General features: G+C 37.5%; 53 protein-coding genes, 2 pseudogenes and 1 other annotated feature (2 of these 56 only partly in view). Of the genes and pseudogenes, 36 read left to right on the forward strand and 19 right to left on the reverse strand.

Translation table 11 applies throughout. From position 1 onward, the window contains the following. On the forward strand, nucleotides 1-738 hold the 3' portion of the coding sequence (locus ACWNMY_RS14580) for a cation diffusion facilitator family transporter (protein WP_449538992.1). It extends 231 nt beyond the left edge of the window; only the last 738 of its 969 coding nucleotides appear in the window; the start codon falls outside the window, past its left edge; its stop codon occupies nucleotides 736-738. Nucleotides 739-925: 187 nt separating this feature from the next. On the opposite strand, the gene ACWNMY_RS14585 is transcribed toward ACWNMY_RS14580, so the two are convergent. Beyond that, nucleotides 926-2458, reverse strand: a complete 1533-nt coding sequence (locus ACWNMY_RS14585) for a glycine betaine uptake BCCT transporter (protein ID WP_449538993.1) — start codon at nucleotides 2456-2458, stop codon at nucleotides 926-928. Between the two features lie 298 nt (nucleotides 2459-2756). Between ACWNMY_RS14585 and ACWNMY_RS14590 the strand changes: the two genes are divergently transcribed. After that, nucleotides 2757-5366 carry an EAL domain-containing protein gene (locus tag ACWNMY_RS14590; protein WP_449538994.1) on the forward strand — a complete coding sequence of 870 codons (2610 nt, stop codon included), beginning with the start codon at nucleotides 2757-2759 and terminating at the stop codon, nucleotides 5364-5366. Nucleotides 5367-5448: 82 nt separating this feature from the next. Here the strand turns inward: ACWNMY_RS14590 and ACWNMY_RS14595 are convergent, their stop codons facing one another. Together ACWNMY_RS14595 and ACWNMY_RS14600 are read right to left on the reverse strand one after the other, a co-directional pair. After that, nucleotides 5449-5742 carry a hypothetical protein gene (locus tag ACWNMY_RS14595; RefSeq protein WP_449538995.1) on the reverse strand — a complete coding sequence of 98 codons (294 nt, stop codon included), beginning with the start codon at nucleotides 5740-5742 and terminating at the stop codon, nucleotides 5449-5451. 98 nt (nucleotides 5743-5840) lie between these two features. Then, nucleotides 5841-7079, reverse strand: a complete 1239-nt coding sequence (locus ACWNMY_RS14600) for a benzoate/H(+) symporter BenE family transporter (RefSeq protein ID WP_449538996.1) — start codon at nucleotides 7077-7079, stop codon at nucleotides 5841-5843. 277 nt (nucleotides 7080-7356) lie between these two features. Here ACWNMY_RS14600 and ACWNMY_RS14605 point away from each other — a divergent pair, with 277 nt between their 5' ends. The 22 genes from ACWNMY_RS14605 (at nucleotide 7357) to ACWNMY_RS14710 (ending at nucleotide 28940) form a co-directional block, all read left to right on the forward strand. Next, nucleotides 7357-8154 (forward strand): enoyl-CoA hydratase/isomerase family protein, encoded by a 798-nt coding sequence (locus tag ACWNMY_RS14605; RefSeq protein ID WP_449538997.1) that lies wholly within the window; start codon nucleotides 7357-7359, stop codon nucleotides 8152-8154. A gap of 128 nt (nucleotides 8155-8282) precedes the next feature. Then, nucleotides 8283-8732: an acyl-CoA thioesterase gene (locus ACWNMY_RS14610; protein WP_449538998.1), complete on the forward strand. Its 450-nt coding sequence runs from the start codon at nucleotides 8283-8285 to the stop codon at nucleotides 8730-8732. A gap of 176 nt (nucleotides 8733-8908) precedes the next feature. After that, nucleotides 8909-9781, forward strand: a complete 873-nt coding sequence (locus ACWNMY_RS14615; RefSeq protein ID WP_449538999.1) for a PaaX family transcriptional regulator — start codon at nucleotides 8909-8911, stop codon at nucleotides 9779-9781. A 25-nt stretch (nucleotides 9782-9806) separates the two neighbouring features. After that, nucleotides 9807-10772 (forward strand): MBL fold metallo-hydrolase, encoded by a 966-nt coding sequence (locus ACWNMY_RS14620; RefSeq protein WP_449539000.1) that lies wholly within the window; start codon nucleotides 9807-9809, stop codon nucleotides 10770-10772. 705 nt (nucleotides 10773-11477) lie between these two features. Further along, entirely contained in the window at nucleotides 11478-12419 is a 942-nt protein-coding gene (locus ACWNMY_RS14625; protein WP_449539001.1) for a Phenylacetic acid catabolic protein, read from the forward strand. A 2-nt stretch (nucleotides 12420-12421) separates the two neighbouring features. Next, nucleotides 12422-12754 (forward strand): metal-sulfur cluster assembly factor, encoded by a 333-nt coding sequence (locus tag ACWNMY_RS14630; protein ID WP_449539002.1) that lies wholly within the window; start codon nucleotides 12422-12424, stop codon nucleotides 12752-12754. After that, the gene (locus tag ACWNMY_RS14635) at nucleotides 12751-12981 is read left to right on the forward strand and encodes a hypothetical protein (protein ID WP_449539003.1); all 231 of its coding nucleotides are present in this window, start codon (nucleotides 12751-12753) and stop codon (nucleotides 12979-12981) included. Before ACWNMY_RS14630 ends, ACWNMY_RS14635 begins: the two co-directional genes overlap by 4 nt. A gap of 1 nt (nucleotide 12982) precedes the next feature. Further along, nucleotides 12983-13612 (forward strand): Phenylacetic acid catabolic protein, encoded by a 630-nt coding sequence (locus ACWNMY_RS14640; RefSeq protein ID WP_449539004.1) that lies wholly within the window; start codon nucleotides 12983-12985, stop codon nucleotides 13610-13612. Further along, entirely contained in the window at nucleotides 13602-13763 is a 162-nt protein-coding gene (locus ACWNMY_RS14645) for a PaaD-like zinc ribbon domain-containing protein (RefSeq protein ID WP_449539005.1), read from the forward strand. The genes ACWNMY_RS14640 and ACWNMY_RS14645 overlap by 11 nt, the downstream gene beginning before the upstream one ends. A gap of 19 nt (nucleotides 13764-13782) precedes the next feature. Beyond that, nucleotides 13783-14643, forward strand: coding sequence for a 3-hydroxyacyl-CoA dehydrogenase NAD-binding domain-containing protein (locus ACWNMY_RS14650; protein ID WP_449539006.1), 861 nt, complete (start codon nucleotides 13783-13785; stop codon nucleotides 14641-14643). After that, entirely contained in the window at nucleotides 14633-15382 is a 750-nt protein-coding gene (locus ACWNMY_RS14655; protein WP_449539007.1) for a 3-hydroxyacyl-CoA dehydrogenase family protein, read from the forward strand. Before ACWNMY_RS14650 ends, ACWNMY_RS14655 begins: the two co-directional genes overlap by 11 nt. Next, the gene (locus ACWNMY_RS14660) at nucleotides 15379-16578 is read left to right on the forward strand and encodes a thiolase family protein (protein ID WP_449539008.1); all 1200 of its coding nucleotides are present in this window, start codon (nucleotides 15379-15381) and stop codon (nucleotides 16576-16578) included. Before ACWNMY_RS14655 ends, ACWNMY_RS14660 begins: the two co-directional genes overlap by 4 nt. A gap of 17 nt (nucleotides 16579-16595) precedes the next feature. Next, on the forward strand, nucleotides 16596-18080 hold the full coding sequence (locus tag ACWNMY_RS14665; RefSeq protein ID WP_449539009.1) for an aldehyde dehydrogenase family protein: 1485 nt from the start codon (nucleotides 16596-16598) through the stop codon (nucleotides 18078-18080). 164 nt (nucleotides 18081-18244) lie between these two features. After that, on the forward strand, nucleotides 18245-19039 hold the full coding sequence (locus tag ACWNMY_RS14670) for an enoyl-CoA hydratase/isomerase family protein (RefSeq protein WP_449539010.1): 795 nt from the start codon (nucleotides 18245-18247) through the stop codon (nucleotides 19037-19039). 302 nt (nucleotides 19040-19341) lie between these two features. After that, nucleotides 19342-20916 carry a benzoate-CoA ligase family protein gene (locus ACWNMY_RS14675; protein ID WP_449539011.1) on the forward strand — a complete coding sequence of 525 codons (1575 nt, stop codon included), beginning with the start codon at nucleotides 19342-19344 and terminating at the stop codon, nucleotides 20914-20916. 370 nt (nucleotides 20917-21286) lie between these two features. Further along, complete coding sequence (locus ACWNMY_RS14680) at nucleotides 21287-22519, forward strand: ABC transporter substrate-binding protein (protein ID WP_449539012.1); 1233 nt, start codon at nucleotides 21287-21289, stop codon at nucleotides 22517-22519. 223 nt (nucleotides 22520-22742) lie between these two features. Continuing rightward, entirely contained in the window at nucleotides 22743-23606 is an 864-nt protein-coding gene (locus ACWNMY_RS14685; RefSeq protein WP_449539013.1) for a branched-chain amino acid ABC transporter permease, read from the forward strand. Next, nucleotides 23607-24608 (forward strand): branched-chain amino acid ABC transporter permease, encoded by a 1002-nt coding sequence (locus ACWNMY_RS14690; RefSeq protein WP_449539014.1) that lies wholly within the window; start codon nucleotides 23607-23609, stop codon nucleotides 24606-24608. 5 nt (nucleotides 24609-24613) lie between these two features. Beyond that, the gene (locus tag ACWNMY_RS14695) at nucleotides 24614-25384 is read left to right on the forward strand and encodes an ABC transporter ATP-binding protein (RefSeq protein WP_449539015.1); all 771 of its coding nucleotides are present in this window, start codon (nucleotides 24614-24616) and stop codon (nucleotides 25382-25384) included. Further along, a complete protein-coding gene (locus tag ACWNMY_RS14700) occupies nucleotides 25377-26075 on the forward strand; it encodes an ABC transporter ATP-binding protein (RefSeq protein ID WP_449539016.1) in 699 nt (232 codons plus the stop codon). Before ACWNMY_RS14695 ends, ACWNMY_RS14700 begins: the two co-directional genes overlap by 8 nt. 253 nt (nucleotides 26076-26328) lie before the next feature. Beyond that, entirely contained in the window at nucleotides 26329-27258 is a 930-nt protein-coding gene (gene glsA, locus ACWNMY_RS14705) for a glutaminase A (RefSeq protein ID WP_449539017.1), read from the forward strand. A 185-nt stretch (nucleotides 27259-27443) separates the two neighbouring features. Beyond that, nucleotides 27444-28940 (forward strand): DHA2 family efflux MFS transporter permease subunit, encoded by a 1497-nt coding sequence (locus tag ACWNMY_RS14710; protein ID WP_449539018.1) that lies wholly within the window; start codon nucleotides 27444-27446, stop codon nucleotides 28938-28940. 136 nt (nucleotides 28941-29076) lie between these two features. On the opposite strand, the gene ACWNMY_RS14715 is transcribed toward ACWNMY_RS14710, so the two are convergent. Both ACWNMY_RS14715 and ACWNMY_RS14720 read right to left on the reverse strand, forming a co-directional pair. Further along, nucleotides 29077-30057 (reverse strand): sensor histidine kinase, encoded by a 981-nt coding sequence (locus ACWNMY_RS14715; protein WP_449539019.1) that lies wholly within the window; start codon nucleotides 30055-30057, stop codon nucleotides 29077-29079. A 13-nt stretch (nucleotides 30058-30070) separates the two neighbouring features. Next, entirely contained in the window at nucleotides 30071-30769 is a 699-nt protein-coding gene (locus ACWNMY_RS14720; protein WP_449539020.1) for a LytR/AlgR family response regulator transcription factor, read from the reverse strand. A gap of 162 nt (nucleotides 30770-30931) precedes the next feature. Between ACWNMY_RS14720 and ACWNMY_RS14725 the strand changes: the two genes are divergently transcribed. Beyond that, entirely contained in the window at nucleotides 30932-31684 is a 753-nt protein-coding gene (locus tag ACWNMY_RS14725) for an ATP-binding cassette domain-containing protein (protein ID WP_449539021.1), read from the forward strand. Continuing rightward, the gene (locus ACWNMY_RS14730; RefSeq protein WP_449539022.1) at nucleotides 31674-32831 is read left to right on the forward strand and encodes an ABC transporter permease; all 1158 of its coding nucleotides are present in this window, start codon (nucleotides 31674-31676) and stop codon (nucleotides 32829-32831) included. The genes ACWNMY_RS14725 and ACWNMY_RS14730 overlap by 11 nt, the downstream gene beginning before the upstream one ends. A 36-nt stretch (nucleotides 32832-32867) precedes the next feature. Here the strand turns inward: ACWNMY_RS14730 and ACWNMY_RS14735 are convergent, their stop codons facing one another. Continuing rightward, nucleotides 32868-33212, reverse strand: a complete 345-nt coding sequence (locus ACWNMY_RS14735; RefSeq protein WP_449539023.1) for a cupin domain-containing protein — start codon at nucleotides 33210-33212, stop codon at nucleotides 32868-32870. 376 nt (nucleotides 33213-33588) lie between these two features. Between ACWNMY_RS14735 and ACWNMY_RS14740 the strand changes: the two genes are divergently transcribed. Together ACWNMY_RS14740 and ACWNMY_RS14745 are read left to right on the forward strand one after the other, a co-directional pair. Beyond that, nucleotides 33589-35079: an alanine/glycine:cation symporter family protein gene (locus ACWNMY_RS14740; protein ID WP_449539024.1), complete on the forward strand. Its 1491-nt coding sequence runs from the start codon at nucleotides 33589-33591 to the stop codon at nucleotides 35077-35079. A 141-nt stretch (nucleotides 35080-35220) separates the two neighbouring features. Continuing rightward, nucleotides 35221-36387, forward strand: coding sequence for a TraB/GumN family protein (locus ACWNMY_RS14745; RefSeq protein WP_449539025.1), 1167 nt, complete (start codon nucleotides 35221-35223; stop codon nucleotides 36385-36387). Between the two features lie 278 nt (nucleotides 36388-36665). On the opposite strand, the gene ACWNMY_RS14750 is transcribed toward ACWNMY_RS14745, so the two are convergent. Both ACWNMY_RS14750 and ACWNMY_RS14755 read right to left on the reverse strand, forming a co-directional pair. Then, nucleotides 36666-38159 carry a peptide MFS transporter gene (locus tag ACWNMY_RS14750; protein ID WP_449539026.1) on the reverse strand — a complete coding sequence of 498 codons (1494 nt, stop codon included), beginning with the start codon at nucleotides 38157-38159 and terminating at the stop codon, nucleotides 36666-36668. A 207-nt stretch (nucleotides 38160-38366) separates the two neighbouring features. Continuing rightward, nucleotides 38367-38732 carry a DoxX family membrane protein gene (locus tag ACWNMY_RS14755; protein ID WP_449539027.1) on the reverse strand — a complete coding sequence of 122 codons (366 nt, stop codon included), beginning with the start codon at nucleotides 38730-38732 and terminating at the stop codon, nucleotides 38367-38369. 181 nt (nucleotides 38733-38913) lie between these two features. Here ACWNMY_RS14755 and ACWNMY_RS14760 point away from each other — a divergent pair, with 181 nt between their 5' ends. Continuing rightward, nucleotides 38914-40287 carry a TolB family protein gene (locus ACWNMY_RS14760; protein WP_449539028.1) on the forward strand — a complete coding sequence of 458 codons (1374 nt, stop codon included), beginning with the start codon at nucleotides 38914-38916 and terminating at the stop codon, nucleotides 40285-40287. A 32-nt stretch (nucleotides 40288-40319) separates the two neighbouring features. On the opposite strand, the gene ACWNMY_RS14765 is transcribed toward ACWNMY_RS14760, so the two are convergent. The 3 genes from ACWNMY_RS14765 to ACWNMY_RS14775 all read right to left on the reverse strand — a co-directional run bounded on the left by ACWNMY_RS14765 (nucleotide 40320) and on the right by ACWNMY_RS14775 (nucleotide 43189). Then, on the reverse strand, nucleotides 40320-40496 hold the full coding sequence (locus ACWNMY_RS14765) for an SE1832 family protein (RefSeq protein ID WP_449539029.1): 177 nt from the start codon (nucleotides 40494-40496) through the stop codon (nucleotides 40320-40322). A gap of 56 nt (nucleotides 40497-40552) precedes the next feature. Then, nucleotides 40553-41806: an MFS transporter gene (locus ACWNMY_RS14770; RefSeq protein WP_449539030.1), complete on the reverse strand. Its 1254-nt coding sequence runs from the start codon at nucleotides 41804-41806 to the stop codon at nucleotides 40553-40555. Between the two features lie 75 nt (nucleotides 41807-41881). Further along, the gene (locus tag ACWNMY_RS14775; protein WP_449539031.1) at nucleotides 41882-43189 is read right to left on the reverse strand and encodes an alkaline phosphatase family protein; all 1308 of its coding nucleotides are present in this window, start codon (nucleotides 43187-43189) and stop codon (nucleotides 41882-41884) included. 201 nt (nucleotides 43190-43390) lie between these two features. Here ACWNMY_RS14775 and ACWNMY_RS14780 point away from each other — a divergent pair, with 201 nt between their 5' ends. From ACWNMY_RS14780 to ACWNMY_RS14795, 4 genes and pseudogenes are all read left to right on the forward strand, one after another. Continuing rightward, the gene (locus ACWNMY_RS14780) at nucleotides 43391-44761 is read left to right on the forward strand and encodes an MATE family efflux transporter (protein WP_449539032.1); all 1371 of its coding nucleotides are present in this window, start codon (nucleotides 43391-43393) and stop codon (nucleotides 44759-44761) included. Nucleotides 44762-44914: 153 nt separating this feature from the next. Further along, nucleotides 44915-46240, forward strand: a pseudogene (locus ACWNMY_RS14785) (UDP-glucose dehydrogenase family protein). 23 nt (nucleotides 46241-46263) lie between these two features. After that, nucleotides 46264-46821: a phosphatase PAP2 family protein gene (locus ACWNMY_RS14790; protein ID WP_449539033.1), complete on the forward strand. Its 558-nt coding sequence runs from the start codon at nucleotides 46264-46266 to the stop codon at nucleotides 46819-46821. After that, complete coding sequence (locus tag ACWNMY_RS14795) at nucleotides 46818-47960, forward strand: glycosyltransferase family 4 protein (RefSeq protein WP_449539034.1); 1143 nt, start codon at nucleotides 46818-46820, stop codon at nucleotides 47958-47960. Before ACWNMY_RS14790 ends, ACWNMY_RS14795 begins: the two co-directional genes overlap by 4 nt. Before the next feature lie 25 nt (nucleotides 47961-47985). Here the strand turns inward: ACWNMY_RS14795 and ACWNMY_RS14800 are convergent, their stop codons facing one another. From ACWNMY_RS14800 to ACWNMY_RS14815, 4 genes are read right to left on the reverse strand one after another with little or no spacing between them, the layout of a single operon-like run. Next, on the reverse strand, nucleotides 47986-48699 hold the full coding sequence (locus tag ACWNMY_RS14800; protein WP_449539035.1) for a hypothetical protein: 714 nt from the start codon (nucleotides 48697-48699) through the stop codon (nucleotides 47986-47988). After that, the gene (locus ACWNMY_RS14805; RefSeq protein ID WP_449539036.1) at nucleotides 48699-49436 is read right to left on the reverse strand and encodes a hypothetical protein; all 738 of its coding nucleotides are present in this window, start codon (nucleotides 49434-49436) and stop codon (nucleotides 48699-48701) included. Before ACWNMY_RS14805 ends, ACWNMY_RS14800 begins: the two co-directional genes overlap by 1 nt. After that, entirely contained in the window at nucleotides 49420-50316 is an 897-nt protein-coding gene (locus ACWNMY_RS14810) for an ABC transporter ATP-binding protein (protein ID WP_449539037.1), read from the reverse strand. The genes ACWNMY_RS14805 and ACWNMY_RS14810 overlap by 17 nt, the downstream gene beginning before the upstream one ends. Then, a complete protein-coding gene (locus ACWNMY_RS14815; protein ID WP_449539038.1) occupies nucleotides 50303-50698 on the reverse strand; it encodes a GntR family transcriptional regulator in 396 nt (131 codons plus the stop codon). The genes ACWNMY_RS14810 and ACWNMY_RS14815 overlap by 14 nt, the downstream gene beginning before the upstream one ends. A 769-nt stretch (nucleotides 50699-51467) precedes the next feature. Between ACWNMY_RS14815 and ACWNMY_RS14820 the strand changes: the two genes are divergently transcribed. Both ACWNMY_RS14820 and ACWNMY_RS14825 read left to right on the forward strand, forming a co-directional pair. After that, on the forward strand, nucleotides 51468-52118 hold the full coding sequence (locus tag ACWNMY_RS14820; protein ID WP_449539039.1) for a 5-bromo-4-chloroindolyl phosphate hydrolysis family protein: 651 nt from the start codon (nucleotides 51468-51470) through the stop codon (nucleotides 52116-52118). 5 nt (nucleotides 52119-52123) lie between these two features. After that, the gene (locus ACWNMY_RS14825; RefSeq protein WP_449539040.1) at nucleotides 52124-53308 is read left to right on the forward strand and encodes a toxic anion resistance protein; all 1185 of its coding nucleotides are present in this window, start codon (nucleotides 52124-52126) and stop codon (nucleotides 53306-53308) included. 44 nt (nucleotides 53309-53352) lie between these two features. Here the strand turns inward: ACWNMY_RS14825 and ACWNMY_RS14830 are convergent. From ACWNMY_RS14830 to ACWNMY_RS14845, 4 genes and pseudogenes are all read right to left on the reverse strand, one after another. Beyond that, nucleotides 53353-53913 (reverse strand): annotated as a pseudogene (locus ACWNMY_RS14830) (SLC13 family permease); the annotation flags it as partial. Beyond that, nucleotides 53864-54364, reverse strand: coding sequence for a TRAP transporter substrate-binding protein DctP (dctP, locus tag ACWNMY_RS14835; RefSeq protein WP_449539041.1), 501 nt, complete (start codon nucleotides 54362-54364; stop codon nucleotides 53864-53866). The pseudogene ACWNMY_RS14830 and the gene dctP, both read right to left, overlap by 50 nt. Nucleotides 54365-54534: 170 nt before the next feature. After that, nucleotides 54535-55872, reverse strand: coding sequence for a branched-chain amino acid transport system II carrier protein (brnQ, locus tag ACWNMY_RS14840; protein WP_449539042.1), 1338 nt, complete (start codon nucleotides 55870-55872; stop codon nucleotides 54535-54537). 44 nt (nucleotides 55873-55916) lie between these two features. Next, nucleotides 55917-56159, reverse strand: a binding site (T-box leader). Nucleotides 56160-56291: 132 nt separating this feature from the next. Further along, nucleotides 56292-57053 carry an IclR family transcriptional regulator gene (locus ACWNMY_RS14845; protein ID WP_449539043.1) on the reverse strand — a complete coding sequence of 254 codons (762 nt, stop codon included), beginning with the start codon at nucleotides 57051-57053 and terminating at the stop codon, nucleotides 56292-56294. Nucleotides 57054-57200: 147 nt separating this feature from the next. Between ACWNMY_RS14845 and ACWNMY_RS14850 the strand changes: the two genes are divergently transcribed. Then, nucleotides 57201-57671 carry the 5' portion of a bifunctional 4-hydroxy-2-oxoglutarate aldolase/2-dehydro-3-deoxy-phosphogluconate aldolase gene (locus tag ACWNMY_RS14850; protein ID WP_449539044.1) on the forward strand. Its footprint extends 174 nt past the window's final position, so 471 of the gene's 645 nt are visible here — the first part of the coding sequence; it begins with the start codon at nucleotides 57201-57203; the stop codon falls past the right edge of the window.

Here is a 57671-nt window from a genome sequence, read left to right on the forward strand (position 1 = left end):
GGCCGACTTGTAAACTTAGTTTTACTTGGTGCAGTTATCATTGTTGGAATCATGAGTTACGAAACAATTAAAGAAGGGTATCATCACATACTTCATCCAACAGAATCCACCGGGATTGCAATCAATATTTCTGTGTTGAGTTTAGCGGTGATATTAGAGTTGTACGTTCTTTTTAAAGCGATGAAGGAAGTGCTACACGAAGCAAATGTAGAAGCGAAGGGATTTTCAATTGTTGGAAAAAGCTTTGGCAGTCTGAATAGAGCTACACCTGCAACAAAGCTCGTATTTATGGAAGACTTGGTGGCCACTCTTGGCGGAGGCATCGCGATTGTTGGGATCCTACTTTCCTATTATGGAGGTTTACATGCTGCTGAAGGAATAGCTTCCATCATTATTGGTCTAATGATGTTTTACGTCGTAGGCAGAGTGTTCCTAGATAATGCCAAAGGTGTTCTCGGTGAAGCAGATGAAGAATTAGAAAATAAAATTGCTGCGTTAATATTTACAAACCCTGAGATTAAAGATATCCAAACATTGTTTGCGATGAAAGAAGGAGAAGACTATCATATTGAAATGAAACTTGAAATTGATCCCAATTTAACAGTTAATGAAGCATTCCGAATAAAGGAACGGATTGAATCAAGGATTCAAGAACTACAAGGGGTTACCGATGTTATTATCGAATTTGTTGAGGATGATGGAGTGAAGACATGGAGTCAGGGGCTTGCTACTGAGTAAGAAAAATAAGATGCCTGAGCTTAGCAGAAGCTCAGGCATCTTTGTTATTTGATAAGAAAGTATAGAGTTTTCCCGTAGTTTTCGGTTAGCTCTAGGCGCGATCGGTTCTCTGGTCTAAGACAATCGGCAAACATGCTTGTCTTATGCTTGTAGCATCTGTGAGCCTTGCGCTTTTCTCATCTGCAAATTACTGTGTGGGTGGAACTGTTTTTTTACGTGGTTTTGGTTTCAAATATAAACCAAGTTCTTTCTTCTCTTTTGATAGTGAACGGTACAGAGATATCATCATCAGGACCATTATAATCGAAAACGGAAAAGCTGCCGCAATGAGAGCATTCTGTAATGCTTGTAGACCACCACTATATAATAAAATTAAGGCAACTGTAGATTGTAATATGCCCCATGTTAGTTTTACCTGATTAGATGGTGTGAGTGACCCATATGTTGTTTGCATTCCTAATACAAATGTTGCAGAGTCAGCCGAAGTAATAAAGAACGTACTTACAAGTACGATAGCCACGATTGATAAAATAATGGCTAGAGATGATTCATTAAAGATAGCGAAAAGCACCTCTTCAGTAGCGAATTGTGAAAGGTCAACAATTCCCTCTTTTTGCACCTCGATTGCAGAAGTCCCGAATACGGAGAACCAGATAAAACTTACCAGAGCTGGGAGGAGTAAGACTCCAATAATAAATTGGCGAATCGTTCTTCCTCTAGAAACACGCGCAATAAAAATACCGACAAATGGTGACCAAGAAATCCACCAAGCCCAATAAAATATCGTCCAACCGTTTATCCAGGATCGATGTTCCTCATTGAGCGGAGCAATTCGGAAGCTCATTTGTACAATATTTTGTATGTATCCACCTAACGTATCTGTGAACATATCTAATATTAGAACCGTTGGACCTGCAATGAACATTAATAGTAATAGTGCTAATGCTAAAATCATGTTTGCATTACTTAAATACTTAATCCCTTTACTTAATCCAGACCATGCAGAAATCATGAACAAGACGGTAACGATAGCAATGATGATAAATTGAACGAAGAAATTATTTGGTACACCTAGCAAATAGGATAACCCTCCATTAATCTGTGCAGCACCAAATCCCAATGTTGTTGCAACTCCAACCACCGTTGCAAATACTGCTAGCACATCAACAAGTGTTCCTAGCTTTCCTTCCATTGCCTTTTTTCCCAAAACAGGCTTTAATGTAGCTGAAATTAAACCAGGTTCTCCCTTGCGGAAATTAAAGTATGCTAAGGCAAGCGCAACAAGGGCATAGATTCCCCAGGCATGGATTCCCCAATGGAAAAAGGTATAACGCATTGCTTCTTTTTGTGCAGCATTTGTGGCACCTTCCGCTAATGGTGGAGTCACAAAATGGGAGAGTGGCTCAGCTGCGCCCCAAAAGACTAGTCCAATTCCCATTCCTGCACTAAACAACATGGCAAACCATGATACGTTCGAGTACTCGGGTTTTTCATCTGGTTTTCCCAAACGGATAGCTCCGACTGGACTAAAAATGAGAAAAACACAGAAAATCACAATGAGCGTGACAAGGATTAAATAATACCAACCAAAGGCTGAGGTAATAAACGCTTGAATATTTCCAGTAACTTCTTCGAAACTTTGTGGTGCAGCAACACCGAATATTACAGCTGCGAGAACAAGTGCAACTGAAATCCAAAAAACATTTGATATTTTTTTCATCGTATATTCCTTTCCTCAATAGTAACTTTTGTATGTAAATTATAGTTTGTCCAATTACCCCAAAAGTTTATGTCTTTAAAGGTTATCAGATATTATCATTTTTTGCCAATAAACCTAAAGTATTATCGGTTGTTGTCGTAATAGATAAAGGGACAGTTGTCTTAGCTAGTTCAAGCAGGGGAATGGAAATTCATCTGAGTAATTTTCACAAAAAATTTGTAGAGATTATGATATTATTAACTTAATTAAAGTGAAATTGTCGTTTTAAATCTGAAATAGATAAGACTAGGGGAGACTCATGTTAGGATTAAAACAAATGATAAAAAAACCGAACAGCAATATAATCCTATTGATTGCTCTCATAGGATTGGTTCTACTTGCGTCACATTATAAATTGTCACTTATTTACGGAATTACATTTACTTTTGCGAGTGTTTTCTTCTTTTTAGTACTACGGCTGTTTGGTTATACTACAGCATTTGTAACAGGTCTAATTGTCATTTATTTTTCTTCTGCTAATTCGATAGATGCTTATTTTTCAATAATTATGTTTGTAGAAATTATCTTTGTTGGAGCGTTTTTCGTACGTGGTAGAAAAGCAAAAATGTTTTTTGTAGATGCTTTATTCTGGCTGTTAATTGGCATTGCGTTACTATATTTCTTTAATAAAAATTCATTGACTGATAGTGCATTATCTTTTGAAATTTGTAAAAGTGTTGCGAATGGACTATTTAATGTCTTAGTGGCAGATATACTCTTGGCTTATTTTCCTTTTTATAAGTTCGTGAAAAATAACAGAGTAAACAAAAACAATGTCTCCATACACCAGTTTTTATCACAAATTACAATTCTAACAATCCTTGTTCCATTTTTTATTAGTGTTATCACAAATACTTTGAATACGTTTGATGTTATAAAAAAAGAGCTTGTTGTAGTAGGTGAAATGAAGGTAAATCGAATTGAAAATGAACTGCTTAAATTGGAAAGAGATACAGAGAACATAAATCTACAGCAAATTGAAGATATCGTATGGAGAAATAAGAATCAAGAGAGTCATGTTATTCTTTTAGACCATTCGAATAAGGTAGTAGCCTCCACAACGATAGCTGAATTCGATATGCAAAACTATGATATTTGGGAGGTTACACCGAAGCTTTACGAAGCATTACCAATTACTGAAGAAGATGTTCAACCAATGACTAGATGGGCTGATGGATTTTATTTTTATGAGAGAGATACAGATTCTTATCGGATTATTCTTCACTATCCAATATCTCAATATCAAGAACAAATTTTTAATGTATCACTTGATCAGCTTAAGTATTTACTGTTGTTAGCCATTTTTGCAATTCTATTTATCATGGCAATTAGTCGATTACTTACTAAGAATCTACGTCAACTTACAATCATAACAACAGGATTGCCACAAAAACTGCGGTCATTAGAAAATATCGAGTGGCCACAGAGTACAATTTCAGAGCTCCGTGTTCTTAGTAAAAACCTGAAGAAGATGGCTGATAAACTCATGGAGCAATTCCAAGAAAGCATTGAAATGAATCAAATATTAAGTGAGCAAACAGCCAGACTGAAGGAATCAGAGGACAAGCTACATAAGCTAGCATTTTATGATAGTCTAACATATTTACCTAATCGACATTATTTTCAAACCTATGTGCGGGAACTGATTCGGAATAGTAGGGATAATAAGATTGCCATTATCTTTATTGATCTAAACCAGTTCAAGCAAATTAATGATACTCTCGGCCATGACGCAGGGGATATGCTCCTAAAGGTGACTGGTAACAAACTAAAGAAGTTACAACATGATAATCGGCAGGTCTTTCGGTTAGGTGGAGATGAGTTTGTTGTTGTTCATTCAGTTAAAAATAATAGTGAGATAACAAAAACATTAGAAATGATTGTTCGAGAGTTCCAAACGTATTTTACGATTGCTGGACAAGCACATTATATAACTGCAAGTGTTGGAGTAAGTATGTTCCCTGAAGATGGTGAAGACCTTGATACATTAGTGAAGCACGCAGATATTGCTATGTATATTTCGAAAGAAAAGGGAGGCAATACGGTTCAATTCTTTGATGAATCGATGAGGTATAAATTTCAAGAACGGTTGATAATTGAAAACGCATTACGTACTGCTGTAGATAAGGAAGGCTTTGAACAGTTTTATCAGCCCAAGACATTAGCAGGTAAGATTACAAGTATTGAAGCATTACTTCGTTGGAATGATCCGGTTTTAGGTCCTGTTTCTCCAGGCATATTTATTGAGGTGGCTGAAGAAATTGGCCTTATTTCACAAATTGACGAATGGTCGCTGAAACAGGCTTGTAAGCAGAACAAAAAATGGCAAGAGGAAGGTCTTCTGTTTGTACCAATTTCCGTAAACTTGTCAGCTAAGCATTTTCAGCAGGACAATTTGATTGCGATGGTTACGAAGGCCCTGGATGAATCAGGATTAGAACCTAAATATCTTAAGCTAGAAATCACGGAGAGTGTATTTATAAAAGATCAGCGACATGTTGCTGATATTATTAGGAGTCTTAAGGATTTAGATGTCCAAATTTCGATTGATGACTTCGGTAAAGGATACTCTTCTTTGTATCAATTGCTACAGCTACCGATTGATGAAATTAAAATCGATAGGCAGTTTATTCAAAATATCAATCAAAATGAGAAAAAGGCACTAATGGTAAAATCGATTTTTGATATTGCTCATGGCCTGCAGCTAAATGTTGTAGCTGAAGGTGTCGAAACCTGGGAAGAATGTGAGATTCTCGTGAATATGGGGTGTGATGAGATTCAAGGGTATTTATTTAGTAAGCCCATTAGTAAAGACGAAATGGTAGATTTTATCCATAATCACATGACGAATCCTATGATAAAAGAGTAAAAAAGTGCGTTTAAAAAAGCCCAAATTGGGCTTTTTTATTTTGCTTCCACTCTTTCAAATATCCGAAGAGTAACCTTATAAGCTAAAGTGTGATACTCACATCTCCATCGTCAGTTATTTCAACGGTAGTATAGCTCTCGAAAGTTGACATATCAGTTATTTCATGCTTTTGCTCGCTAGCAAAACTCTCCATATATCTTTGGTAAACTTCAGGATCTTTAACAATGTGATAGTAATACGTCATTTTTCCATTGTTATCGTCATGAGAACGTAAAAAGAACCTGTCCTGAAACTGACTTTTAAACCATTCTCTTGCTTCCATATGATTGTTAAAATCAGGCATGTTGTCATAAATTGATGTTACATCAATGTTCATACATATACACCCCTTTAAAGTTTTTGGATGTAGTTAGTATGTCCATCAACTTATAACACATCCATCTTGTTCACCCACCTAAATGTGAAAAATAAGAACTATGCCTCAGTTTTAAGTTCTTTATCAACCTGTAGTTTTTTGTCGAAATCATCACTTTCAATTAAAAGGGAAACGAATATGCTTCCAACAAGAGCCCATAAAGGTGCCCCAATGTTAAAGAAGTTTACACCTGACATTCCGATGATAAATGCAAAAAAGGCACCCAACTGAAATTTTGAGTTGGAAAATGCAAGTTTAAGTGAGCTTAAAAGGACACCAATCATTGCTAATCCAGCGATAGTACTGACAATCACACTAGGCATTGCAATGACAAATGGAACAACAAATGCAGCGAAGATACCGAAGCTAGCAAATAAAATTCCATTCAGGGCGGAAGCGGCATAGCGACCTTCACGTTTCCCTGTTTCATCAGAAGCACAGATAGCAGTCATGGGCCCAGCAGTGTTTATTGCGTGCGCCCCAAAAAATGAGGCGAAGAAGCCTGCAACCGCTCCGTATATAGACATCGAACTAATTGGTGGCTTATATCCCTTTGCCATTAGAATTCCGGTCGTCTGTGCATTCTCAGTACAAATAATGAGGATAGCAAGGGGAATTGATACAGATATAATGGCATTAATACCAAAAGTAGGTAGTTCTAGTTGTGGTACGATAAAAGAGCTCTGAACATGCGAAAAGCTAAATTCGTTGACTAACAAAGCTAAAAGAACAGAGACCACCAAGGCTGATAAAACAGGAGGTATTTTCTTATTAAAACGTGAGGATAGCAAATAGACTAAAATAGCTGAACCTGCTAATAGAGGAGATAGTTCTACAGATGTAATCATCTCAATAGCAAAACGAATCATCACTCCTACAATCATACCCATAACAATGGGCACGGGTATCCAATTCATTACCTTGTCTATTAAGCCTGTTGCCCCGAGAATGAGCACAAGTAGATTGGCAATCATGTACGCACCGATTGCTTCTGATAACGAAAAATGTGACAAAGCACCAGCAACCAATACGGCTCCAGCAATGGAATATGCCCCGGATATTGGTTGCTTATATTTTACGGATAAAAAAAGACCTAACAAACCTCCAAAAAAATAAACCGCAAATAACCAGCTGATTGTTTGAACATGAGTTAGACCACCGCTTGTAGCTCCACCGATAATAATAAGGGCAGGACCAGTACATCCAAAAATTGTAGCCACGATTCCAGAACTAATGGTATTAATGTTGAGATTGTCATAAAAATCTCTATAACCAATAAGCTTCTTATCTCCTCCCATTGAAACCTCCTACATAATATGATTTCCACGTTTCTACTAGAGCATATGTTATTAGTTAGATAATAACACAATTCCTGATTTATTATTACGTATTTTTTACGGACGTTTAAAAAACCTCCAAAAAGGTAGTTTTTAAGAGAATGATGGAGATTAGGATGGATTTTCCCATGAAAATAAAGAGTAACTAGACTTGATAATTTATATAAGATTCTGTATATTTGAAATTAATTACGAAAGATTTAAAAACGTAATATATAACTCTAGGAGGTAATGAAGAATGACAACTACACTACATGGAACAAAGACATTAACAGTAAAGAAAGCCGATGGAATTGCTGAGGTTCACATGCATGTGAATAAAACAAATGCGTATGACCTTGAGTACTACAAGGAATTGAATGCTGCGATTGATGATATTCGTTTCGACAATGATATTAAGGTAGTTGTGCTCATGAGTGATATGCCAAAGTTCTTCTCAGCGGGTGCGAATATTAACTTCCTTAAATCTGCTGAACCACGTTTTAAAACACAATTCTGCTTATTCTGTAACGAAACGTTGGATAAGATTGCTCGTTCACCGCAAATTTGGATTGCTTGCTTAGAGGGTCACACTGTTGGTGGAGGATTAGAAATGGCTTTAGCATGTGATCTTCGATTCATGGGCGACCAAGCAGGAAAAATCGGTCTTCCTGAGGTATCTTTAGGGGTATTAGCAGGTACAGGTGGTACACAACGTCTAGCTCGTCAGGTTGGACATTCAAAGGCACTTGATTTAAACATTACCGGTGAAACATTAACTCCACAAGAAGCGCTAGATATTAAGCTAGTTGATCGTGTTTACCCTCAAGAAGAAATGAGAGCGAAAACATTAGAATATGCCCAGAAGATTGCAAACAGTGCAACCTATGCTACTTCAAATATAAAACTATCTATTATGAACGGTAAAGAAATGCCATTAAACGTAGCAATTCGTTATGAAGGTGAACTGCAAAATCTATTATTCCGCTCACAGGATGCACAAGAAGGACTCAGTGCGTTTATTGAAAAGCGTGAAGCAAATTGGTCTGGTAAGTAGAGCTTAAGTATGGCGATATCGGTACCTCCGATATCGCTATTTTAAAATAGACATAGACAAAGTGAAAATGATCTTCAAGGCTCGGTGCGTTTTCCGAGCCTTTTTACTACAGGAATGGGGGAAATTAATTGAGATCAAATGAAATTCAGATCATTGTAAACTGGGGAGATACAGACAAGGCGGGGATTGTGTACTATCCAAATTATTTTAAATGGTTTGATATTGCTGGACACCAATTTTTTAGAAGTTGCGGATTATCACCTTCAAAATTGGAAGATGAAAAAAATATTATACTGCCAATGCTTGATGCAAGATGTAGTTTTGAAAAAACATTATTGTATGATGATGTTATTACAATTGTGACAAAGGTTGAAGAAATTAAAACAAAAACTATCAAGCTAAAGCATCAGGTTTTTAGAGGAGAAACGAGGACAGGACACGGGTATGAAATTCGTGGATGGGTAAAACAAGCCCCAGCAGAAATTAAAGCGGTTCCAATACCAGATGACGTATTATCAATTTTACAAGAAAATCTTCATACAAATGAATCCGGAAAAAGGCCACTTTTTAATGCATAATCTACAAAATCCTCTATAATAAAGGTATTAATCAACTTAGCCTTGGTTTAAGAGCCGAGGGTTTTCGACTTGCTCGAAAAAATCTGTGGCATCACATGGAGAACGTACCTATGTTCAATTCAAGTGTAGAAGCTACAGAGTGTAAAGAAAAATAATTTGTAGGTGTGGTGACTTCGATGAAACCTAGGTCCTTAATGTTTACGTTATATGGAGAATACATTAAATATTATGGAGGAGAAATTTGGGTTGGTAGTTTGATTGAGTTAATGAACCAGTTTGGCGTTTCCGAATCGTCTGTAAGAGGAGCTTTGTTTCGAATGGTTCAAAACAATTTGTTGCAGGTTAGAAAAGTAGGAAAAAAGAGCTTCTATTCTGCAACTCCACAAGGCCGTGTTGATGAAGGAGTTAGCAGAGTGTATGCCACTCAAAACCATACGTGGGATCACAAGTGGAGAATCCTTACATATTCATTTCCAGAGGAAAAGCGGGAAATTCGAAATAAAATTAGAAAAGAACTTATTTGGACAGGATTCGGTATTCTCACTAACAGTACCCTAGTGACACCGAACCCGGTTGAGAATCAAGTAAAAGAAATGATTAAGGTTCATGGTATTGAGGAGTATGCATTCTTATTTACATCATCATCCATTGTTTCTCATGATAATCAAAGTATCATTGATATTGGGTGGGATCTTAACATGGTAATGGAAGAGTATCAGACATTTATTGATAAGTTCACTCCGAAGTTTGAGGAACTACGTGAAAAAGCCTTGAATAATACCTTGAAAGACGAAGAATGTTTTATTGAGCGAACGGTACTCGTTCATGAGTATCGAAAATTTCTCTTCCAGGATCCTGGCTTCCCGAGGGACCTGCTGCCTGAAGGGTGGATTGGGACGAGAGCACGGGAACTATTTTGGAATATTCACCAGCTTTTATCAATACCATCTATCCGCTACTTCGAGTCAGTATTGGAGGTAGCACCTGACCAAGACATTCAAATAGAACGTGATAAAGCGATTAATCCTTTTGGTGAAATTTATATCTAAAACTAACAACCTAAAGAGGTGGGCCATGAATATTGAAAAAATAGAATTTGATGGCTATCGTATTGGAATTCCAGTTCCATTTCCGATGAAGTATGTTTATTGTTATCTGTTTAAGCAAAATGATGGGTATGTGATGATTGATGTGGGATTAAACTACCGAGCTGCAAGGGATGCTTGGCAGGAGGTATTCGACAGCCTTGGAATAGTTCCTAAAGATATTCATACTATCTATCTTACGCACTTTCATCCTGATCACTCTGGACTTGCTGGATGGATGCAGCAGCTAACAGGTGCAGATTTGTACATGCATGAAATTGATGCTGAGATGTTACATAGGGTATTTGGTGAGAACAGTCTCCAGACAAAACGAGTAAAAGAAATGGTAGTGCAGCATGGTGTTCCGGAGAATTTAAGTGATGCAATCATTGACCACATGGAGAACCTGAACCGTAGTGTACTCCCTTTACCTGTTATGAAACCAATCGGTGATACCATTGAGTTCGGGGAAAGACAGTGGTCTGTTATACATACTCCTGGGCATAGTGCGGGTCATGTTTGTTTTTATCAAAAGGAAGAAGGAATCCTAATTGGTGGAGACCATATTCTTGAAAAAATAACACCAAATATTAGTGTGTGGCCAGGGGCTAGTCAACACCCGTTGCATGAGTATATCGATTCCTTACGTAAGGTAAAGACGCACCCTATTCGAAAGATCTATTCAGCTCACAATTTACCAGTTCTCAATGTAAATCAACGAGTTGATGAAATACTTGAGCATCATGATGAAAGACTCTCTTATATTGAGAGTTTAGCCATTCATAAAACCGCCTACCAGATTGCTAGAGTTCTATTTGCTCATAAGGATCTAACCCCACATCAGTGGCGCTTTGCCATAGCGGAAACGATTGCCCACTTGAATTATTTAGAGCGAGAGGGCCGTATTACAAAACAAAAAAAAGATCCTATAACCTACGTACAAGTTAGAAAATAACCTCACAAAATATTTATTGTAAGTCAGCAAGCAGTAACCCAAGATTGTTAGTAAACTAGCAATTTTGGGTTTTTTTGTTTGGAAAGAAATAGATTTTTAAAATTGAAGGGACGAAACAGAGTGGAATCATGTTCAAACGCTCATTCATAAACTTGATGAAGTAGCAAACGGAGAGGGTTTACGCCAGAAAAGTTCTTCATAGCCTTGATGAAGGACAAAACGTATCGGAATCGCGTCGGACTTCATAGCCTTGATGAAGGACAAAACGTATCGGAATCGCGTCGGACTTCATAGCCTTGATGAAGGCCAGAACGTATCGAGTTCACGTCAGAAAAGACCTTCATAGCCCCAATGAAGGACAAAACATATCGGAATCGCGTCGGAAAAGCTCTTCATCCCCCCGATGAAGTCCCAAAGTGAGTTATCCAACACTCGCAATGTCCTTCACAGACCAAAGAAAATTTAGTATATGAATTGAATATTTAGCAACTCAAAAAAACATTAAATAGTCTAATCGGCTTTTTGGATTATGGAAGTTTACCCCATTGTTTCACGTCCACAGCAAACTTATTGAACTAGTTTATTACGGTTTTTCATTTAACGTCTAAAAAACATTATAAACATGTTGACAAACAATTTAAAATATTCTATATTACTTAATATGAACGATAGTTTAAAAAACGTAATACAAAGAGGTGTTCGGGTATGAGTATAAAAGAGGCTGAGGTATTACTGAATAAAGTTCAAAATGGGTTTATTGTGGAACGCATGGAGGATATGAATGACGAGTATTTGAAAGCACTAAAACAAACACTTGCTATTGTGGGAGATACTGAACTGTTAAGTGTCCCGCCTTTGTTAACAGTTTATAATCAAGCGCCTAACCTAAACTATAAAATTACTGCTCTAGCAGTTATGCAGGATGAGATAGGGCACGCACATATCGCCTACCGATTGCTTGAAGACTTAGGGGAGGATGTAGAGGAAATGCTCTATAGTCGACCTGCTCATCGTTGGAAAAACCCGTATGCATTTGATTTTAAATTAAATAACTGGGTTGAATTAGGAGTCTTTAACGGATTATTTGATCGCTCTGGGTATACGCTTTTGGGTGATGCATATGAACACACATCTTATGGACCTTGGAAGAGAGCACTTGTAAAAGTTGATAAAGAAGAATTGTTCCATCTGCGAAACGGTGAAATTATTATGAAAAACGCGATGAAAAACCCAGAGACGGCAAAGCAAGTACAGGATGCGGTTGATTGGATGTTCCTCATGGCGCTTGAATTTTTTGGTGTTGCAGACAGCCTTAAGAGCCGTTCCGCCCAGTTGGATTATCGATTAAAGGGAAGAAGTAATGATGAGCTTCGCCAAAAATGGCTTTCAACTGCAGTGCCATTTTGTGAATCTATCGGAGTGAAGGTTCCAGCTCATTATGATGAAAGCCAAGGAAAATATGTAATCGATGTTCCATTCCCTTGTAAATTTGATGCCGAAAGCAGGAAATGGTTAACGGACCAGCCTGATACGTGGGAAGGAGCGATAGAACGCTTTAAGCAAAGAGGACCTCAAAATAAAGAGTTTGTTTCAAGAATCCAAAAAGGTGTTTGGGAGTTAGAGGAAATGAGAGCGGAGGAGGCGTAAACATGAATGGAATTACCCAAAATGAAACACCAACAAAGAAGTACTGGGAAGCTCTAAAAGAAGTGATGGATCCAGAGTTTCCAATTAGTGTTGTTGATATGGGGTTAATCTATAACATTACGAAAAATGTTAATAATATAGAGGTTGAGATGACTTATACATCCACTGGCTGTGCGTGTATGCAGTGGATTGAATCCGATATTAAAACAAGACTCTTGAAGGAGGAAGAGGTCCAAGATGTGACGATCAAAGTTGTTTGGGACCCACCTTGGACAGTAGAAAACCTTAGTGAAGAAGGAAGAAAAAAGTTAAAACACTGGGGGGTTAGCTCATGACTGTAAAAGTAACAAACAAACATGATTACCTTCTTCTTACCCGTATCAATCGTGGTGATGAGCTTATTCATGTAGGAACATTTAAAGCTGTCGATGATGAGTTAGCCAAAATATATGCAAAGCATATCTACGATGAAGAAGACTGGGTTGAAATGTACGTAGTAAAAAAGGATGCACTTGTTTGTGTTCGAAGCCCAGAGCCATTATTTGCAAAGGAGGGAGAATGAAGTGAACAAGGAAAGCATTTCTTTAATTGAGTTAGGTGAGACAATAGCTGATAATAAATTTATTTTAGGTGATAGATTGGTAGAAATCGGCATCAGTGGTCCGACTCTTGAGGGAACCTTATCGTCAATTGCAATGGCTCAACAGGAATTAGGTCATTCGAGATTATTATACAGATGGGTTTCCGATTTAAAGGGAAGTAAAACAGAAATTAGGCACCAATCAGGGAAGGCATTCCAAAACAATGTGGCAATTGGAAATTGGATTGAGCTTATCTCAGGTCTGTATGTAACAAATGTAGCCATGGACTTAGTCATGAAAGCAATGCTAGAGGCAGACAATCCACAAGTTAACCCTCCGTTTACAAAAATGTTGAAGGAACAGCAGGAGCATTTAATATACTCAAGAAGCTGGTGCCAACAGCTTTTAGAGGATAAAGGCTCCATTCCAAGAAGATGCAGAGAGGCACTTGAAAAGACATCCGTTGAGGCAAGAGAATGGTTAGTTAAAGTTGAAACTGATTTGTATTTAATCTCAGAAAATATTATTCCAAAGGATGCAAACATGGTAGAAAAGTTTAATAAGACAATTCAAGAGATCTCTAAGGATGTGGCAGGAACAAATGTCGGCTAACAATGAAAAGGTGCAATGTTCGTTTTGTTCATCTGATGACGTAAAAAAGATTTCATCCTTTGGTACAGCCCAATTGGTTAGACAATACTATTGTAACAAGTGTCATAGCGTATTCGAATACATTCGTTGGCAAAAGGAAAAGAGCGGCTAAGTAGAAAGGATCGAATATCATGCAGCAAATAAAAAAAGTAGGTGTAATAGGTTCAGGGACTATGGGTGCGGGGATAGCCCAATTGGTTGTTCAAAATGGATACCCTGTCGTGCTATTTGATATTGACGAAGAAACAGTGACCCGTGCAAAAGATTCAATTAAATCAAAGTTAAATAGATTGGTAGAAAAAGAGAAAATCACATCTCAAATCGCTGAACTAGCAAAAAATCGTTTATCTATATCAACAAATATGAATTCTTTTGCTGATTGTCAATTAGTGATTGAAGCAGCACCTGAAAAGATAGAGATTAAGCGTACTATTTTTTCTCAGCTTGAAGAAGTATGTGCAAAAGATGCAATTCTCGCAACGAACACATCCTCACTTTCAATTACTGAAATCTCTGGTCAATGTTCGTATCCTGGACGAATCGCGGGATTGCACTTTTTTAATCCCGCACCAATTATGACTTTAGTGGAAGTGGTAAAAGGATTGAAAACGGATTCAAACACAATTGAGCAACTTGTGCACTTTGCGAAATGTATCAACAAAAGTCCTGTTACATGTATGGATACTCCTGGTTTCATTGTAAACCGAGTTGCTCGTCCTTTTTACAATGAAGCACTACGTATTATGAATGATAATATCGCATCAATTGAACAAATCGATCGAATTATGAAAAGAGCGGGTAATTTTAAAATGGGACCCTTCGAATTGCAGGATTTAATTGGTATTGATATTAATTTCGCGACAACGAAATCAGTATACGAAGGGTTTCATGGGGAAAGTAGGTTTCGTCCTCACTACTACCAGGAACGTATGGTTCAATCAGGTAGCTTAGGCAGAAAAACAAAAGGAGGGTACTTCCGTTATGACAAATAAAACAGTCGTAATTGTAGGAGATAACTTGTTAGCAAAAGAACTCTCTAATGCCTTCCGAGAAAATCAACAAGTCCACTTAGTTGACTACCAATTATTAAATCAACATGTCGATGTTGTTATTGAAACGATGAATGTAAATAAAGAGGAAAAAAAACGCAGAATACAAGAAATTGAGGCAAGTATTTCACCTGATACGCTAGTTTTATCTACAGCTCTTAGTATGACGACAACTGAAATTGCCTCATGGCTAAATAAACCTGATAGATTAGTAGGGTTTGGGACCTTTGCTACTTTTAAAGAGGGCACCTTAATTGAAGTTGCATTACCTCTGCAGGCAGATACAACCTGTGTTCAAGCTGTCCAAGACATTTTCGCGTTGATTGGTCAGGATATTGAAGTGGTAAAGGATGAAGCAGGGTTTGTATTCCCTAGGATTTTATCCATGATTGTCAATGAGGCAGCATATGCGGTAATGGAAGGAACTGCTGATGCAAGTGCAATTGATGTGGCAATGAAAAGAGGTACAAATTATCCAATGGGTCCCCTTGAATGGACCGAAAAGATAGGTTTAGATGATATCTATTCAGTATTAAATGGATTATATCGTGAGTTAGGGGAAGAACGTTATCGTCCAGCACCGCTCATTAGGAAGCTTGTGTATGCGGGTTGGATTGGTGGAGAGACCGAAAAATGTTTTTACCACTATCAAAGCCGTCAGAATAAGGAGATTTCAATATGAGGGAAGCAGTCATTATCGATGCTGTTCGTACTCCAATAGGGAAGTTAAATGGTTCGTTAACGAGTATCCGGCCAGATGATTTAGCGGGTCATGTTATTAAAAGGTTAATGTCCAGGGTGAATATTGATCCTTCATTAATCGAAGATGTTTTTATGGGTTGTGCAAACCAGGCTGGGGAAGATAACCGAAATGTTGCAAGAATGGGATTACTATTGGCTGGTTTACCAGTTGATATTCCAGGTGTCACCGTCAATCGCTTATGTGGTTCTGGCCTTGAAGCAATCAATCAAGCCTCAGCTGCAATCAAGTCTGGCTTAGGCGATGTGTTTATTGCAGGTGGAACCGAGAGTATGACACGTTCTCCATATGTCATGATGAAACCTCAGGTGACGAATTCAAGAGGCAATCAAACCTTACATGACACCATGCTTGGCTGGAGACTTGTTAACCCTGTCATGGATGAAATGTATCCGACTATCAGTTTAGGTGAAACAGCTGAAAATGTAGCTGATAAGTATGGCATTTCTAGAGTAGAGCAGGATGAGCTTGCGCTTGCTAGTCAACAGAAAGCAGCAGCTGCAATCAAAAATGGTAGATTCAATGATGAGATTGTTCCAATCGAAATTCAACAGAAAAAAGGTGAGTCTCTTCTTTTTAAGGAAGATGAGCATGTCAGACCAGAAGCTACATTTGAAGCCTTGGCAAAGCTACGACCCGTTTTCCGCAAAGATGGCACTGTAACAGCTGGAAATTCTTCAGGGATAAATGATGGTGCAAGTGCAGTCTTAGTTATGGAGCAGGAACTAGCGGAAAGGCTTGGTTTAAAGCCGATCGCAAGAATCATCACATCAGCAGTTAGTGGTGTAGATCCTGCTTATATGGGAATTGGACCGGTACCTGCAACAAGAAAAGCATTACAAAGAGCTGGATTAACCGTTAAGGATCTCGATTTAATTGAAATTAATGAAGCATTTGCAGCCCAATCTGTTGCGTGTATAAAGGAATTAGATTTCGATATGGATAAAGTGAATGTCAATGGCGGTGCAATTGCATTAGGGCACCCACTAGGATGTAGTGGATCTCGGATTGTCACAACACTTGTTCATGAGATGCAAAAGCGTGATGTGCGATATGGATTAGCAACCATGTGTATCGGAGTTGGCCAAGGAATCGCAACAATATTAGAGAAAATGTAGGGAGTGAAGGAATACCTATGGTTGAATTAAAAGAGACATACCAATTATTAATCAATGGAGAATACTCCAATAGTAGCAATAATGAATATTTTGAAACCTATAATCCTGCTACTGGTGAGGTTTTGGCAAAGGTTGCTAAAGCATCTAAGGAAGATGTAGATCGTGCTGTTGATGCCGCTAGAAACGCTTTTGAAAATGGAAAATGGCCAAAACTACCACAAGCAAGAAGAGCGAGAGTCCTAAATAATATTGCTGCTATCATGCGTGAACGATTTAATGACCTTGTGGAAGCGGAAGTGTTAAATAGCGGAAAAACGGTTGCTGCAGCTAAAGGACAAATAGGTCAAGCGATAGAGGACTTTGAATTTTATGCTGGGGCGATAACAACATTTGGTGGTCGTACAAATCCTGTACCGAATGGGTTTTTTAACTATACTCGTAAAGAACCTGTGGGAGTATGTGCGCAAATTATTCCATGGAACTATCCATTAATGATGGCCGCTTGGAAAATTGCACCTGCCATTGCAGCTGGATGCCCAGTTATTCTAAAACCAGCTTCACATACACCTATTACGGCATATATGCTTGCAGATATCTGTCACGAAGCAGGCGTTCCTGCTGGTGTAGTGAATGTCATCACAGGCAGTGGCTCTGTAATTGGACCATACTTAACCACACACCCTGGAGTCGATAAAGTAGCCTTTACTGGTGAAACAGAGACGGGGAAAGATATTATGTCTAAGGCTTCCGAAACTCTAAAACGTGTGACCTTAGAATTAGGTGGCAAATCTCCAAATATCGTATTTGATGATTGTGATATTGACGGAGCTGTTGCGGGCTCAATTTACGGAATCTTCTATAATACAGGGCAATCCTGTGAAGCGCGCTCACGACTATTTGTACATGAAAATATTTATGATGAATTTGTTGAGAAGTTTGTTGAAAAAGCGAAAAAGCTAAAAATAGGAGATCCATTCGATAAAGAAACTCATATGGGAGCCATGATTTCCAAAGAGCATGAAGAGGTTGTTGACGGTTATGTAAAACTTGCAATTGAAGAGGGCGGAGAGGTTCTTTATGGAGGAAAACGTCCTGAAGGTAGCGAATTTAATAAGGGATACTGGTACTTACCCACAGTGATTGCAAATGTAACGAATGACATGAGAATTGCGCAAGAAGAGGTCTTTGGTCCAGTACTTGTTATCATGAAGTTTAAAGATGAACAAGAAGTGTTAACAAAATCCAATGATTCCATATTCGGACTTGGCTCAGCCATTTGGACGAAAGACCATGGTAAAGCACATAGAGTCGCAGAAGGATTAAGAGCGGGTATTGTAATGGTAAATTGCCCAATCTCTGCATTCCCTGGAACACCTTTTGGAGGGTACAAACAATCAGGTTTTGGAAGGGAATTAAGTGTAGAAACACTTGACCTTTATACAGAAACAAAGAGTGTTATGTCTTATAATGGCGAACGTCCGTTAAATATTTTCAGAATATAGTATATATAAATAATTTTCCGAATACAAAACTTCGCATTTTTCAATTGGATTACTTAGATAACTTTACTTGCATTGAGGATGTTTCGGACATTAGGAGAGGCTTGAAAAAAGCCTGGAACAAATATTGTTAGTTACATTTAATTAATTAACTGGAGGAATGGAAAATGTCAATTAACTTAGAAACAAAAACACTTACAGTAAAAAAAGCTGATGGAATTGCCGAGGTTCACATGCATGTGAATAAAACGAATGCGTATGACCTTGAGTACTACAAGGAATTGAATGCTGCGATTGATGATATTCGTTTCGACAATGATATTAAGGTAGTTGTGCTCATGAGTGATATGCCAAAGTTCTTCTCAGCGGGTGCGAATATTAACTTCCTTAAATCTGCTGAACCACGTTTTAAAACACAATTCTGCTTATTCTGTAACGAAACGTTGGATAAGATTGCTCGTTCACCGCAAATTTGGATTGCTTGCTTAGAGGGTCACACTGTTGGTGGAGGATTAGAAATGGCTTTAGCATGTGATCTTCGATTCATGGGCGACCAAGCAGGAAAAATCGGTCTTCCTGAGGTATCTTTAGGGGTATTAGCAGGTACAGGTGGTACACAACGTCTAGCTCGTCAGGTTGGACACTCAAAAGCACTTGATTTAAACATTACCGGCGAAACATTAACACCACAAGAGGCTTTAGCAATTAAACTAGTAGACCGTGTATACCCTCAAGAAGAAATGAGGGCGAAAACATTAGAATATGCCCATAAGATTGCAAACAGTGCAACCTATGCTACTTCAAATATAAAACTATCTATTATGAACGGTAAAGAAATGCCATTAAACGTAGCAATTCGTTATGAAGGTGAACTGCAAAATCTATTATTCCGCTCACAGGATGCACAAGAAGGACTCAGTGCGTTTATTGAAAAGCGTGAAGCAAACTGGTCTGGTAAGTAAGAAAAAAGCAGTCGAAAATACGATTTGATCAGATGGTAATTTCAAGTACCATCCTAGTATTTGAAATAAAAACACTATATTCATAGTGCTAATAATTATAACTTCATAGAATCACAATTAGGATATTATCATAATTAGACACAAATAAGTATAATCTTTCATTCTTCATTACGGCTAAAATGCACTATTTACATAGTGCTAATATCAAATATCATCTAGAATGTCTCCGATTGAGTGGAGGTAAACAAATTACCTCCACCATATGAAATTTAACTATCATTTGATAGGTTAGGAGGAAAAATGTGATAAATGTAGCTTCGGATTTAAAGGGTATAAACACGAAGTATAATGCAGCCGATAGATTTATTGAAGAAAATGTACGAAATGGATTAGGAAATAAGGTAGCAGTTTTCAGTGGTGACGAGCAGGTCACATACCAAGAATTATTATATCGTGTTAATCAATTTGGAAACGCTCTCAAAGGGTTAGGCGTAGAAAATGAAAATCGCATGCTTATGATTATGCATGATAGCTCGGAATTCATCGTGTCTTTTTATGGTGCGGTGAAAATTGGCGCGCTCCCAATCCCTACAAACACCATGTTACAGCCTCAAGATTATGAATATCTGTTAAACCACAGCCGTTCAAAAATACTCGTAGTCCACGAGGATCTATGGAACAAAATTAAGGCAGATAGAGATCGATTTGTCTATCTTCAGCATGTTATCGTCGTTACAGAAAATACACCAGTAGACTCGAATGAAATTGACTATTATGAGTTTGTAAACAATGCTTCGAAGGAGCTTGAATCCTTTTTATCAGTTAAGGATGACCCGGCATTTTGGTTGTACAGTTCTGGTAGTACAGGTAACGCAAAGGGGGTAATTCACCATCAACGAAGCATGGAAGCGGCACTAAATACGTACGCGAAACAAGTCTTGGGTATTAACGAGAATGATATTACCTTTTCTGCATCAAAACTCTTCTTTGCATATGGGCTTGGCAATGGTATGTATTTTCCTCTTGGAGCTGGAGGTACAACAGTTCTCCTAAAGGATCGACCCCTACCAGATAAAGTGTTTGAGACAATTGAGAAAACAAAACCAACGATTTTTTTCGGAGTTCCAACTCTTTATGGCAGCTTGATTAATTATGTGGAAAGAACGGGCATTATTCCTGACTTATCCTCTGTTAGGGTTTGTGTATCTGCTGGTGAAGCCTTACCTGATACATTTATCAACAAATGGAAGCAGCTCTTTAATCTGGATATATTAGATGGAATTGGGCTTACGGAAGCTCTACATATCTTTATTTCGAATCGAGTAGGAGATATTCGACCTGGTAGCACCGGAAAGGTTGTACCTGGCTATGGAGCGAAAATTGTGAATGACCAAGCCCAAGAGATTGGCCCAAATGAGGTCGGAGATTTAGTGATTAAAGGTGAGAGCTTAACAGGAGGATACTGGTCAAATATTGCTGAAAACCAGAAAAAGTTCCTCGGAGAATGGATGTATACAGGCGACAAATATTATAAAGATGAAGAGGGATACTTTTGGTATTCAGGACGATCAGATGACATGCTTAAGGTTGGGGGAATATGGGTATCTCCGGTCGAAGTAGAAGCAACTCTACTTAAGCATGATGCAGTACTAGAGGTAGCGGTTATTGGAGTGAAAACAGAAGAAAATCTTGATCTGCCAAAGGCTTGTATTGTGTTAAAAGAAGGAGTGGCTCCTTCCGATGAGCTAAAGGAAGAATTAAAGGCTTATGTAAAAGGAAATCTAGCACCTTATAAGTATCCTAGAATCATAGAGTTTATGGATGAAATCCCGAAAACTGCTTCCGGAAAACTTCAACGATTCAAATTAAGGCAGTAATGAAAAATTAAAGACGTTTGTTTAACGGTTGTAAAAATAACATAATGAATATCAGCGGCGTATATATCTTATAAATTGGTATGCACAATCTAATTAACCAGTTGAATTTATTGTAAATACTGAAGGTATTAGAGTCGCGGTGATTGGATGGCTCGGCTTTCGCTGGGCCATTTTTTGTAGATAGCTTTTTTACAAGAGAAAAATATATTACGTTTTTTTAATGAAAGTAGTAAATAAGTATTGAATATGCGAATAGTTATAACTATAATAATATTCAAAATATTATAAAGGTAGAAAGGTGGTATCCATTTACGTAGTAGATCGAGAAGGAAGCGCGCTGTAAGCGTTAACAAATAAGAGGAGGTTTATCATGAAACTAGTAAAGAGAAATTGGATACTCATGTTAGCATTTGTTCTATTACTTTCGGCATGTAGTTCAGGCGCCATCAACCAAACATCTGACAAGGGTGAAAAAGAAGATAAAGACGAACCTACAAGTACTGCAAGTGATGAGCCGATTAAAATTGGTGCTCTACTACCATCAACAGGTGTGTATGCATCGTTGGGTGAGAACGTAATGAATGGAATGGAGCTATACTTTGATGAAATTGGTTGGGAGGCAGCTGGAAAAAAGATTGAGATTGTGCATGAGGATACAGAAGCAGATCCACAGGTTTCACTTCGTAAACTTAGAAAATTAATGGAGCAGGATAAAATTGATATATTAACTGGACCAATCAGTACTGCGGTTGCCTATGCAATTCGAGACGAGGTGGATAAGAATAAGTTACCATTCCTTGTATCGCACGCAGGTGGCAATGATCTGACTAGAGCAAAGCGTAGTGATTATATCTGGCGCTCCTCGTTCTCTTCATACCAAATCGGCCACTCTATGGGTCAATGGGCGTATGACAATATTGGTGGAAAGATTTATTTAACAGCTGCTGACTATGCGTTCGGACATGAGGCTACTGCAGCATTCAAAGACGCTTATACTGCAGCAGGTGGGGAAATAGTAGAAGAGGTATTTGCCCCTCTAGGTAATAATGACTACTCCTCATACCTAGCAAAAATGAATCGTGATGATATCGATGGAATCTATGCCTTCTTTGCAGGAACTGATGCAATCAGGTTTGTACAGCAATATGAGCAATATGGATTAAAAGGGAAGATCCCTTTAATAGGTTCTGGTTGGCTTACAGCTGAGGACACTCGCCCACAGCAAGGTACATCTCCTGAAGGGATTATAGCTTCAATTTTCTGGGATTACAGCTTGGATACTCCCGAGAATAAAAAGTTTGTTGAAGCGTATGAAGCAAAGTATAACGCTAGACCAAGTATCGAATCTGCTGAGGGGTATGATGCAGCAGCAATTATGGCAAAAGCAATTGAAGCGTTAGGTGGAGATGTGTCAGATCCTGATAAGTTTGTAGAAGAAATCTCAAAGGTTGAGCTTGAAAGTCCTAGAGGTCCAATCAAGTTTGATAAGGAAACGCATCAAATTATCCAAAACCTTTATATCGTTGAGACATACTTAGATGGTGAAAATACAGAAAATAAGGTGATTGATACAGTACCTGAAGTTGTAGACCCAGGAAAATAAGAAAATTCGAAAATGAAGAAAGAGGCTGTTTACTTTGTCACGCCTCTTTCTTTTTAAAAGTAAAGAACACATCAAATTTCGCACTTAGTTTCGATGTCTAGCTCCAGGCGTCATTGGCTCGAGGTCATTGATGTCGCTTCTTAAGGCAAAAAACGCCTGTCAGCGCTCGTCTTACGTCGCCAAAGACCGCGCGCCTTACGATTTTCAACTGAGGGGGGTAATAATGGATACTTTAGTTTTACAAATGATGAATGCCCTTAGCTATGGATTTCTCCTTTTCATTATTACATGTGGGATTAGTCTTGTCTTTGGTATATTAGGGGTCTTGAATTTAGCACATGGTTCCTTGTATTTATTAGGATCCTATCTTGGATATTCGATTGTAGTAAAGTCAGGTCTGCCATTTTGGGTTGCTTTATTGGTGGTTCCTTTTATCATTGCAATCATTGGGCTAGTGTTGGAAGTTATCTTACTACGTCCTACATACAAGCTTGGCCATCTTTCACAGGTGTTGTTAACCTTTGGTCTGGCATACATCTTCCATGATCTATTCTCTATTATATGGGGAAAAAATATTATGACCGTCACGCCACCAGCTTTCCTAAGTCAATCAGTTGAGGTAATGGGTAACATGATTCCTTCTTACAGGCTTGCTTTAATTGTAGTTGGAATCATTATTGCAGTCGCTCTCTGGTATACACAGGAAAAAACAAAATGGGGAGCTGTTATAAGGGCAGGCTTATCTGATAAAGAGATGGTAGGGGGATTAGGAGTAAATATCCATCTTGTTTTTACTCTTGTCTTTTTCTTTGGAAGTTTTCTAGCAGGGATTGGTGGGGTTCTTGGTTCACCTATCCTAGGAGTAGCACCTGGGATGGAGTTTAATATTCTAATTTTATCTCTAGTTGTGCTTGTTGTTGGTGGTCTCGGTTCTGTTTCCGGTACGATTGTTGCCAGTCTGCTAGTAGGTATCGTCGAAACATTTAGTCGGTACTTTGTTCCAGAACTTAGCTTAATCATTACATTTGCATTAATGGCTGCAGTACTCATTATCCGTCCGCAAGGATTGATAGGAAGGAGGGCATAAATGGGCAAACACTGGGTAAAAGGTAGTTTATTACTTGCATTTATGGTAGCAGCTCCATTTTTCATTTCTCTCTATTATGTAAACATTTTTACAGAAATCTTAATCTATGGAATTTTCGCTATTAGTTTAAATATTTTAGTAGGTCAGACGGGGCTTGTTTCACTCGGTCACGCAGCTTTTTTCGGGGTGGGAGCCTATGCGACAGGTCTTGCAGCTAGTCATTTATCTACAAATGTATTTCTGACAATAGTGATTGGTATGGTATTTGCTTTTTTATTGGCCTTACTAATCGGCTTTGTCTCTACTAAAGCACATGGGTTTTATTTTTTAATGCTGACACTTGCTTGCTCCCAAATGGTGTATTCAATCATCTACCAGTGGACAGATGTAACCGGGGGTTCAAACGGCCTATCAGGTATTCCGACGCCTACTCTATTTGGTGATTTTATGTTATCAAATCAGGTGTTTATTTACTACTTTACATTAGTGGTATTCACAATAGTTGTTATTTTGATAAACAGGTTTCTGCATTCCCCACTTGGATATGTCTTTATCGGGATAAAAGAAAATGAAGATAGAATGAAATCAATTGGGTATAACACTACGTTCTATAAAAATATTAGCTTTTTAATTGCAGGTACCCTTGGAGGTTTAGCTGGAAGTTTATATGTATTTTTTAATGGCTTTGTAGCCCCTACAGATGTGTATTGGACAGTATCAGGATCTGTCTTGATTATGGTGTTAGTGGGTGGTGCAGGCACATTATGGGGACCAGTCATTGGAGCAGCCTTTATCGTTGTTTTAGAAACCATTATTAGCTCTTACACGGAAAGTTGGATGATGATAATTGGTGCAGCGTTCATTCTGTTTACAATCTTTGCTCCATCAGGCATTGCGGGAATATCTTCTAGTATCCACCGCACTTTATTTAAAGTGAAACCCCATCCTGTTAAAGAAGACCTTATTGAACCAATCAAACAGGAATCAAAAGTAAATGGATAGGGGGAGTGACATTGACTACAATACTTTCAATTCAAAATCTATCTAAGCATTTTGGTGGACTAAAGGTAATTGAAGATATTAATCTGCAGATTGCAGTTGGGGAAAGAGTAGGGTTGATTGGTCCGAACGGAGCAGGAAAAACAACTTTTTTCAATATGATTGCAGGGGATTTAAATCCAACTGGCGGAGAAATTATCTACTTTGATAATACCATTACGAAGGTTCCGAATTATACAAGAACGGAAAGTGGTATTGTCCGGACCTTTCAGAAGAATAACCTTATGTTTGGCTTAACGGTTAGACAGAATGTTCTTCTCGTTTTACAAAAAATGAGGAAAGAACATGTCCAATGGTGGAAAAAAGTAAGTTCAAAAAACTACCGGCAATTACATGAGGATGCTGACGCTCTTTTACATGAATGGAATCTAGAAGAATATAGTGAAAGCAAAGTGCAAGAGTTATCATACGGTGTTCAAAGACAAATTGAAATTGTCATGGCGATAGCCGGGAAACCAAAACTTCTATTATTAGACGAACCAACTGCAGGGATGTCGCAGGTAGAAACAGATCAAATTATTGCACTTATTAATAAGCTCCCACAGGAAGTGACAATCTGTATGATCGAACATGACATAGATGTACTATTCGGAAACATGGACCGAGTGATTGTCCTTCATACGGGAAGGCTCATTGCTGACGGTACACCAGAAAAGGTTCGTGAAAATGAAGAAGTTAAGGAAATCTACCTAGGTAGGGAGGAGGCTTCTCATGCTTAGTTTGAAGCAAGTGAATAGCTTTTATGGATCAAGTCATATCCTACATGGAGTTGATTTAGAAGTGAAGGAAGGTCAGGTCGTAACCCTACTTGGAAGAAATGGAATGGGAAAAACCACGACAATTAGTTCTATTATTGGCTTTGTTAAAAATGTCCAGGGAGAAATCCTCTTTGAAGGCAAAAATATTGCGACACTTCAAAGTCATCAAATTGCTAAGAGAGGAATTGGGATTGTTCCTCAAGGAAGAAGAATCTTTCCGAACTTAACGGTAAGGGAAAATCTGACTGTATTCGCAGATGAGAAGAAGGGGGAATGGAATTTAGAGAAAATCTTTCACTATTTCCCGCGATTAAAGGAACGAGAAAAATCACATGCCGGAACATTAAGTGGTGGAGAACAGTCTATGTTATCCATCGGCAGAGCATTAATGAGAAACCCGAAGATACTCCTTTTGGATGAACCAACTGAGGGACTTTCGCCATTAATGGTAAGCGAAGTGATGGATGTTCTTTTAGCTTTGAAGGAATCAGGTATGTCCATGTTATTAGTAGAACAAAACATTTCAACTGCACTTCACATTGCGGATGATGTCTACATCATAAGTAAAGGTAAGGTTGTGTATCACGATAGTCCGGAAAAATTAAAGAATAATATGGATATCGCTTACCAGCATCTTGCATTAAGCAGCTAACAATAGCCCTTCCCATTCCCGGGAATGGGCTATTTCTTTTTGATGATACTAGTTGATGATTTTCCTGTCACTGGATTGTTTTTAGACAAGGGGGTACGTGTTGATGGTAAACGTACCGTCAGTCGAGCTGAATCCAAAAACAAAGGTTTATTTTATCACTCACATCTTTTTACCTGTATGCATTCACTTTACAATCAAAACATTTATAAATAGTAAATATCCATTTAGTAAATACTACTAGCGGTGATAAATTATGTCTTGTAAATCAAGTGATGAACTAAAGGAATTAGTAAAAGAGGCTCGAACTGTAATAAAACATGGGCGTGTTGCGGATTATATCCCTGCTTTAGGTAAAGCAAATCCACATGATCTGTCGATTGCGATTGCCTATCCTAACGGAGATTGCTTTTCGGCTGGGGAAATTGAGGAAAAAATTTCATTACAAAGTATCTCAAAAGTCATTAGTCTAGCACTTGTGTTAATGGACAGAGGGAGAGAGTATGTCTTCGAGCGGGTTGGGATGGAGCCAACTGGCGATCCGTTTAACTCGATTGCAAAACTAGAATCAATGGCACCCTCAAAGCCACTCAATCCTATGATAAATGCAGGAGCCCTTGCCGTGACACATATGATTAAAGGAAGAAATGTGAATGAGAGATTAGAGAGATTGCTTTCGTTCATTCAGAAACTAGGCAATGATAAAAGTATTCATTTTAATGAAGAAATTGCACGTTCGGAGTACGAAACAGCACATTTAAACCGGGCATTATGTTATTTTCTAAAACAACATCATATCATTGATGAAGATGTTGAAGAGCTCATAGACCTTTATACTAAGCAATGTGCGATTGAGATGAATTGTCTCGACTTGTCACGAATTGGACTTATTTTTGCCTTGGATGGTGTAGATCCTCAGACGGGAGAGCAAATTATGCCGGTGGATGTCGCGCGTATTTGTAAAACGTTTATGGTTACATGTGGGATGTACAATGCTTCTGGAGAGTTTGCTATAAAAATAGGTATACCAGCTAAAAGTGGTGTATCCGGTGGGATAATGGGGGCGGTACCAGGTAAATTTGGAATCGGTATATTTGGACCTGCCTTAGATGAAAAAGGGAATAGCATCGCGGGCATAAGACTTTTAGAACTTTTATCGAAAACCTACCATTTAAGTATGTTCTAACCTAAGCCATACATAAACAGATAATAAGGAAAAATCACGTTTGTTTGAACAATATGTGTATTAAATTAACCCGTATTTTTTAATTGTAATCCAAAATTTCATGTTATAAGATAGAAGTTATGACTAATGTGAAATCACGGTATAAAAATATGTACTAAATGTCTAGCGACTAAGGGGGAATATCAATGGACTTTTCCGTGAAACAGAACGGGCGTCCGCCATACGGTATACTGACTGTTTTAATGGTAGGAGCTTTTATTTCGTTTTTAAATAATACATTATTAAATATTGCATTGCCTTCCATTATGACTGAATTAAAAATAGACCCATCTACAGTTCAATGGTTGACTACCGGATTTATGCTTGTTAACGGAATATTGATTCCAACTACAGCCTTTTTGATCGAAAAATATACAGTCCGTAGGTTGTTTTTAGTTGCAATGGGATTGTTTACAATCGGTACCATTTTAGCGGGTGTAGCACATACATTTCCAGTTTTACTTACAGGGCGAATGATTCAAGCTTCGGGTTCAGCTATCATGATGCCGCTCCTAATGAATGTTATGTTAGTTAGTTTTCCAGTAGAAAAACGAGGAGCAGCAATGGGGGTTTTCGGGTTAATTCTCATGTTTGCACCAGCTATTGGACCAACATTATCAGGTTGGATTATTGAACATTATGATTGGAGAATGCTTTTCCACTTTATCACTCCAATTGCAGTGATTGTATTTATTCTCGGATTTATCATGCTTAAGGATAAAAAGGAAAAAGTGATTTTACGCCTCGACTTTTTCTCATTGGTCCTATCAAGCATAGGTTTTGGAGGTCTATTATTTGGATTTAGTTCTGCAGGTAACAGAGGATGGGGGAATCCACTCGTTTATGGAACTATTCTAATTGGAGTTATCGCTCTAACTTGGTTTGTTTTGCGACAATCTAAGATGGATCGGCCAATGCTTAACTTTGATGTGTATCGTTATCCTATGTTTACATTAGCATCTGTCATTACGATGGCTGTGAATATGGCGATGTTCTCTGGATTTTTACTGCTTCCAATATATGTACAGACCATTCGCGGTATCTCTCCGATGGATGCAGGGCTCATGCTTTTACCAGGGGCCGTTTTAAATGCGGTGATGTCACCAATTAATGGTCGGTTATTTGACAAGTTTGGCGGGAGGATATTGGCAATAATAGGTTTGGCTATTACTACAGCTACTACCTACTTATTTAGTCAATTAACATTCGAAACAACTTATATGTATCTAGTGATATTACATGCAGTAAGAATGTTTGGAATGTCAATGGTATTTATGCCAGTATCAACAAATGGATTAAACCAATTACCAAGAAGTCTTTATCCTCATGGTACGGCAGTAAACAACACCTTGAACCAAGTTTCTGCAGCAATTGGAACAGGGCTTCTAATAACGCTTATGTCATTAAAAGAAAAAGCATCAACAACGAATTTAATGAAGGATATTCAAGGTAATCCAACAGAAGCACAACTTGGTAACATTAAGCTAACTGCAATGTTAGACGGTATTAATTTTACATTTTTCGTTTCAACCTTCTTAATTCTGCTTGCTTTAATTCTAGCGTTCTTTATTAAACGTGCGAAGCAAGAAGAGGAGCTACCGAATCGAAAACAGAAGGTACAACCAACATTAGCCAAGAACTAAAAAAAGGAGAAATCAACCCCCGTGGGACGATTTCTCCTTTTTATATACGATGCGCATCGCCCAAATTGACTTGAGCATATAAGGATTTCTACAAAGTAATGTCAGCGCGTTTTGTAAGCTTCCTGCCTTACGCTCTCTATTTAATAGCAGGTATTTTGACTTTTACTGAAAACTCCTGGTTCTTATAAACAAAATCTAAGAAGCCATTAGATTCATGTACAACATCATGTATTAGCTTCGTGCCTAGCCCTTCATGTCCATTTTCTTTAGTCGTTTTACCATAGGATTGGAATAAACCGTCAAGTATCGATGTTGGAATAGGAAGTGTACTATTCTTACATTGTAAAATGTACAGACCACTTCTTTTATAAAATTGTAAGGTAACAAAGGCTTGTTTGTTATATTCCTTTTGCCATTCTTCTGAAGCATCAATGCTATTCGATAATAGGTTACCAAGTAATGTAACAATTTGATGATCGGAAAGAGGTAAAGAGGAGAGTGGTAGGTCAAAATCATAAACAATGGCAATCCCAAGTTCGTTTGCCTTTCGATACATTTGATGGAGTATGCCTGCTACCACGCCTCGCTCTCCTTTAATTGAGAGATTTGTTTCCTTATAGCCCTCAACTAATTCATCAAGATATCTTTTTGCCTCTTCGTTATTTTCATTTTCTAGCATAAAGTGAATCGCTGAAACATGCTTTAAAAAATCATGACGTTCACTACGAACAATCCGAAATGTCTCATTAAATTGGGCACGTTGATCCTCAAACTGTTTTACTTCTTCATGTAAAACATACAGTCTCTTTGAAAGTAAACAACGAGTACATTCGATACCAATAAAAACGAAAAAGGGTACAATAAAAGCCCAAGTAGGCTGGAATACAACATAAATTATCAGTAGCATGCATTGAAGAAAAAATAGAATAGTATTCCAACTTCTTCCTAACGAAGAGATATATAGATAAGTATGTTTGTATAAAAAATAGATACTACAAGCAACTAGCAAACTTGTTGCATAGATCGGGATATTCCATGGTAATGTTAAAAACAGTGAGTGGACGTGGAAAATTCCTAACACTGTTAAAAGGAACCAATAGAGTATAGCTGGTTTCAAATGGTACGCCACCTTAAAAATAATATTGTTGCAGGAAGTCTACTTTTTCCTTTGTAATCATTGCCTGTTCTTCGATTCCTTCAAAGCTCACAATATATGAGTTTTTGGCATACAAAGAGAAATTTTTTACATAGTGGATATTTATTATGAAAGAACGATGTGAACGAATAAAGTCTCTTTCTCGTAGCTCTCCCTCTAATTCATTTAGAGTTTGGTATGTTTTAATCGGACCCGATTTTGTGAAAATCGTAGTTGAACGACCAGATCTTTCGATAAAAATAATGTCTTTCTTTTGAAGTATATGTATTTCATTTTTTTGTTTTAAATAAAGCCTTCCTTGTATATCCGCTGATTTCGTTTTCTCTAGTAAACGTTCAACTGATTTTACTAAACGCTCCTTCGGATAGGGCTTCATGATATAATCATGGACATTTAGCTCAAATGCATGAACAGCATATCCACTATTACCTGTCACAAATATGACCGATATATTTAATGCGTGTGAGTGGATAATATCAGCGAGCTCATACCCTGATAAATTTGGCATTTCAATATCTGCTATTAATAAATCAATTTCTTCTTTTTTAATCTGTTCATAGGCTTCCTCAGCAGATAAGGTTGAGAATACAATCTCTACGCCTTCCATATTCGATACAATGGCTTTTAGTTTATCTAAGTCAATTATACGGTCATCTACTAGTCCAACCTTCATTTTGATCAACCTCACATGTAATCTTCTCTTATTCTATCACCTTTAGTGTTAAATTTGACCAATTCGCGACAAAAAATGGTACTTTCACGACATAACTAAAGATTTTCCTTGTGGTTCTTTGTATGATAAGAACATCAAGAACAACAAACCGAGGTGGAAAAAATGATTTTAATAAATGAAGTGACGAAAAGGTTTCAAGATAAAAAGACTTTTATAACTGCATTGAAGCATGTAAGCTTTACTGTTCAAAAAGGCCAAGTGGTTGGTTTATTAGGTGAAAATGGCGCGGGGAAGACGACTCTCCTTCGAACAATTGCAACACTACTTACCCCCACAGATGGAAGTGTCACAGTAGCTGGATTTGATACACAGAAAAATTCAGGAGAGGTAAAAAAGAGAATCGGAGTATTATTCGGAGGTGAAACGGGGTTATATGATCGCCTAACAGCCCGAGAAAATCTAGAATACTTTGCTTCCTTATATGGATTAAGTAAACATGAAACTAAGGTACGAATTGATGAATTAGCAAGAATGTTTGGTATGCGAGATTACTTGAATCGAAAAGTTGGTGGCTTCTCAAAAGGGATGAGACAAAAAGTAGCAATTGCAAGAACTCTCATTCACAACCCAGATATTATTCTTTTTGATGAACCAACCACTGGTCTAGATATTACGTCATCAAATGTATTTAGACAGCTAGTACATCAGTTAAAGCGAGAAGGGAAGACGATTATCTTCTCTAGTCATATTATGGAAGAGGTCTCCATGCTTTGTGACTCAGTTGCGATGATGCATAAAGGTGAGCTTGTCTACCATGGTGATATTGAAGAACTTTATCAATCAGAAGGAAGTCAAGATTTGAACTATATATTCATGAGTAAATTAGTAAGGGGGAGCGAATCACATGCTTCGTAATATATATATTAAAGAACTTAAAGATAGTTTTCGGGATCGTAGAACATTATTGCTCACTGTATTTTTGCCAATCATTATGATGACTGGTATGACTTTATTCTATGAGAATATGATTTCTGATGGAGAAGGAGATACGTATCAGCTAGCAGTTGATGAAGGCTCAATGCCTGCCGCGGAGACGATTTTTACGGGAATAGAAAATGTAGAACTTATTGAGTCTTCTAATTTAGAGAAAACGCTTGAGGATGGTGATTCGCAAGCAGCACTACAATTATCACCCGATTTTATCTCCTCTGCTCAAAAGGGGGAAGAAGCAACTGTAACGATAATTGGAGATTCCTTTAGTTCAAAATCATCTCAATTAATGAGTCTTGTAACAAGTACATTAACTGTTTTTGAAAAAAATGTGGTAACTGTAAGCTTACAAACAGAAGGAGTTGATCCTTCCATAATGAAGCCTTTCAATGTTGAACATCAAGAATTAACAAATGAGGATTCAAGTGTTGATTTAATAGCATTCTTAATCCCATTAATCCTCTCAATTGCCATTGGTGTTGGAGCTGGTCCATCAGCAGCAGATTTATTTGCAGGGGAAAAAGAAAAGAAAACAATGGAAGCACTTTTAATGACACCTGTAAAAAGAACTACCTTACTTTTTGCCAAGTGGTTAACTATTACAACGATTGGCTCAGTAATAGGTATTATTACCCTTACAGTAGTGGCGTTTGAGATAAATTTTTTAACAACTCATCTTAAAGAAGCCATGACATTTGGCGATGATGCCCTTCTGGTTATTGGTATAGCTGTTGTTCTATCTATTCTGTATGCAGCATTTAATGCATCGATCCTAATGGTTACAAGTCTTATAGGAAAAACGATCAAAGAAGCACAAAGCTATAGTGCACCAGTTATGATGATCGCTATGTTTCCAGCAATGATTATTACAGGTATAGGGGTAAATGAGTTATCTGCGAATCACTTTATCATCCCTATTATGAATCTATTTAGCTTACTTAAGGAACTACTATTTGGAATTGTTAATTATGAACATATCCTATACACATTTGGAAGTAACATTCTATGTATCGTTATCTTCTTTGTGATTGGTAGAATCTTATTCATGAAGGATAAATGGGTCATGAACTAAATGAAACACCTGCCGAATAAAAGGCAGGTGTCTTTTTTAATTGAAATTTTTCGCATAGTTTTCATCAGGAATTTTGGTTAACGTAACAAATACACTTACATTTTCAGCTCCATCATTTTTGAAGCTAAGTTTTTCTTCTCCTGTACAAACGACTACATCATTCTTCTTAACCTTTACTTCTTGTTCATCAATTGTGAATGTACCCTCACCCTCGAGAACAAGTAGATATACATTTGACCCTGGATGTGTATGTGGTGGTAATGTTTGATTTGGTATAAAGTTCAATACGAAGACAGTACTTCCGCCTTCCTTAAATAGGACACGCTTGGTTAGACGTTCTTTATTAAATTCTATAAAATTCTCAAGCATTTCTTTCTTCAAATAAATCGCCCCCTATGATTTTATGTCTTTATATACTCATTATAGGTAAGTTTTTTTCGTTTTACCGTGATTTATGTCATCATCTAAAAAGAAATATAGTAGAAATCGATATATTATACATTAAAGTTACAGTATTCTAAGATAAGGAATCAAAGGAACTATGAAAAACAACTATCTTAACTAATTTCAGAAATACAGGAATTTCTATCTATGAAAACGCATACATTTTTACTGATCACCTTCAATAGTACTGGTGTGTAAGTATAGGAGTTTTGGTTCCGTTCTGTTATATAACAATAATATTGTGTTATGTGGACAGATGGACTATAATTTTTAATATACTAAATTTTCTAAAAAGAAAGAGGGGAGAATGTACATGCAAGCATTTACTGATTGGTTGAATGGTATCCTCTGGAGCCCAGTAATGATTTATGGAATGCTAGGCGTTGGACTCTTATTTTCTATTTTGACACGCTTCTTACAGGTAAGGCACATCAAAGATATGACTAGCCTTATGTTTAAAGGGAAAAGCTCAGAAGCTGGGGTATCTTCCTTCCAAGCGTTAGCTGTTTCTCTATCAGGTCGTGTTGGGACAGGTAACATCGCAGGTACAGCAACAGCTATTGCTTTTGGTGGTCCAGGTGCAGTTTTTTGGATGTGGGCAATTGCCTTTATAGGGGCCTCTACTTCGTTTATTGAATCAACACTTGCTCAAATATATAAAGAAAAGCAAGATGGGCAATATCGTGGGGGGCCAGCATATTACATAGAAAAAGGAATCGGCTGGAAATGGTATGGTATTGTATTTGCACTCGCAGCCCTGTTGGCAATGGCATTTCTGATGCCTGGTATTCAATCAAATTCCATTGCTGCAGGTTTGGATAATGCGTTTGGAATCAATAAGTGGGTTACAGCAGCTATTTTAGTTGTCTTAATTGGCGCTATTATTTTCGGTGGAATTAAACGAATTGCCAATGTTGCTCAGTATGTAGTTCCATTTATGGCTATCGGTTATATCCTTATGGCGATCATCATTATGATCATGAATATTGGTCAATTACCGGCAGTCATCGCACTAATCTTTAAGAGCGCCTTCGGTGCGGAGCAAGCTTTTGGTGGTATTATTGGGATGGCAATTGCTTGGGGAGTAAAACGTGGTATCTACTCAAATGAAGCGGGTCAAGGTACTGGTCCTCACGCAGCTGCAGCTGCAGAAGTATCGCATCCAGCAAAACAAGGTCTTGTTCAAGCGTCAGCAGTATACATTGATACATTATTGGTGTGTTCAGCTACAGCGTTTATGATCCTATTTACAGGTATGTACAATGTGCAAGCGGAGGATGGTAGCTTCATAAAAAATAACTTAGGCGAAACAGTGGAAGCAGGTCCTGCTTATACACAGGCAGCAGTTGAAACAGCACTACCAGGATTTGGTGCAGGGTTCACAGCAGTTGCATTGTTCTTCTTTGCCTTCACAACAATCATGGCTTACTACTATATGGCTGAAACCAATATTGCCTATTTATTGAGAAACAGAAATAGTAAGGTGGCCATGTTTATTCTTAAAATCGTCCTATTGGGGTCGATGACATATGGAACGGTTAACGAAGCGAAGCTCGCGTGGGCCTTTGGTGATGTAGGGTTAGGATTAATGGTTTGGCTGAATGTCATTGCCATACTCATTTTGGCGAAACCTGCATTGGTTACTCTAAGGGATTATGAGAAACAGCGTAAGGCTGGTCTAGATCCAGTCTTTGACCCAGTAAAGCTTGGAATTAAAAACGCTGACTATTGGGTGAATGATTATAAGCATGAAGATAATCCTTCAGGAGCACTATCTAATAACGACAAGTCATTCCCAGGATAAACGAAATGGGCTGAAGACCTTATATGGGTTTTCAGTCTTTTTATTTAGATATGAATAATTTTAGGAAAAGAATTCAAATATATGCCAATCTAGTTTAAAATTAAACCTATACCAAATTGAGATGTATAAGGAAGGTCAATGATGTCTGAAGAAAACATAACGAGGATCCACTTAGATGGTAAGGAATACATATTAATTGGAACGGCGCACGTTTCAAAGCATAGTGCGGAACAAGTTAAAGAAGTAATTGAGGCAGAACAGCCTGATTCGGTTTGTATTGAACTTGATGAACCTAGATATAAATCGATGATGGATGGAAACAAGTGGAAGGAAATGGACATCTTTAAGGTTATTAAAGAGAAAAAGGCAACATTATTACTTATGAACCTTGCGATATCTTCCTTTCAAAAACGTATGGCCAGCCAATTCGGAATCAATGCTGGTCAAGAAATGATCCAGGGAATTGATTCAGCGAAAGAAGTTGGTGCTGAATTAGTTTTAGCAGATAGAAATATTCAAATAACCTTTTCACGTATTTGGTCTTCCGTTGGTTTCACTGGAAAGATGAAGCTATTAATGTCGATCATCTATAGTATTTTTAGCAATGAAAGCATAACTGAAGAGGAACTTGAAAAAATGAAATCCCAAGATATGCTGAATTCGATGCTGACTGAGTTTTCAACTAGTTTTCCTAAATTAAAGACTCCACTTATTGATGAAAGAGATCAGTACTTGGCTCAAAAAATCAAAGAAGCTCCTGGGGAAAAGATTGTAGCGGTTCTTGGTGCGGCCCATGTACCAGGAATAAAGGAAGAGATAAAGAAAGAACATGATTTAAAGAAGCTAACGCAGCTACCACCAAAATCAAAAGCACCGAAAATTATTGGATGGGCGATTCCGATTTTAATCATCGCGATTATTGCGTACACCTTTATAGCAAACCCAGCTGCTGGCTTACAGCAAACACTAAGCTTGGTTTTATGGACAGGCTCGTTTTCTGCTATTGGAGCTGCTATCGCATTTGGACATCCACTTACGATTGTCACTGCATTTTTTGCAGCTCCTATTGGTGTATTACATCCATTGATTGCTGCAGGGTGGATTGCTGGGTTTGTCCAAGCCTTTTTAAGACGTCCTAGTGTAAAGGATTTCGAAACACTCTCCACAGATGTTTATAGTGTAAAAGGCTTTTGGCACAATAAAGTCACTCGAATTTTACTAATTATCGTATTATCGAATTTAGGTACATCGCTTGGTTTATTTATAGGCGGTGCAGATGTTGTCCGATTGTTTTTCCAGAATCTATAAGAAAAGGCCTGTCCAAATGGACAGGCCTTTTTAGTTGTTTAGGAAACTATAAAATTCAACCTTATGATAAGTTATAAATGAGTTTATCTACATCTAGCTCCAGCGCCTAGCCCCTCGAGGTCATAAGCCAATCCGTCAAGAAGGTCAAAGAGCAACCTTCTCGCCGTCTCGTCTTATGCTTGTCGGACTTGCACATGATGTGCTGATGTCCACGTTTGCCACAGGACGTGGCAGCCTTTAGTGGACGTTCATTAATCAAGGCGCTTGCGCTTTTGTTCTTAGTTTACACCCTTCATGAACTTCTGAATCATAGGTGATACAAATAAAAGAATAATACCTAATGCAATTGATGCTCCACCAATTACTCCGAAATAGGTCATTTCAGTTTCAGGTGTGTAAAACTTAACAAGCTGTGCGTTAAGTGCTTGTGCAGCAGCATTTGATAACATCCATAAGCTCATCATTTGTGCTGTAAAGGCAGCAGGCGCTAATTTCGTTGTAGCGGAAAGGCCAACAGGTGATAGCAATAATTCCCCTAACACAACGATGAAATAGCTAAGCACCAACCATAATGGGTTTACCAATGTATCAGCTCCACCAAAGTATACTGGTAAAAGGATCACAAGGAAAGAAAGACCAGCAAATAGTAACGCAAGTGAGAACTTTTTCGGAACAGATGGTTGACGGTTACCTAGCTTCATCCACATCCACGCGAACACAGGCGCTAAAATGATAATAAATAATGGATTTAGCGATTGGAACCATGCAGGTGAAATTTCAAAGCCGGCAAAATTTAACTGAGTACGTTTATCTGCATAGCTCGCTAAAATTGTTGCTCCTTGCTCCTGGATAGACCAGAACATAACAGCAGCTAAGAACAAAGGAATATAGGCTAAGATTCTAGAACGCTCAACATCAGTTGTTTTTGGACTACGATACATCGTGATAAAGTAAATAGCTGGAATAAGGAATCCAAGAATACCAACTAATGCAATGAATGAATCAAATGTAAGAATACCAATATTTATAGTTATAGCAATTAGAATTGCAAGAATTACGGCACCTATACCAATTTGAGAATATACCTTTTTCTTTTTCCCAGGTGCAATAGGGTTTGGAACGATTGTTCCAGCAAGACCAAGATTTTTTTTCTTTGTGAACACAAACATAAGTAAACCGAAGAACATACCAACAGCAGCGATTGAAAAGCCCCAATGGAAATTATGCTTCAATCCAACCTCTCCAACGATTAACGGAGCAATTAAACCACCAAGGTTGATCCCCATATAAAAGATACTGAATCCTGCATCACGACGTGTATCTGTTTCACTGTAGATTTCACCAACAACACTAGACACGTTTGGCTTTAATAATCCTGTACCAAGGATAATAAGAACCATGGATACGAAGAACAAGCTTATGCTACCAGGAATCGCAAGTGCGATATGCCCAAACATAATCAATATTCCACCGTAGAATACGGCCTTGGAAGTACCAAATATACGGTCTGCTAACCATCCTCCAATAATACCTGACATGTAGACAAGTGATCCATAGATGGACATGATAGCTAAGGCTGTATGCTCTGGTAGACCGAGTCCACCTTCAGTTACTTCATAGTACATATAATATAAAAGAATTGCTCTCATACCATAATATGAGAATCTCTCCCAGAACTCAGTAAAGAACAGTGTGAATAACCCTTTAGGATGTCCAAAGAAACCCTTCTGGGGAACACTGTCCACAATTTTCTGTCTATTATAGCCTGACATAATCTAACCTCCAAATTAGTATATTGGTATAATAATTCAAATAGTTTCATAATGTCAAACATAAGAAAATTCTGAGTTGAATAACTATTTTATAAGGTTTGTAACTTTTGAACTATTGAAAGGGGTTTATCCGTCGTTTTTAATAGAATAATAAAACAGATTGCGTTTGCAATCTGTTTTCTTTTCCTAATATGGGTATTTGTAACTCTATTTATGGTGCGAATTATATAAAATGTATAATAATGACAGAATTACAACATCTAATCTCGCAGCAAAGGCAAATTGTAGAAATCCAGTATGTAGTAGTGGGATCTTTGTTAATAGAATGGCCGCTATGATAATAATCATCAAAGGAATTGTAGCTTTTTTGACTTCTTTATTCATCGCAATTAAAAGTCCACAGACAATTTCAAGAATAGCCACAACATAAATTAAAAGATCTGGAGTAGGTATTGGTAGGTTCATAAACACAGAATGAAGCTCATTGCTCAGTAGTAATAAACACCCAGATGAAATAAAAACATACGCTACAACATACCGTATTAGTTTCATGATTGTAAATGATTTATTCACGATATCCCTCCTTTTCTATCACTCTATGCTTGAGGGGACAAACTATTCACGTAATGACGTTGCAATTATATAAATAGATATTTAGTAGTAAGCCTTGATTCCATTCCTCTTAGAAAAAGAACCCATTCACATCGTATGAATAAAATGGGCAAAAGACATCTTTTATAGGAGGAATGAATATATGTCATTCTTTTATAGAGTACGACAAAATGGAAAGATTGCTTATACCTCGACACGAGGAGGGCAACATGATATTTGGATCTATAACGTCCATAATGGAGATAGGCTTCAGCTAACAAATGGGTTAGCAGATACCAATTCAAAGCCTATTTGGTCAGGAGACAACAGTAAAATTGCATTTGTAGGAAAAAATCGAATTGTATATATCGTATACCTTTCGACACTTAGGATCGCTGCAATTGATCAAATTGACCCAGATAAAGATTTGACCCTAGATTGGTCACCAGACAATAAAACTGTTGTCTATACAACAAGAAATCAAATTCTGATGTATGATGTTGTTTCTCATCGTGCGAAAAGCATTCCGGAAGAAGAGGCATCAGACGTACAGTGGTTTCCAAGTGGAAAAGAGTTGCTTTTTCAAAGTGTTGATGAATCGGGTAGCCAGCAATTGTTTCAAATTTCTTCAGATGGAACAGGGAGAAGCCAAATCACTACTACGTTAGAAGGGCCATTAAATACTGTATCACTCTCTCCAGATGGTTTGTTCGCGCTTTATACAACACCTGGTGCAAGTATTTCGCTCATACGAACAGTTGATTTGTCAACAGGAGAGGTATTTGAAATTGAAGGTGGGGGGCAGGCAAAGAATTATTTTCCAACCTGGGCACCAAACTCTCAACTGATTGCTTTTAGTGCAACAGCTTTTGCTGAAGGTACCGGCTATTATAATGAAATACGAGTTGTTGGAAAACGCGGAGAAAGTGAAAGGGTCCTTGCAACTTCTTCCTGCTTTGCAACACCTGTTACCTGGTCACCTGATAGTCGAACAATTGCATTTTTGTCAGGATGCAACGAGATGGGATATGCAACAGAAATATGGTTTGTTGATCTACAGAATCCAATTCCTGCATTAGTAGTAAGAGAGCCACTCATAAGTAATCTCACCTGGTCATCTGCGAATGTTCAACCCTCCAGGAAGTTATTCTCAAATGAATTATTTAGGGTAAGATTTTACTATCCATCGAATTGGCAGAAGATAAATAATGAAAGATACGAGGGCGCTGATGGTTTCTTTCAGATATCTGCAATAAGTGGTGGAAATGATATTCATGAAGTTTGTAGGGGAGAGGCCTATCATCAATTAATGCCATATGGCTCAACACCTCGAGTATTTCATACGAAAATCCGTGGTCAAGATGCCTGTTTCATTTATCCTTCAGCAGACCAACCACCAGAAATGAATTCTCAGGCTGCTGCTATTGTCAGGTATCCTATACCTGTTCAAATCGAAGGTGCAACCTATAACTATTTTATACTATGGGCAGATGAAGTGCACTTGAATCAGATTGCAAGAACAATCCAATTTATATAAAAAAAGAGTTGCAACGAATAGTTGCAACCCTTTTACATTTCACGCAGTTTTTTTGATAAGACACTAATTTCTTCTTCAAGTTCCGCTATTTGGCGTTCGAGTGGAGAAATATTTCCATTTACAGAATCCAATTTTTCCAAGTCATTTTGGAGGCGAACATAATCTAATTTTAATTCGCGAATTTGGTACTCAATTGCTTTTTTATCCATTGTGTATCCTCATTTCTTCATTTTTTCAATTATAACATTCAGAATGAGGAAATGCCCTATTTCACATCGCTTGTTTCTGGCACACGAGTTAAGATGATAAAGCCAACAATAAACAAGATAACTAGGCTAAAAACACCCATATTTGATTTTCCTGTAAGTTGAGATGTCACACCAACTAATAATGGCCCCATAATGGATGCAAATTTACCAAAGATATTATAAAAACCGAAGAATTCGTTCGCCTTTTGTTTTGGAACAAGCTTTGCAAAATACGAACGGCTTAACGCTTGAATCCCCCCTTGAGACGTTGCGACAAGCATTGCAAGGATCCAGAAATCAAGTGTTGTTTTTAGGAAAAACGCGTATATACACACGATAATATAGACAAAAATCCCAACGTATAGCATCTTTTTACCCGTAAACTTTTGAGCTAATCTACCATATAGTACAGCAAATGGTGCGGCAACAACCTGAGTAGCGAATAAGACGATTAATAGATTCGTTGCGTTAATACCTAAATCAGTTCCGTATGCAGTAGACATTGAAATAACGGTGCCAACACCATCAATGTAAAAGAAATAGGCAATTAAAAATAGAAAGACTGCACGGTACTTTTTGATTTCCTTAAAGGTTGTTCCTAAGCGTTTAAAGCTGTTTGCAACCGGATTTGGTTCACGCTCTATATAGTAACGTTGGTGAACGTTTTTAAATAATGGGATGGAGAACAATCCCCACCATACTGCTGTAATTAAGAATGCGATTTTACTAGCAATTGTTGCAGAAATAGGAAGGATTTCATTTTGTGCAAGTAAAATAATTGCGATGCTGAGCATAAATGGAATCGTACTACCGATATATCCAAGCCCATACCCTCGTGCGGAAACTCTATCCATTCTATCTTCTGTCGAGACATCCACAAGAAATGCGTCATAAAAAACATTCGCACCAGTGGAACCTAATGCAGCAAAGGTGTAGCAAATGAGTAAAAGTAGCCAGTTATCACTTGGAATAAATGCTAATAAGGCTGTTGCAGATACCCCTAATACAAAGAAGAAGGTGAAAAACTTCTTTTTGTACCCCTGGTAATCTGCAATTGTACCTAATATTGGCCCAATCAGTGCCAAAATAAATGTGAAAATAGCAATCGTGTATCCCAAATATGCCGTTGAATTTGCAGCGCTCACACCAGCATTCGTTGCTGCTGCCTTGTAAAAAATCGGAAATACAGCTGTCGTAATAATTATCGAATAAGCTGAATTCGCCCAATCATAATACATCCAACTTGTTTCCTCTTTCGTAAACCGTTTCATCTCATATCCCCCCTTGTAGATAGTTTGCAACTCTATCTGTCTTCATGAAGCCTAATTCGAATCCTGTGAACAATTCTAGTCATCTAATAATTGTTCAATAACTTTACCATCTGTATTTCCTAGGTTAAGACCGAGTAATCGAGCAAAGGTAGGGCCTTCGTCAACTAAATGCATCGTTGGGATTTCCATGTTTTCACGTATACCTTTCCCGGATGCTATGAATACTGTTGTGTAATTTTCCTTTTCGGGCGAATATCCATGACTAGCAAAGGTATACCGCTTTTCACGAACATCTTCTACCTGAATATTGTCAATATACTCGCCTTCTAGTTGCTCTTTAAAATAATAGCCTAATTGGGCTTCAATCATAAAGGCACACTTCTCATCTGCGCCTTTTTCCTTTGCTTCGTCACTTGTAAGGATGCGTTCGATTCCATTTTCACGGTTTTGAATAAGTTTTGATAATAGTGCATTTACTTGTTCTTTGGTTTGTATATCAGATTCTTCCTTTATATAAATATATGCGGAGCCATCACAACTTTTGCAGTATGCCTTCCAATCTATTACTTTTCCTTCGTCACTCACGGTAATAAGACCTGCTTGTTTGAATAAAACATTAAGTTTTACAGCTTTCGATTCATCTAAGGCGCTGTGGTCGCCTAATGCAACAATTGTTGTATTATCGTAGATTCCACTTTCTTTTAGGGCATTCATAATTCTTCCTAACCTTTCATCATGTCGGCGTAGAGCATCCATTGCTTCTTGTGAAGAAAAGCCATGATAATGACGTTGGGAATCTAAATCTACAAAATGAACGAGCATTAAATTCGGTTTTCTTGATTTTATTGTTTCAACCGTCGACTCTAAAACAAAGTCATCCAGTTCAGGTTGGTTGAGTCCTTTTCGAATATGTCCGAACTTACGATTCATATCCAGTTGATAAAGTGGGCTACCATTGAATAAGGAAACAAGAATTTGATTTTGCCATGGTCGATTTGCAAAGATTTCGGGCATATTGTAATCGATATTTGCCTTCGCGGTAACCGGCCAAAGTAATGCAGCGGTTTTCATACCAGCTTTTTTTGCTTCATCATATAATGTCGTTCCTTTAACATGATATCTATGCCAATACCAATCTGGCGAAAGTCGACCCGGCTGAAGAAAGGTATTATTGACGATTCCATGGTTCCTTGGATATTTACCAGTCACAATTGTGGCATGACATGGATAGGTGACAGATGGATAGATGGTTTCAACATTTCGGCAATAGGATGCGTGCTGTAATAGCTCTCTAAAATGAGGAAGCTCTTGTATAATTGGAAAATCAAGTGAAGATAGGCAGTCAAATGAAATGACTAATAAATGTTCTGTAAGTCGAGACATGTGGACCTCCATCCTATAAAAATAGAAAAATATTGAAATCTACTATAAATATAACAGAAAATTTGGAATTGAAATATGAAAATAGTGTAAATGATGGGAAAGAAGTAGCAAATTGAGATATACAAAAAAAGTATTCCTTTCAATGAAGAATGGAATATAATAAAAGTTATGTTTGATTTTACGTGTTAGGAGATTTCATCAATGTATGAAACAAATACAATAAGAGAAAAAGTAAAACTGATTTTTGTGATGGTAATTCCAATCTTAATTACACAGCTTGGGATGTTTTCTATGGTGTTTTTTAACACGGTTATGACTGGTAGATATAATTCTTCTGATCTTGCTGGAGTGGCCATCGGTTCATCAATCTGGAATCCTATTTTTACCGGATTAAGTGCAATTCTTCTGGCTGTTTCGCCAATAGCTGCTCAACGGTTTGGTGAAAAAAGAAATAAGGAAGTATCGATTGTTGTTTCAAGTGGAGTTTATTTAGGATTACTTATAGGTCTATTGGTAATCATATCCGGAGCAATCCTATTAAATCCCTTACTAAACGTAATGAATCTTTCGGAAGATGTACATCAAACGGCACATGATTATTTAGTCGGGCTTAGCTTCGGGATTGTTCCCCTATTTATATTCAATGTATTGAGATCATTTATTTATGCGTTAGGCATAACTAGGATTGTAATGTTTATCTTACTCGTATCCGTGCCTATTAATCTTCTATTAAACTTTGTTTTAATTTTTGGATTTTGGGGGTTTCCGGCTCTTGGTGGTGCGGGTGCTGGATATGCAACCTCGATCACCTATTGGGTTATTGTAGGAATAACTTCATTTATTATTGTGTCGAAAGAACCCTTCTCCTCATATAAAGTTTTTGTTGGACGTAAGGGTTTTTCTTGGAAGGAAAGTAAGGAGATTTTAAAGATCGGTGTTCCAATGGGCCTCTCAACTTTCTTCGAAACAAGTATGTTTGCGGTCGTTACCATTTTAATAAGTACGTTCTCAGTCACGACGGTTGCTGCTTACCAATCGGCGCTAAATATTGTTTCGTTTTTGTATATGATTCCAGTGAGCGTTTCAATGGCGTTAACTGTTTTGGTTGGATACGAGGTTGGTGCAAAACGTTACAAGGATGCGAGAATGTATAGTTGGTTAGGTATAGGATTATCGATGATTATAGCACTTGTTACAGGGGTGTTTGTCATTGGATTCCGCTATGAAGTGGCAGGTTTCTATTCAACGGAAACAGCCGTTATTACATTAACAGCTCACTTCTTAATTTATGCTTTATTCTTTCAAGTATCAGATGCAATCCAAGCGACTGCTCAAGCTGCATTAAGAGGGTATAAAGATGTGAATGTAGCGTTTGTAATGACATTGATCGCCTACTGGCTAATTTGTTTACCATCTGGCTGGATGCTTGCGCACTTTACAAATCTTGGTGCTGCAGGTTATTGGCTTGGATTAACATTCGGCCTATTAGCTGCAGGTATTGGACTTTCAGCAAGGCTTATTTTTATCCAACGAAAAAAGTTTTCAGAGAAAAAATCGTTAGAAAGTGTCTAAACCAGACAATTTTTTTCTGTATTCTAAAGGAAGGGGATCTCCCTTCCTATTTTTTATGGATTCTAATCAAAACTTTACAATTCTTTAACACTAGCTAAAGAAAATAATCGCAATATTTCGATAGTATGTAATAAAAGGATATGGAGGGGTTAGATGAAGATTACAGTAGCAGGTGCAGGGTATGTAGGACTTGTAACGAGTGTTTGTTTAGCTGAAATTGGTCATGAAGTTATATGTATCGATATCCAAGAAGAAAAAATCGAAAAACTTCAAGAAGGGTATTCGCCAATCTATGAACCAGAAGTAGAGCAACTACTACAGAAAAATCTGATGGAGGGGAAGCTTTATTTTACAACAAACCCTCGCTATGCGTATTCAACAGCTGACATAATCTTTATCGCGGTTGGTACTCCTCAACGAGAAGATGGTACAGCAAATTTAGACTTTATCTATAACGTTATAGAAGCAATTGCTGTTCATATTGAAAAAGATGTGATTGTGTGTACAAAAAGTACTGTCCCAGTAGGAACAAATGAAAAATTAAAACGAATTCTTGAATCAAAAAAGCTCCCGCATCTTCAGGTAGATGTCGTGTCAAACCCCGAATTCCTTAGAGAGGGCACTGCTGTTTTTGATTTCTTTTTCGGTGACCGAATTGTAATCGGATCAGAGAACCATGAAATTGCTTTGATAATTGAAAAAATCTACCTACCTCTTAAGATTCCCATCATAAAGACAGATCTAAAAAGTGCTGAAATGATTAAATATGCTTCAAATGCATTTCTTGCAACAAAAATTAGTTTTGTGAATGAGATAGCAAGAATGTGTGAAAAAGTAGAAGCAAACATTGATGACGTAACGTTTGGAATTGGAAAAGACAAAAGAATTGGCCCTTATTTCCTAAAAGCAGGGCTTGGTTATGGAGGTTCCTGTTTTCCAAAGGATACAAGAGCATTGTTACACACCTCAGGAAGCCTCGGACAAACCTTTGAGTTACTAGAGGCAGTTATCCAAGTAAATAACCGTCAACAAGCATTTCCAGTAGGTAAAGCGAAAGAAATTCTACAATCAATAAGAGGATAGAAGATTGCGATATTAGGGCTCTCCTTTAAGCCTAATACCGACGATATACGAGATGCTGCATCAATAACGATAATTAGAGAATTGTATAAGGAGGGTGCTGATATTACAGCGTATGACCCGTTAGCAATCCCCAACGCACGGAAATTGTTTGGAGATTCCATTGCCTATACAGATGACATTCCAACAGCAATACAGAAAGCGGATCTTACGATTATTACGACCGAATGGGATCAGATTAAACAATTCCCACTTAATTTGTACCGTTTTTATATGAAGGAACCAATTGTAATAGATGGTAGAAATTGCTACTCAATTGAAGAAGTCCAGAAATATCCCTTGCAATATGTATCAGTTGGCAGGCCAACAGTCTTTAATACATTCACCAATAAACTGTGAATTCTAAAAGGGGGAATGATAACATGAGACTCTTTCTGTCTGTCTATGATGTCGATTGTCGAATTTTTCAAAAGGTAAATCAGTATTATGATAGAAAGTTTCTACACTTTTTCTTCTCAAGGATTACGTATATTGGAGGAGCAACCTTTACCATTATTGCTTGTCTATCTTTGTTCTTTTTCACTAGCAATCAATTAAGAATGGCTGCAGTAGCAAGTGTACTATCCTTAGCCGTAAGTCATTTACCTGTTCATATTATTAAAAAGTTGTATCCAAGGAAACGGCCGTATTTAATAGTAGAAAAATCAAAGTTTCCTGTAAAAGCATTGACTGACCACTCGTTTCCTTCAGGACATACAACAGCTATATTTTCAGTTATTATTCCATTTTTATTCGTCATTCCAAACTTATCATTTATCCTTCTGCCTATTGGAATATGTGTTGGGGTATCAAGAATATTTTTAGGGCTACATTATCCGTCTGACGTATTGGCAGGAGGGGTATTAGGAACAACCGCTGGAATAACAAGCTATTTTTTCGTGAATCAACTTACCGAGGTACCATTAAGGGGGATATTATGAAAATAGCAATCTTTACTGATACGTATTATCCAGAGGTAAACGGTGTGGCTCGTACGCTGAAACGGTATACAGATTATCTAAGAGAACATAATTACTCGGTTAAGGTATTTGCTCCGATGCCTGAATCGGGAGAATATGTATCTATGAATATACATCGATTTAAAAGCTTATCCTTTTTCCTGTATCCAGAGTGCCGGATTGCTTTTCCAAATATGCTTCATATTCGTGCTGAGTTAGAGAGGTTTGCACCAGACATAATACATGTGGCAACACCGTTCAATATTGGACTTTGCGGAAACTATTATGCAAAAAAGTTAAACATCCCACTTGTCGGTTCCTACCACACAGATTTTGACTACTATCTACAATTTTATGATTTGCAATTTTTGTCCACTATTTTGTGGTCCTATATGAAGTGGTTTCATAAACCATTTCAAAAGCTCTTTGTACCCTCGCTACAGACGAAAATGCAGGTAGAGGAGAAAGGGTTCGCTAATGTAGAAATATGGCCCCGAGGTGTAGACTGTGAGTTGTTTCACCCTTACTATAGGAAAAATGATGTATGGGAAAAATACCAGATTTCTAAAAAGTACTTGTTGACCTATGTGGGGAGATTAGCGCCAGAAAAGAATGTAGACTTACTTATTGAAATGGCTCATTCGTTGCCGTCTGTGTGGAAGGAAAAAATCCAGTGGCTGATTGTCGGTGACGGACCACTAAGAGGAAAGATGGAGGAAGAAGCCCCTACAAATATGAAGTTTACTGGTTTCTTGAAAGGGAACGAATTGGCTGAATTATATGCTGCATCTGATGTGTTTGTATTCCCATCACCTTCTGAAACCTTCGGAAATGTCATGCTTGAGGCAATGGCAAGCGGGACACCTGTGATCGGTGCAAATGCTGGTGGAGTAAGGAATGTAGTTCAAGAAGGTGTAACAGGAATTTTATGTGAACCTGGTAATGGGATGGAAATGAATAAAGCTATTTTGCGGTTGTTGGAAAATGAAGGAATTAGGAATCGGATGGGAATGGAAGGGCGAAGATATGCACTTACTCAAAAATGGGATGTTATTTTTGAAAAATTACTACAAAGCTACTCAACAGTACTAAAAGAGCAACAAAAACAAAAATATGCGTAAATAAAAGGAAGGGGAAGACCCTTCCTTACTTTTCTACATATTCGATAAATTCGCTTCCAGTAAGTTCAAGGTTTTTAGGGATTTTAACATGTAGTATTTGATAACCCCGTGGTCCGAATTCTTCATCAAAATGATCATCAAATTGCTGTTCAAGGCCACCGCCTTTAAATTGAGAGATAACAAATTCATTATGGAAACTAGAAAATTTTACTTCTTGAGGACCATTATTGCTAACAATTAAACGATCACCTTCAATTGAGATAACAGGAATTGGGACTTGGTGGAAGAAATCAATCCCTTGTATAATAGTATTCGCCACATAATAAGTGATTTCAATTGTCTCATCCATACTCTCTTTCCGTTCAAAAAAAGTATGCATACCATTTGTATCTTCCAAAAACGATACATCCAACTCGTTCTCCAAGTAGGTAAGGTTCCATGTGTTTTTTTCATTTACTCCTTCAACATCAGTAAATTGTCCAGTTCTTGAAGCATTGTGAATTTCTTCGAAGTTTACTTTTACATGATTATGTTCATTAGGGGTATCTGAAACAAACTTCTCTTCAGGCAATAAATAATAGACAATAACCGAGGCTACTAAAATAGAAAAATAGACCCCAAGTAATATCTTTGTACTTTTTACTCCTTTGTGTTTTTTACCCAAAATGATGGAGATTAAAACAACAGCTAAGATTAATAAAATAATAATAGGAAGAATGAGCGTACCAATCGCTGTCATTACTTACGCACCTCCAATCGATTCGTTGCGGCCATTACAATCACCAGTAATAGTGCGGTAGTAAACACGACTTTTAGTGAGAAAACTAGAATTGATGGTTCGAGTGCAAAGAAAGTGTAAGGAGTAAAGGTGTCAAAAGATCTTACTTCATAAATACTCCAGCCGATAAGTAATGCGGGAATTGCAAATCCTAACAGTTTATGCAACTGTGCAAACATTCCTATTAAATACCCAAATACCGCAAAGAGGAAGATATATAGTGTTCCAGAGTATACACCAAGTAGTAAATCCGGAAATGATAGGAAGTAGTGGTCTCCAATCATTTGTGCAGATTTAAAATACATAATGACCCTCAATAGAATCCCGGCAAACATAGCTGTCATACTAGCGATGAACGAATAAACGAATAGCATGCCAACAGTTGATAAATGACTACTTATCCGATTTGTTACAAATGAAAAATCGATATAATGATAGGGTTTTGTTGTAATGGTAATCGCCGTAACGAATGCCCAAAAGATTGTAAAAAAGTAAATTAAACTCCCTGAAAATGTGCTAATTGAGATGTTTATTGCATCACCGCCAAGCCCCATTTGCCCGACTCCATTGAATGAAAACAAAATGGCAATCGCTTGAACAGTTGCAAGGCTAGTAAACGCACCATAATAACTTCGAACCTTAAAAATAAACTGTCTTTTCATAACTTCAAGCAAACTAGTTTCATTTAAATACATCATTTATACCTCCTTTATTTTTTGACGTGAGGTACACACAAAGGTCTTCCGTTGCCACAGGAGTGAGTTCAATTCCTCGTTTCTTGGCCTCCTGCCAGGTTGATTCTGGATATATATTTTTTACAACTGAATAGGTGTAATCGTTTCCGAAGTCTTCTTCGTGAAGGACTTCCATACCTCCAGTTACCTCTTGAATCACACTTGATCTTCCGCGTAACCCAATCGCATACTCCTTCAAATCATCGACTGATTCATGTAAGGCAACTTTCCCGTTTCGAATCAGTAAAACATTTTCTAAAAAGGTATCAATCTCACTAAGAAGATGGCTCGAAAAGAGGATTGTCCTTGGGTAGGCAATATAATCCTTTAGTAACGCCTTGTAAAAATCTTTCCGAACTGCAGCATCCATTCCTGTTGTGGGTTCATCAAATATCGTGAGGGGAGAGCGAGATGAAAGTCCAATAATCATATTAAACGTACTTTTCATACCCTTTGACAAATGGTGATGTAATTGTTTTGGATGCAAATCAAAATAATCAAATAGTCTTTTTGCTAAGTCACGATCCCAATTAGGATAAAATGTTGAACTAGCCTCTAGTATCTCAGATAAAGTTAACCATGGTGGGAAAACCATGTTATCGTCAACAAAGATCAAATTGGAAGAAACCTTCAGATTATTAAATGGATCCTCAGAAAAAACACGAACATTTCCAGCGGATGTACGATAGAAACCAGCTAGTGTTTTCAAGAGTGTTGTTTTTCCCGCACCGTTTCTACCAATTACACCTGTAATCGTATTAGGCTTGATTGTAAAGGTTAGGTTATCTAAAGCTATTGCTCTGCCATATTGCTTAGATACACTTTGACATTCAACTACGTTCATCGTGATTCCCCCTTTGTTTTTCTTTTTCAATCCGAATCATGGTAAGTAATTCTTCTTCACTTACTCCTAAACGCTCAGACTCCATTACAAGTTCAGATACGAGGTTTTTCATTGTTTGATTTTTCCTTTTCTCTAAGATAAATTGTTTGGCGTTCGGTGCAACAAACATGCCTAACCCTCTTTTTTTATAAAGAATCGCTTCATCCGCAAGCAGGTTAAGTCCTTTTGCAGCCGTGGCAGGATTAATTTGAAACATCTCTGCAAGCTGGTATTGAGAAAAAACCTTTTGGTCCTCGAGTAGTGCGCCACTTAAGATCTCTGTTTCAATCCATTCAGAAATCTGTACATATATTGGTTTTGTCCCATCTTGCTTAAAAATCATTCAGACACCTCCTAGGTGTTCATGTACATTAGTGCATTAGTGATATAATGTACTATATTACATTATATGAAAAATATCCAGAGAATTTACTATAAAATTTGGAAAATGACCATAATTAGGCTAGAAACATGTGCAGGATACGGTTGTGAATGAGGTACCTTTAGGGGAGGCTTTTGTAAAAATACGTCTCGAGTCTTAGATTCTTGTAATGATTAGGCCCATAGTCCGAATAAAATTCTTATAGTATAGTTAGGATGAGGAAGAAGCTTGGCTATGGAACAAGTATAGGTGGTGGGACCAAGTTTTCATCGGGGTTATGAAGACTAAAACTCAGATCCAGATATAAAGTTAAGTCCTTCATCGAGGTTATGAAGACTAAAACTCTGGTCTAGTAATAAAGTTAAGTCCTTCATGGGGGTTATGAAAACCAAAACTCTAGTCTAGTCACAAAGTTAAGTCCTTCATCGGGGTGATGAAGACTAAAACTCAGATCTAGATATAAAGTTAAGTCCTTCATCAGAGTTATGAATAGGAAAAACCAGGTTAAATCACCAAGTTAAGCCCTTCGCTGAGAATGTAGTCTACATAAATTTTTGTTTCATAAGCATTTTCAATAACCACACCCACAACTTAGACTTTACCAATCTTTGCATTATAACGGCTATCCAAAAATTGGACAGTAATATGCATTTTTTCAGAAGGAAATATGAAACCTAGTTTCGCATTCATTCGTATACAGTAGTAAGACAGAATGTTAGGAGTCGATCGTATGAATCCATTTCTCGCTTTTATACTAAAATCATTTATCACTGTACCGGCCACGGTTACTGTATGGTTAGTTAGTTTTTTTGCATTTGATCAAACCTTCCTACTTTCGTCCGGATTTGCTTTAGTAGGTGGTGGAATTACCTATTTGACGTCATCAGCTATAATGAAGCAATCCTTTTTACGAAAACATCGGCTAACGAGGAAGGAATATCGATATATAGAGCAGAATCTTAAAGAAGCAAGGAAAAAAATTGCTCGTTTGAATAAGTCTTTATTTTCCATTCGTCACATCCCGTCCTTAAAGCAAAGAGTTGATCTTCATCGTGTCACGAAGAAAATCTATCGGTTAACGAAAAGTGAGCCAAGACGATTTTACAAGGCAGAACGTTTTTATTTTTCCCATCTTGATTCAGTAGTGGAATTAACGGAGAAATATGCATTTCTATCTTCACAACCAAGAAAGAATAGTGAGCTTGAAAGAACGTTACATGAAACAAGAAGGGTGCTTGAAGAATTAACAGGCACAATTGAAAAGGATTTACACAAAATGCTATCCAACGATATAGATGATTTACATTTCGAAATTGACGTTGCTAAGCAATCAAATAAAAATGGAAATGATTCTACGTTTATTGATCAAAATAGGAGGTAGTCAATATGAGTGAACAAAATACCCCAAAATATAAAGAACCGACAAACCTAATGGATGAATTACTATCAAATCCATTTGATGAACAGAAAGATAATACAGAAAATCCGATTATTGTTACTCAAACAGAAGAAAAGAAACCTATTCGATTAGTTGATGTGCTTCCGGAAGAAAATAAGGCAAAAGCGCTTCAACTTGCTGAGCAAATTGATCCGACCAACCATCAAGCTATGATCTCTTATGGTACTCCAGCTCAAAATAAGCTACTCTCATTTTCAAACACAATGCTTGAGCATGTTCAGAAAAATGATGTGGGTGAGGTTGGGCAGATTATCTCAGACCTTATGAAGCGACTTGATGATATGAAGCCAGAGGAATTAAATCCTGAAAAACGCTCTGTTATTGCTAGGATGTTTGGGAAAATCTCAAATTCGGTACAAGAAGTATTATCAAAATATCAAAAAACGGGTGCGCAAATTGATCGGATAAGTGTAAAGCTTGATAGAAGTAAAAATGTACTGTTATCCGACATAGCCATACTTGAAAAGCTTTATGAGAACAATAAAGATTATTTTGATGCGTTGAATGTGTACATTGCTGCAGGTGAAATTAAACTTGAGGAACTTCATAAAAAGACGATTCCAGAGCTAAAGAAAGTGGCTGAAACTACACAAGATCAAATGAAGGTCCAAGAGGTAAATGACATGGTTCAATTTGCGGACCGTCTCGAAAAGCGTGTACACGACTTAAAGCTCAGCAGAGAAATCACAATTCAAAGTGCGCCACAAATCCGACTTATTCAAAACACTAACCAAGCACTTGTAGAAAAAATCCAATCGTCGATCATGACAGCAATACCATTATGGAAAAACCAAGTGGCGATTGCACTAACATTAATTAGACAGCGACATGCGGTGGAAGCTCAAAAACAAGTATCGAAAACGACAAACGAGCTGTTACTTAAAAACGCTGAAATGTTGAAAAGTAACACAATTGAGACAGCCAGGGAAAATGAACGTGGTTTAGTCGATATTGAAACATTAAAGAAAACAAAAGAAAATCTTATTTCTACGTTGGAAGAAACACTTCGTATTCAAGAGGAAGGTAGAAATAAACGTCGCCAAGCAGAGCATGATCTTGCTACTATGGAAACAGAGCTACGTCAAAAGCTTTTAGAAATAAAAACAGACTAAATAAAAAGGATAGGTACCAACAAGGGTATCTATCCTTTCATATTTTACAATCCAAACAACTGAGGTAAAAACAAGGATAGTTGTGGAATAAAGGCAACTAACAATAAAACCAGAATGACTACTCCGAAATAAGGTAACAACGTTGGGACTACTTCTTCAATTTTTACCCTTGCAACACTACACCCTACAAATAGGGCACTGCCTACTGGTGGTGTCATATTACCGATACATAACCCAAAGCATAGGATCATTCCAAAATGTACAGGATCCATACCAAAGCTATTAGCAACCGGTAGAAAAATTGGCGTAAATATTAGAACTGCAGGCGTAATATCCATAAAGGTACCTACTAGCAACAAGATAAAAATAATAATGAGAATAATTCCAATCTGATTATCTGTTATGGAAAGTAGTGCATTACTAATGGCTTCAGGTAATCTCATATATGACATAACAAGTGAAAAGAGAGCGGAGGCCGTAATTAAAAAGAGAATCATCCCTGTTATTTCGATTGTCTCAATAAAAATACCTGGTAAATCCTTTGGCTTAAAGTTTTTATAAATAATAGATAAAATCACTGAATAGATAACGGCAACTGCCGCACCTTAAAGCAATAATACCGATATCTTCCGTTTTATAAAAAAGTTGATTCGTAATTGCCGTATCATTCATTTTTTTCTCGAATTCCTCGTAGGACCCAAACAAGTACGGTAAACTAAAAACGGAGTAGTCAGACTCAAATCCTTCTAACGCACTTGCACTTACTTTAGCGACATCAACAGCACCAGACTGTGTTAATTCTAGTACTTCACGCTCGCTCCCCAATTGGCCGTTTGGATATAGCTTTACCTCTATTTTATGGTTTGATTTTTCTTCAACCAGTCTCCCAAACTCTGCAAGCGATAAATGAACCGGATGATCCAATGTTTGATTATGAGCAAGCTTCAATTCCTTAACCCCAGAATCTCCATTGTTGCAACCTACTAGTAAAAATGTGCTTATTACAAAAAATAGTATTAGGGCAATTGTTCTCATGCAGTGACCTCCTATAATCATAAAATAAAGCTTTTACATAAATTTCGTAGCCTCTTTTAGCGTGTGCATATAAATGAAAATAATCCTTAAAGTGGAAAAACTGGCTCTTAACATAGAAAAAGAGTACTGGTTCGATAACCAGTACTCTCATGCGATTAGGCGAATTTAAACCATACTATTAGCGTGTGGAGTTATAATAATGCTTTTTTGTTACCTTCTTCTACGAGTTCCTTAGTAGACTTTACCTTTGGAAAAAGTAAACCCAGTCCAGTACCAAGTAAAGCGGGAACAACCCATTCTAATCCAACAGATGAAAGGGGAAGCATGTCCCGGACATCTTGTAATGGTCCCAAATCAATACCAAATGCGCGTAGTCCACTCAGAACTGCAAATACACCGGTGAATAACATAGCACTACCATATACTGCCTTCACGTTTTTTACGTATTTAGTGAAAAAAGTTAACGTGACTAAAACAATTGTAAGTGGATAAGCAATAACTAGAAAAGGTACTGATACCTTTAAAATTTGTGCTAAACCAAGATTTGAGAGAGTAAACCCAGTCACAGTGACAATAATAACAACTGCTTTGTAGCTAGCTTTTGGAATCAGATTTGAAAAGTACTGCCCACATGCAGTTGTTAATCCAACAACAGTGGTGAAGCAAGCTAATGTAAAAATAAACCCAAGCAGTACAGTACCACTTTGACCAAACAATAATGTAGCAACAGTAGATAAAATATCTGTTCCGTCCTCATACGAGCCACTATTCGCCATTTTAGCTCCAATTATTCCTAGACTTACATAAACAGCTGCCAGGAGTAAACCTGCAATAAGCCCTGCTTTAAACGTATAGGTTGTCAGCTGTGATCGATTTTCAATCCCCTTTTTTTGAATAGCTGTTAATATAACAATTCCGAATGCCAATGAAGCGAGTGCATCCATCGTGTTATACCCTTCAAGAAAACCTGTAAAAAACGCACCGGATTGGTATTGTTTTGTTGGGTTCTCAAACGGAGCATCTAGTTCCATGAATCCGACTATAATAAGGACAACCATGGCGATTAATAGAGTAGGGGCAATAAAGCGTCCCATGTATTTTTCCATTTTGCTAGGGTTTAAGCTTACGAGATAGACAAGCGCAAAGAAAACAAGTGAGAATACGAATAATACTAGGGACGTGCTCTCTGAATTACGTAAAAAAGGTGTGATTCCCATTTCAAATGCAACATTTGCATTACGTGGGATGGCAAGAAAGGGTCCGATACATAAATAAACAGCGACAATAAAGGTAGTGCTAAAAACTGGATGAACACGGTTCCCCATTGCTTGTGCGCCACCCTTTACGAGTGATACTGCAAAAATAACAGCGATGGGTAATCCAACCCCGGTTACAACGAAACCAGCAATCGCAAGCCAGAAATTTGTACCAGATCCTGCCCCTAAAAACGGAGGGAAAATAAGGTTTCCAGCTCCAAAAAACATAGAAAATAACATAAAGCCAATAAATAAAGTATCCAATTTCTTCAACGTACTCTCTCCTTTTTACTAAAATAAAAAAAACTCGCCCCTAAAATAGGGACGAGTTTAACTCGCGATACCACCCACATTCCGAAGTCTAAAAAGACATACGGCGCTTTAGCAACGTACAAACATACGTGTTCCTTGTAACGGCGGACTTCCCGTCAAAGCTTACTTTGTTCAGCTTTGCACCTCGAAGATGATTTTCGGATAAGCTCTGAACATCGACTTTCAGCAACTGTCGACTCTCTGGAGAACAGACTTCCTATCGTACTCTTTCTCGTCATTGATTTTTAATATATCAGTATATTATCAGAGAAGAAAAAGAAGGTCAACGAATTTTTAGATAGTTTTTATTATTATGTATCTAGTAATAATAAACGTCACACTACCAAAAAAAGTGAAAAGGCAGCTTAGCCTTTTCACTTTTAGATAAGTTCTCCTTCGATCCCTCGTTTACATGCAAGTACATCATCAATAATTTGATTGATAAACTCGTCAGTAATCCTGTATTTTGGAACGCTCACGCTAAAAGCACCATGATTTACTCCATTTACAGTAATACTTGCTCCCACGCAAAAAATCTCCAATTCATGTTCTCCTTTGTCAAAAGCAAATCCACTTTTACGTATTTCATCAATTTCGTTTAAAAAATCCTCTTTCGTAATCAGTGTATTTTTGGTGAACTTTTTTAGTGTAGTTTCATGTAAATAACTTTCAATCTCTTGATCTGTTTGGTCAGCAAGGATTGATTTTCCCATTGCGGAACAGTAGAGCGGGATTGTTTTACCGACTCGTGAGTAGAAGGAAACCGGATTGAAACTTTCTAGTTTTGTAATATACACGATACTTGATTGGTCAAGAATCCCTAAGTGAACCGTTTCGCTCGTACGTTCTCTAAGTGTCTCTAAATAGGGTTGCGCAATCTCCTTAATATCGATTTGATTCAGTGCTTTATTTGCATATTTAATGATTGACCTACCCAGTCGAAACTTCTTTGTTTCGGTATCTTTATGGACATATCCAATTAATTGAAGTGTATCTAGTATTTTTAAAGCAGTAGAGCTTGTCAAATCAGATTCCTTTGCAATTTGTTGAAGACTTTGAGGTTTATCTACTGAGGATAAGTATTTTAATATATTATCTGCTTTTAAAAGAACTGTTCCATACGGTTGCTTTTTCTCTTCCAAGATAATCATCTCTTTCGTTCATGTTTTAGAAGTAATCAAATGATATGGTTGAAATCTCATTTTTTATTATATATAATAACATTGTAAGTTTCCATATAATAAATTAATTTCCAAATAGGAAATACATAAGACATTTTGGAGGCAAATATGAAAAAATTAAATGTACTCTCAAAAATTGCAGAATGTGGAGTTGTAGCAGTTGTAAGAGCAGACTCTAAAGAAGAAGCAGTTAAGATTTCTCAAAGTTGTGTAGAGGGTGGAATCCTTGGGATTGAAGTTACCTTTACAATTGATGGTGCTGATGAAGTAATTAAAGAACTAGCTTCCATCTATAAAAATAGTGACGTGGTGATTGGTGCAGGGACGGTTCTTGATGTGACAACTGCTCGTATTGCTATTTTAGCAGGAGCAGAATATATCGTTAGTCCGAGCTTTGATGAAGAAACTGCTAAACTATGTAACTTGTATCAAATTCCATACATGCCTGGGTGCATGACCATAACCGAAATGAAACGTGCACTTGAAGCAGGTGCAGATATTATTAAGCTATTCCCAGGGAATGCCTTTGGACCGGATTTTGTGAAAGCGGTTAAGGCACCGCTTCCGCAAGTGAACATT

The sequence above is a fragment of the Ferdinandcohnia sp. Marseille-Q9671 genome (assembly GCF_976954385.1).

What these genes read in the sequence shown, in the direction of transcription:
- ACWNMY_RS14800 (WP_449539035.1), bottom strand. Translation starts at nt 48,699, where the DNA reads ATGACAGCGATTGGTACGCTCATTCTTCCTATTATTATTTTATTAATC.
- ACWNMY_RS14670 (WP_449539010.1), top strand. Translation starts at nt 18,245, where the DNA reads ATGTCAATTAACTTAGAAACAAAAACACTTACAGTAAAAAAAGCTGAT.
- ACWNMY_RS14590 (WP_449538994.1), top strand. Translation starts at nt 2,757, where the DNA reads ATGTTAGGATTAAAACAAATGATAAAAAAACCGAACAGCAATATAATC.
- ACWNMY_RS14660 (WP_449539008.1), top strand. Translation starts at nt 15,379, where the DNA reads ATGAGGGAAGCAGTCATTATCGATGCTGTTCGTACTCCAATAGGGAAG.
- ACWNMY_RS14600 (WP_449538996.1), bottom strand. Translation starts at nt 7,079, where the DNA reads ATGGGAGGAGATAAGAAGCTTATTGGTTATAGAGATTTTTATGACAAT.
- ACWNMY_RS14780 (WP_449539032.1), top strand. Translation starts at nt 43,391, where the DNA reads ATGTATGAAACAAATACAATAAGAGAAAAAGTAAAACTGATTTTTGTG.
- ACWNMY_RS14620 (WP_449539000.1), top strand. Translation starts at nt 9,807, where the DNA reads ATGAATATTGAAAAAATAGAATTTGATGGCTATCGTATTGGAATTCCA.
- ACWNMY_RS14595 (WP_449538995.1), bottom strand. Translation starts at nt 5,742, where the DNA reads ATGAACATTGATGTAACATCAATTTATGACAACATGCCTGATTTTAAC.
- ACWNMY_RS14770 (WP_449539030.1), bottom strand. Translation starts at nt 41,806, where the DNA reads ATGAAACGGTTTACGAAAGAGGAAACAAGTTGGATGTATTATGATTGG.
- ACWNMY_RS14700 (WP_449539016.1), top strand. Translation starts at nt 25,377, where the DNA reads ATGCTTAGTTTGAAGCAAGTGAATAGCTTTTATGGATCAAGTCATATC.
- glsA (WP_449539017.1), top strand. Translation starts at nt 26,329, where the DNA reads ATGTCTTGTAAATCAAGTGATGAACTAAAGGAATTAGTAAAAGAGGCT.
- ACWNMY_RS14760 (WP_449539028.1), top strand. Translation starts at nt 38,914, where the DNA reads ATGTCATTCTTTTATAGAGTACGACAAAATGGAAAGATTGCTTATACC.
- ACWNMY_RS14615 (WP_449538999.1), top strand. Translation starts at nt 8,909, where the DNA reads ATGAAACCTAGGTCCTTAATGTTTACGTTATATGGAGAATACATTAAA.
- ACWNMY_RS14665 (WP_449539009.1), top strand. Translation starts at nt 16,596, where the DNA reads ATGGTTGAATTAAAAGAGACATACCAATTATTAATCAATGGAGAATAC.
- ACWNMY_RS14710 (WP_449539018.1), top strand. Translation starts at nt 27,444, where the DNA reads ATGGACTTTTCCGTGAAACAGAACGGGCGTCCGCCATACGGTATACTG.
- ACWNMY_RS14585 (WP_449538993.1), bottom strand. Translation starts at nt 2,458, where the DNA reads ATGAAAAAAATATCAAATGTTTTTTGGATTTCAGTTGCACTTGTTCTC.
- ACWNMY_RS14625 (WP_449539001.1), top strand. Translation starts at nt 11,478, where the DNA reads ATGAGTATAAAAGAGGCTGAGGTATTACTGAATAAAGTTCAAAATGGG.
- ACWNMY_RS14680 (WP_449539012.1), top strand. Translation starts at nt 21,287, where the DNA reads ATGAAACTAGTAAAGAGAAATTGGATACTCATGTTAGCATTTGTTCTA.
- ACWNMY_RS14740 (WP_449539024.1), top strand. Translation starts at nt 33,589, where the DNA reads ATGCAAGCATTTACTGATTGGTTGAATGGTATCCTCTGGAGCCCAGTA.
- ACWNMY_RS14650 (WP_449539006.1), top strand. Translation starts at nt 13,783, where the DNA reads ATGCAGCAAATAAAAAAAGTAGGTGTAATAGGTTCAGGGACTATGGGT.
- ACWNMY_RS14775 (WP_449539031.1), bottom strand. Translation starts at nt 43,189, where the DNA reads ATGTCTCGACTTACAGAACATTTATTAGTCATTTCATTTGACTGCCTA.
- ACWNMY_RS14745 (WP_449539025.1), top strand. Translation starts at nt 35,221, where the DNA reads ATGTCTGAAGAAAACATAACGAGGATCCACTTAGATGGTAAGGAATAC.
- ACWNMY_RS14655 (WP_449539007.1), top strand. Translation starts at nt 14,633, where the DNA reads ATGACAAATAAAACAGTCGTAATTGTAGGAGATAACTTGTTAGCAAAA.
- ACWNMY_RS14765 (WP_449539029.1), bottom strand. Translation starts at nt 40,496, where the DNA reads ATGGATAAAAAAGCAATTGAGTACCAAATTCGCGAATTAAAATTAGAT.
- ACWNMY_RS14750 (WP_449539026.1), bottom strand. Translation starts at nt 38,159, where the DNA reads ATGTCAGGCTATAATAGACAGAAAATTGTGGACAGTGTTCCCCAGAAG.
- ACWNMY_RS14690 (WP_449539014.1), top strand. Translation starts at nt 23,607, where the DNA reads ATGGGCAAACACTGGGTAAAAGGTAGTTTATTACTTGCATTTATGGTA.
- ACWNMY_RS14630 (WP_449539002.1), top strand. Translation starts at nt 12,422, where the DNA reads ATGAATGGAATTACCCAAAATGAAACACCAACAAAGAAGTACTGGGAA.
- dctP (WP_449539041.1), bottom strand. Translation starts at nt 54,364, where the DNA reads ATGATTATAGGAGGTCACTGCATGAGAACAATTGCCCTAATACTATTT.
- ACWNMY_RS14795 (WP_449539034.1), top strand. Translation starts at nt 46,818, where the DNA reads ATGAAAATAGCAATCTTTACTGATACGTATTATCCAGAGGTAAACGGT.
- ACWNMY_RS14820 (WP_449539039.1), top strand. Translation starts at nt 51,468, where the DNA reads ATGAATCCATTTCTCGCTTTTATACTAAAATCATTTATCACTGTACCG.
- ACWNMY_RS14645 (WP_449539005.1), top strand. Translation starts at nt 13,602, where the DNA reads ATGTCGGCTAACAATGAAAAGGTGCAATGTTCGTTTTGTTCATCTGAT.
- ACWNMY_RS14790 (WP_449539033.1), top strand. Translation starts at nt 46,264, where the DNA reads ATGAGACTCTTTCTGTCTGTCTATGATGTCGATTGTCGAATTTTTCAA.
- ACWNMY_RS14810 (WP_449539037.1), bottom strand. Translation starts at nt 50,316, where the DNA reads ATGAACGTAGTTGAATGTCAAAGTGTATCTAAGCAATATGGCAGAGCA.
- ACWNMY_RS14805 (WP_449539036.1), bottom strand. Translation starts at nt 49,436, where the DNA reads ATGATGTATTTAAATGAAACTAGTTTGCTTGAAGTTATGAAAAGACAG.
- ACWNMY_RS14720 (WP_449539020.1), bottom strand. Translation starts at nt 30,769, where the DNA reads ATGAAGGTTGGACTAGTAGATGACCGTATAATTGACTTAGATAAACTA.
- ACWNMY_RS14825 (WP_449539040.1), top strand. Translation starts at nt 52,124, where the DNA reads ATGAGTGAACAAAATACCCCAAAATATAAAGAACCGACAAACCTAATG.
- ACWNMY_RS14635 (WP_449539003.1), top strand. Translation starts at nt 12,751, where the DNA reads ATGACTGTAAAAGTAACAAACAAACATGATTACCTTCTTCTTACCCGT.
- ACWNMY_RS14815 (WP_449539038.1), bottom strand. Translation starts at nt 50,698, where the DNA reads ATGATTTTTAAGCAAGATGGGACAAAACCAATATATGTACAGATTTCT.
- ACWNMY_RS14725 (WP_449539021.1), top strand. Translation starts at nt 30,932, where the DNA reads ATGATTTTAATAAATGAAGTGACGAAAAGGTTTCAAGATAAAAAGACT.
- ACWNMY_RS14605 (WP_449538997.1), top strand. Translation starts at nt 7,357, where the DNA reads ATGACAACTACACTACATGGAACAAAGACATTAACAGTAAAGAAAGCC.
- ACWNMY_RS14730 (WP_449539022.1), top strand. Translation starts at nt 31,674, where the DNA reads ATGCTTCGTAATATATATATTAAAGAACTTAAAGATAGTTTTCGGGAT.
- ACWNMY_RS14685 (WP_449539013.1), top strand. Translation starts at nt 22,743, where the DNA reads ATGGATACTTTAGTTTTACAAATGATGAATGCCCTTAGCTATGGATTT.